Annotated in this window: 42 protein-coding genes and 1 pseudogene (2 of these 43 cut by a window edge); 32 read left to right on the top strand and 11 right to left on the bottom strand. The window is 44.0% G+C overall.

The window, feature by feature from the left end:
* The 3 genes in view from licT to MZO40_RS12005 are tightly spaced (at most 48 nt apart) and all read left to right on the top strand, a layout consistent with a single transcriptional unit that may run on beyond the window.
* Positions 1-792, top strand: partial view of a BglG family transcription antiterminator LicT gene (gene licT / locus MZO40_RS12015; RefSeq protein ID WP_101874328.1) — the 3' portion only. It extends 51 nt beyond the left edge of the window; the window shows 792 of its 843 coding nt (coding positions 52-843); its start codon lies beyond the left edge, outside the window; the stop codon is at positions 790-792.
* Between the two features lie 48 nt (positions 793-840).
* Positions 841-2,700, top strand: a complete 1,860-nt coding sequence (locus tag MZO40_RS12010; RefSeq protein WP_105961071.1) for a PTS beta-glucoside transporter subunit IIBCA — start codon at positions 841-843, stop codon at positions 2,698-2,700.
* A 14-nt stretch (positions 2,701-2,714) separates the two neighbouring features.
* Positions 2,715-4,223 carry a glycoside hydrolase family 1 protein gene (locus MZO40_RS12005; protein ID WP_101873935.1) on the top strand — a complete coding sequence of 503 codons (1,509 nt, stop codon included), beginning with the start codon at positions 2,715-2,717 and terminating at the stop codon, positions 4,221-4,223.
* Positions 4,224-4,269: 46 nt separating this feature from the next.
* Here MZO40_RS12005 and MZO40_RS12000 read toward each other — a convergent pair whose 3' ends face one another.
* The gene (locus MZO40_RS12000) at positions 4,270-4,938 is read right to left on the bottom strand and encodes a DedA family protein (RefSeq protein ID WP_165861054.1); all 669 of its coding nucleotides are present in this window, start codon (positions 4,936-4,938) and stop codon (positions 4,270-4,272) included.
* A 204-nt stretch (positions 4,939-5,142) separates the two neighbouring features.
* On the opposite strand from MZO40_RS12000, the gene helD reads away from it, so the two are divergent.
* Positions 5,143-7,449, top strand: a complete 2,307-nt coding sequence (helD, locus tag MZO40_RS11995; protein ID WP_105920597.1) for an RNA polymerase recycling motor HelD — start codon at positions 5,143-5,145, stop codon at positions 7,447-7,449.
* A 563-nt stretch (positions 7,450-8,012) separates the two neighbouring features.
* Positions 8,013-8,942 carry a nitronate monooxygenase gene (locus tag MZO40_RS11990; protein WP_105961070.1) on the top strand — a complete coding sequence of 310 codons (930 nt, stop codon included), beginning with the start codon at positions 8,013-8,015 and terminating at the stop codon, positions 8,940-8,942.
* 100 nt (positions 8,943-9,042) lie between these two features.
* Here the strand turns inward: MZO40_RS11990 and MZO40_RS11985 are convergent, their stop codons facing one another.
* Positions 9,043-9,795, bottom strand: coding sequence for a MurR/RpiR family transcriptional regulator (locus MZO40_RS11985; RefSeq protein ID WP_105961069.1), 753 nt, complete (start codon positions 9,793-9,795; stop codon positions 9,043-9,045).
* Between the two features lie 159 nt (positions 9,796-9,954).
* Here MZO40_RS11985 and MZO40_RS11980 point away from each other — a divergent pair, with 159 nt between their 5' ends.
* The 7 genes from MZO40_RS11980 (at position 9,955) to MZO40_RS11950 (ending at position 17,901) form a co-directional block, all read left to right on the top strand.
* Complete coding sequence (locus MZO40_RS11980; RefSeq protein WP_252133301.1) at positions 9,955-11,820, top strand: glucose PTS transporter subunit IIA; 1,866 nt, start codon at positions 9,955-9,957, stop codon at positions 11,818-11,820.
* 1 nt (position 11,821) lies between these two features.
* Positions 11,822-13,294, top strand: coding sequence for a glycoside hydrolase family 1 protein (locus MZO40_RS11975; protein WP_105961067.1), 1,473 nt, complete (start codon positions 11,822-11,824; stop codon positions 13,292-13,294).
* 198 nt (positions 13,295-13,492) lie between these two features.
* Complete coding sequence (gene coaA, locus MZO40_RS11970) at positions 13,493-14,422, top strand: type I pantothenate kinase (RefSeq protein ID WP_050339050.1); 930 nt, start codon at positions 13,493-13,495, stop codon at positions 14,420-14,422.
* 93 nt (positions 14,423-14,515) lie between these two features.
* Positions 14,516-16,072 (top strand): glutamine-hydrolyzing GMP synthase, encoded by a 1,557-nt coding sequence (gene guaA / locus MZO40_RS11965; RefSeq protein WP_088769919.1) that lies wholly within the window; start codon positions 14,516-14,518, stop codon positions 16,070-16,072.
* 314 nt (positions 16,073-16,386) lie between these two features.
* Positions 16,387-16,707 carry a helix-turn-helix transcriptional regulator gene (locus tag MZO40_RS11960; protein ID WP_105961066.1) on the top strand — a complete coding sequence of 107 codons (321 nt, stop codon included), beginning with the start codon at positions 16,387-16,389 and terminating at the stop codon, positions 16,705-16,707.
* Positions 16,708-16,937: 230 nt separating this feature from the next.
* Positions 16,938-17,660, top strand: coding sequence for a hypothetical protein (locus MZO40_RS11955; RefSeq protein ID WP_133305834.1), 723 nt, complete (start codon positions 16,938-16,940; stop codon positions 17,658-17,660).
* Between the two features lie 16 nt (positions 17,661-17,676).
* Positions 17,677-17,901 carry a transcriptional regulator gene (locus tag MZO40_RS11950; RefSeq protein ID WP_225367183.1) on the top strand — a complete coding sequence of 75 codons (225 nt, stop codon included), beginning with the start codon at positions 17,677-17,679 and terminating at the stop codon, positions 17,899-17,901.
* Positions 17,902-18,272: 371 nt separating this feature from the next.
* Here the strand turns inward: MZO40_RS11950 and MZO40_RS11945 are convergent, their stop codons facing one another.
* Together MZO40_RS11945 and MZO40_RS11940 are read right to left on the bottom strand one after the other, a co-directional pair.
* Positions 18,273-18,641 carry a hypothetical protein gene (locus tag MZO40_RS11945; protein WP_003637978.1) on the bottom strand — a complete coding sequence of 123 codons (369 nt, stop codon included), beginning with the start codon at positions 18,639-18,641 and terminating at the stop codon, positions 18,273-18,275.
* 384 nt (positions 18,642-19,025) lie between these two features.
* Positions 19,026-19,388: a helix-turn-helix domain-containing protein gene (locus MZO40_RS11940; RefSeq protein ID WP_105961064.1), complete on the bottom strand. Its 363-nt coding sequence runs from the start codon at positions 19,386-19,388 to the stop codon at positions 19,026-19,028.
* A gap of 427 nt (positions 19,389-19,815) precedes the next feature.
* On the opposite strand from MZO40_RS11940, the gene MZO40_RS11935 reads away from it, so the two are divergent.
* The 17 genes and pseudogenes from MZO40_RS11935 to pglX (MZO40_RS11855) all read left to right on the top strand — a co-directional run bounded on the left by MZO40_RS11935 (position 19,816) and on the right by pglX (MZO40_RS11855) (position 42,587).
* Positions 19,816-20,514, top strand: a complete 699-nt coding sequence (locus tag MZO40_RS11935) for a CPBP family intramembrane glutamic endopeptidase (RefSeq protein ID WP_105961063.1) — start codon at positions 19,816-19,818, stop codon at positions 20,512-20,514.
* An 811-nt stretch (positions 20,515-21,325) separates the two neighbouring features.
* A pseudogene (locus tag MZO40_RS11930) lies at positions 21,326-23,833 on the top strand (CAP domain-containing protein).
* A gap of 444 nt (positions 23,834-24,277) precedes the next feature.
* Positions 24,278-24,640 (top strand): hypothetical protein, encoded by a 363-nt coding sequence (locus MZO40_RS11925; RefSeq protein ID WP_225083345.1) that lies wholly within the window; start codon positions 24,278-24,280, stop codon positions 24,638-24,640.
* On the top strand, positions 24,630-26,480 hold the full coding sequence (locus MZO40_RS11920; RefSeq protein WP_105961062.1) for an acyltransferase family protein: 1,851 nt from the start codon (positions 24,630-24,632) through the stop codon (positions 26,478-26,480). The genes MZO40_RS11925 and MZO40_RS11920 overlap by 11 nt, the downstream gene beginning before the upstream one ends.
* Positions 26,481-27,128: 648 nt before the next feature.
* Positions 27,129-27,383, top strand: coding sequence for a GlsB/YeaQ/YmgE family stress response membrane protein (locus MZO40_RS11915; RefSeq protein WP_003637989.1), 255 nt, complete (start codon positions 27,129-27,131; stop codon positions 27,381-27,383).
* Positions 27,384-27,394: 11 nt separating this feature from the next.
* Positions 27,395-27,940 carry an alkaline shock response membrane anchor protein AmaP gene (amaP, locus tag MZO40_RS11910; protein ID WP_088769912.1) on the top strand — a complete coding sequence of 182 codons (546 nt, stop codon included), beginning with the start codon at positions 27,395-27,397 and terminating at the stop codon, positions 27,938-27,940.
* Positions 27,941-27,952: 12 nt separating this feature from the next.
* Positions 27,953-28,135, top strand: coding sequence for a hypothetical protein (locus tag MZO40_RS11905; RefSeq protein ID WP_050339037.1), 183 nt, complete (start codon positions 27,953-27,955; stop codon positions 28,133-28,135).
* Positions 28,136-28,149: 14 nt separating this feature from the next.
* Positions 28,150-28,572 carry an Asp23/Gls24 family envelope stress response protein gene (locus MZO40_RS11900; RefSeq protein WP_050339036.1) on the top strand — a complete coding sequence of 141 codons (423 nt, stop codon included), beginning with the start codon at positions 28,150-28,152 and terminating at the stop codon, positions 28,570-28,572.
* 121 nt (positions 28,573-28,693) lie between these two features.
* Positions 28,694-29,197 carry an Asp23/Gls24 family envelope stress response protein gene (locus tag MZO40_RS11895; protein WP_122217953.1) on the top strand — a complete coding sequence of 168 codons (504 nt, stop codon included), beginning with the start codon at positions 28,694-28,696 and terminating at the stop codon, positions 29,195-29,197.
* A 334-nt stretch (positions 29,198-29,531) separates the two neighbouring features.
* Entirely contained in the window at positions 29,532-30,332 is an 801-nt protein-coding gene (locus MZO40_RS11890; protein ID WP_165861052.1) for a fumarylacetoacetate hydrolase family protein, read from the top strand.
* Positions 30,333-30,513: 181 nt separating this feature from the next.
* On the top strand, positions 30,514-31,524 hold the full coding sequence (locus MZO40_RS11885; RefSeq protein ID WP_105961059.1) for a DUF4767 domain-containing protein: 1,011 nt from the start codon (positions 30,514-30,516) through the stop codon (positions 31,522-31,524).
* Between the two features lie 372 nt (positions 31,525-31,896).
* Positions 31,897-32,229: a PTS lactose/cellobiose transporter subunit IIA gene (locus tag MZO40_RS11880; protein WP_088769908.1), complete on the top strand. Its 333-nt coding sequence runs from the start codon at positions 31,897-31,899 to the stop codon at positions 32,227-32,229.
* Positions 32,230-32,340: 111 nt separating this feature from the next.
* Entirely contained in the window at positions 32,341-33,912 is a 1,572-nt protein-coding gene (locus MZO40_RS11875) for a family 78 glycoside hydrolase catalytic domain (RefSeq protein WP_146128243.1), read from the top strand.
* 183 nt (positions 33,913-34,095) lie between these two features.
* On the top strand, positions 34,096-34,689 hold the full coding sequence (locus tag MZO40_RS11870; protein ID WP_105920581.1) for a DUF1819 family protein: 594 nt from the start codon (positions 34,096-34,098) through the stop codon (positions 34,687-34,689).
* 35 nt (positions 34,690-34,724) lie between these two features.
* The gene (locus tag MZO40_RS11865; protein ID WP_165861051.1) at positions 34,725-35,273 is read left to right on the top strand and encodes a DUF1788 domain-containing protein; all 549 of its coding nucleotides are present in this window, start codon (positions 34,725-34,727) and stop codon (positions 35,271-35,273) included.
* A 34-nt stretch (positions 35,274-35,307) separates the two neighbouring features.
* Positions 35,308-38,979: a BREX system P-loop protein BrxC gene (brxC, locus tag MZO40_RS11860; RefSeq protein WP_105961058.1), complete on the top strand. Its 3,672-nt coding sequence runs from the start codon at positions 35,308-35,310 to the stop codon at positions 38,977-38,979.
* Between the two features lie 23 nt (positions 38,980-39,002).
* Positions 39,003-42,587, top strand: a complete 3,585-nt coding sequence (gene pglX, locus MZO40_RS11855; RefSeq protein WP_252133300.1) for a BREX-1 system adenine-specific DNA-methyltransferase PglX — start codon at positions 39,003-39,005, stop codon at positions 42,585-42,587.
* A 62-nt stretch (positions 42,588-42,649) separates the two neighbouring features.
* Here the strand turns inward: pglX (MZO40_RS11855) and MZO40_RS11850 are convergent, their stop codons facing one another.
* The gene (locus MZO40_RS11850; protein ID WP_105961191.1) at positions 42,650-43,738 is read right to left on the bottom strand and encodes a tyrosine-type recombinase/integrase; all 1,089 of its coding nucleotides are present in this window, start codon (positions 43,736-43,738) and stop codon (positions 42,650-42,652) included.
* On the bottom strand, positions 43,738-45,885 hold the full coding sequence (pglX, locus tag MZO40_RS11845) for a BREX-1 system adenine-specific DNA-methyltransferase PglX (RefSeq protein WP_303635068.1): 2,148 nt from the start codon (positions 45,883-45,885) through the stop codon (positions 43,738-43,740). Before pglX (MZO40_RS11845) ends, MZO40_RS11850 begins: the two co-directional genes overlap by 1 nt.
* 112 nt (positions 45,886-45,997) lie before the next feature.
* Between pglX (MZO40_RS11845) and pglZ the strand changes: the two genes are divergently transcribed.
* Both pglZ and MZO40_RS11835 read left to right on the top strand, forming a co-directional pair.
* Positions 45,998-48,514, top strand: coding sequence for a BREX-1 system phosphatase PglZ type A (gene pglZ, locus MZO40_RS11840; RefSeq protein WP_252133299.1), 2,517 nt, complete (start codon positions 45,998-46,000; stop codon positions 48,512-48,514).
* 125 nt (positions 48,515-48,639) lie between these two features.
* On the top strand, positions 48,640-51,174 hold the full coding sequence (locus MZO40_RS11835; protein ID WP_105961143.1) for a M1 family metallopeptidase: 2,535 nt from the start codon (positions 48,640-48,642) through the stop codon (positions 51,172-51,174).
* A gap of 131 nt (positions 51,175-51,305) precedes the next feature.
* On the opposite strand, the gene MZO40_RS11830 is transcribed toward MZO40_RS11835, so the two are convergent.
* Complete coding sequence (locus MZO40_RS11830) at positions 51,306-51,836, bottom strand: histidine phosphatase family protein (RefSeq protein WP_105961142.1); 531 nt, start codon at positions 51,834-51,836, stop codon at positions 51,306-51,308.
* 354 nt (positions 51,837-52,190) lie between these two features.
* On the opposite strand from MZO40_RS11830, the gene MZO40_RS11825 reads away from it, so the two are divergent.
* Complete coding sequence (locus tag MZO40_RS11825; RefSeq protein ID WP_105961141.1) at positions 52,191-52,700, top strand: kinase; 510 nt, start codon at positions 52,191-52,193, stop codon at positions 52,698-52,700.
* A gap of 625 nt (positions 52,701-53,325) precedes the next feature.
* On the opposite strand, the gene MZO40_RS11820 is transcribed toward MZO40_RS11825, so the two are convergent.
* The 4 genes from MZO40_RS11820 to MZO40_RS11805 all read right to left on the bottom strand — a co-directional run.
* Positions 53,326-53,799, bottom strand: coding sequence for a MarR family winged helix-turn-helix transcriptional regulator (locus MZO40_RS11820; RefSeq protein ID WP_003638005.1), 474 nt, complete (start codon positions 53,797-53,799; stop codon positions 53,326-53,328).
* Between the two features lie 105 nt (positions 53,800-53,904).
* Positions 53,905-54,534 (bottom strand): NAD(P)H-dependent oxidoreductase, encoded by a 630-nt coding sequence (locus MZO40_RS11815; protein WP_252133298.1) that lies wholly within the window; start codon positions 54,532-54,534, stop codon positions 53,905-53,907.
* A gap of 658 nt (positions 54,535-55,192) precedes the next feature.
* Positions 55,193-56,200: an aspartate--ammonia ligase gene (gene asnA / locus MZO40_RS11810; protein ID WP_021337552.1), complete on the bottom strand. Its 1,008-nt coding sequence runs from the start codon at positions 56,198-56,200 to the stop codon at positions 55,193-55,195.
* Positions 56,201-56,651: 451 nt separating this feature from the next.
* Positions 56,652-57,671, bottom strand: the 3' portion of a protein-coding gene (locus tag MZO40_RS11805) for a C69 family dipeptidase (protein ID WP_021337553.1). The gene runs 387 nt beyond the window's last position; the window shows 1,020 of its 1,407 coding nt (coding positions 388-1,407); the start codon falls outside the window, past its right edge; the stop codon is at positions 56,652-56,654.

Genomic DNA, 57,671 nt, shown 5'->3' with positions numbered 1-57,671 from the left:
AAACATCAAGAAATGATTGTGATTGGAAAGGCGATTGCTTATGGGAAGCATCCGAATGAGACCGTTGACGAAACAAAGATTTATAAGGTCTTTATGCCGGCAAGTCGCGGAGATCGTAAATTGATCTTAGACATGATTAATGAAATTCCAGTGCAGTTTTTTCAAATTGCCAAACAGATTGTTGATAAGGCGCAAATGGATAGTGACATTAAATTAACAGACAGTGTGTTTATTGCTTTAACGGATCATATTTCGTCAAGCGTTGATCGAATTAAGTCTGGATTATCGTTAACCAATCAGTTTTTGTGGGAGATTCGTAGTTATTATCCTAAAGAATACCGAATTGGGCAATGGGCGATTCGTTTAGTCAATGAAGATTGTCAGGTTCAATTGACCGATGATGAAGCCGGATTTATTGCACTGCATATCATCAGTGGTGAGCTTGGTGACCGTCTTGACGAATTTCATGAAGTGATTAATTTTGTCAAAAAAGTGACGAGCATCGTGACCTATCAATTATCGGTGGAAATTGATCGTGACTCGCTTGATTATAATCGATTTGTGACACACTTGAAGTTTTTTTGGCAGTACATGATGGATCAAAGCCATAAACGAGTCATTGGTGATTTAAGTGATGATATGTTAGCGGTTATTAAGGGGAAAAAGGTTGCGGCCTATGAGTGTGCGATGAAGGTAAAAGCATTTATTCAGCAAAATTACGACTACACGCTTACTAATGAAGACTTGCTATACATGACGATTCATATCGCCAGAATAACAGATAAAACATGATTGAGCTGGGCCTTGAGAAGATTTCAAGAACATGAGGAGGATAAATAAATGTATGATGAAATGAATGAAAAAATCATTGCAGGTGTGGGTGGCAAATCGAATATCAAGTCAGTCGTTCACTGTGCAACTCGGCTACGATTTGTTTTAAAAGATGAGTCAAAAGCCAATGATACACAAGTTTCTGAAATTGCCGGAATATTGCAAGTGGTCAAAAAGGCTGGTCAATATCAGCTGGTAATTGGAAACAATGTTGAGGACGTGTATAACGAATTAGTAGATAAGCTGCAGCTTGACGGCGAGCCTGATGATAGTGACCAAAAGGATAACAGGAGTTTGTTCGATAAGGTTATCAGTACCATTACAGGTTCAATTGCACCCGCCATTCCTTTGCTGGCTGGTGCCGGGATGGGAAAAGTGCTCCTGCTGATTTTAACGTTATCAGGAATTCTCAGCGAGAAGAGTCAGACGTATCAGATGTTGAACCTTATTTTTGACACTGGTTATTTCTTTATGCCTGCATTCATCGGATTCTCAGCTGCAAAAATTTTTAAAACGAATCAATTCTTAGGTGCTTTTATGGGATTAGTCACCGTTAATCCGAATTGGGTTGCGTTAGTTACAGCTGGCAAGGCAGTTCATTTTATTGGAATCCCTGTTCAGCTGGTCTCATACTCATCAACCTTGATTACAGCCATCTTATCCGTTTGGATGATGTCATATATCGAAAAGTTTGTTAAAAAGATTACGCCAGGAATGATTAAAGTGTTTGCTGAGCCAATGCTGATCATGTTAATCACAGCGCCTTTAACATTTATCGTTCTTGGACCGATTGCCAACTTGATTTCTATGGGAATTGCCGCTGTAAGTATGTTCTTGTATGAACATGCTGGTTTCATTGCCATCCCATTGTTAGCAGCAGCTTATCCGTGGTTGGTCTCGATTGGTATTCACAAGGCATTGAGCCCAATCAGTATTCAACTAGTTGCAACGCAAGGATTCGATCCAATTATCCGAGTGGTCGCACTTTGCTCGAACATGTCCCAAGCTGCGGCTTCATTAGCAGTTGGATTAAAAACTAAAAATAAGCAATTACGCGCTTTAGCACTTTCTTCGACAGTTACGGCTTATTTAGGTGGTATTACTGAGCCTGCAATGTTTGGTGTTAACTTGAAGTTAAAGAAGCCGATGTATGGTGCGATGATTGGTGGTGCCATTGCTGGATTATTTGCTGGATTTATGAAAATGAAGGCTTTTATTTATGTTACCCCCGGATTGTTAAGTCTACCGATGTGGGTCTCGAAGACGGAAAACTTTGTTGTGTTAGCCATTGCAACCATTATTATTGCAAGTATCGCAACCTTTGTTGCCACTTGGCTCATTGGATTTGATGATCCAGTGAGTGATGAGACGACAAAAAAAGAACAAGCTGAGGCTAATAAAATCGTAACGACTAAACACACAATCAACAGTCCAGTTGTCGGTGAAACACGGAAATTAAGTGAAGTGAACGACGAGACATTTGCGAGTGGTGTTATGGGAAACGGTATCGCGGTGATTCCGAGTGAAGGCCTGGTTGTTGCACCGGCCGATGGTATTGCATCCGCAGTATTTGACACTAGCCATGCAATTGGAATTCATTTGGATAATGATGCTGATTTGTTGATTCATGTCGGGATTGATACGGTTGAATTGAACGGCAAGTATTTTGAAACCTTAGTCAAGAAAGGTGAACGCTTTCATGAAGGACAGCCACTGTTGAAGTTTGATTTGGAGAAAATCAAGGCTGCCGGGTATGATCCTACCGTGATGATTATTGTATTAAATACAAAGGATTTCTTAGAAGTTTTGCCTGTACCGGAATCGAATCAATCTGTAAAAGTTGGTAATAACCTGTTAATGCTGGCATAGTTGGAGAAATTACAATGGATTATTTCAAGACGGCACCGAATTTTATGTGGGGAGTTGCCACTGCCGCAAATCAAGTGGAAGGTGGTTGGGATGAAGACGGAAAAGGAATGTCAATTGCTGACTGTATGCGCTATCGACCAAAAATAGATACAAATGATTATCAAGCTGTTAATCAAATGGACAGTCATGAAATTGAACTTGCGTTGGCTGATCATTCGACAAAAGGTTGGGCAAAGCGACATGGTGTTGATTTTTATCATCGTTATCGGGAGGATATTAAATTATTAGCAGCAACGGGTATCAACACGTATCGCTTCTCAATTAGTTGGGCACGTATTTTTCCAAATGGTGATGATACGGAACCTAACCAAGCAGGATTAGACTTTTATTTGGCAATTGTAAAAGAATTAGCCAAGTATCATATCACGCCGGTAGTGACTTTATCACACTATGAAATGCCTTTGAATTTGGTGCTAAAGTATGACTCTTGGTATGATCGCAGAGTAATTGATTACTTTGAGCGGTATGCTAAAACGGTCATTGATTATTTGCATCAGTATGTGCAGTATTGGATACCAATCAATGAAATTGATAGTATTATCAGGCATCCATTTTCGTCAGCGGGATTAGTTGCAGATCGTTTTCCTGAAGATAACTTTAAGACGGTCACTTATCAAGCCATGCATCATCAATTTATTGCGGCAGCAAAAGTGGTTGCGTACTGTCATCAAAACTATCCAAAAATGCAAGTTGGAAGTATGATAACCAGAACCATGGTTTATCCATACAATAGTGATCCTGATAATGTGTTAGCGGCAACTCAAACGATGCGCGATGTCTATGCATTTAGTGATATTCAAGTTCGTGGCAGATATCCAGCGTTTCTATTGGAGAAGTTGACAGCTGACGGAATCAAGATAAAGTTTGGCTCTAATGATAAAAAACTGTTGGCAGAAAATACCGCAGACTTTGTTGCATTTAGTTATTATTCATCCATTTGTACGGCAAGTGATACAACGGGGTTGCCTGTAACAAAGGCTAATCGCACTATTGGCGTTTATAATCAGTATTTGCCTGAGAGTGAGTGGGGATGGCAAATTGATCCTGTTGGACTCCGGCTATCATTAATTGACTTATATGATCGTTATCAAAAGCCGCTGTTTATTGTTGAAAATGGACTGGGCGCCGTAGATGAACTTGGGCCTGATTTACGAGTACACGATACGTATCGAATAAGTTATTTGCGTCAACATATACGCCAGATGTTGATTGCTATTGCGAATGACGGCGTTGAATTGATGGGCTACTGTATATGGGGAACGACTGATATGATATCAGCGTCTTCAAATCAAATGTCAAAAAGGTATGGTTTGATTTTTGTTGATTTAGATGATAATGGTGACGGTACCTATAACCGCTACTTAAAGGATAGTTATTACTGGTATCAACAACTATTGAGCTATGGTACTCAGATTCCGGTTAACTACCTGCAAGAAGCGGATACAAAGTTACAATGCTCATAAACAAGAGGGTTGCCTTCGAAAAGGCAACCCTCTTGTTTTCGCTAACCTATTGAGAAACCGTCCGTTGCCGAATCGTTTTGACCACCGCGGCGAGCATTGCGGGAACCAGTGCGACCACCATGATGCCTAAGAAGCACAGTGAGAGGTGCTCCTGCACAAAGTCGATGGAACCGAAGAAGTAGCCGAGTGAGCAACCGACGCTGACCCAGATGCCGACCCCAATCAGGTTCCAGAAGGCAAAGGATGCTTGTGGCATTTTAGAAGCACCCGCACTCAGTGGTACAAAAGTCCGAACGAGTGGGACGAAGCGGCCAAACATGACAGCTTTGGCCCCGTATTTGGTGAAGAAGTGTTGCGCTTTGATCTGCTTGTCCTGCGGGAGGTGCCGTTGGAGCCATGGTAATCGAATCAAGTGGCGGCCAATTTCGAAGTTGACCGTGTCGCCAATGACGGCGGCAACAAAGAAGACCGGCACTAAGATTTGAATGCTGAGGGCATCGCTGTGCGTCGCGGCCATCGTACTAGCGAGAAAAATCAGCGATTCTCCTGGGAGAAATGGAAATACGACCATCCCAGTTTCAAGGAAAATGACGGCAAATAATAGGATGTAACTCCAACTTCCAAGCGTTGTGAGTAAGGGCCCAATGCTTTGTTCCAAATGGGTTAGACTGGTAAGTAAATTGACCAACGGCAACACCTCCAATTTAAGTTGCATTTAGTATAACTGCTGTGGCCATGAAAAACAGATGTAATCGGTTACATTTACTTTAGTTTAACACATTCATAACTTTGGTAACCAAATGTTCAAACAATTTTACGCGAAAAAGCGAAAAGCGGCTGGTTTCATGGGTTATTAATTGAGTCGCGTCGCGGATAGTGATAAAATTATTGTTCGATATTTAGGAATGGAGGGCGTTCAATGGCTAAGTCAATTAAAGCTGCAGAACAGGAACACTTAGATCACGTCGTCGCAAAAATTAAGGTGGCTGAAGAACAACAAAGCCAGACCATTACGCGCTCGGAACAGGATCAGGCTGATATCAAGCGGGACTTGCTGAATAACATCAACATTAAAACGGATAGTTACGAAGGCATGATGGAGACCGGATTATCCGTGCGTCAGCAACAACAAATGATGGATGAACGGCAAAATAGTTGGAAACACGCGACTAAGCAGTTATCCACGCTTAAAAAGTTAGAGAAGAATGCTTACTTCGCTCGGATTGATTTTCATGAAAAGGGTGAACCAAAGTCTGAAACGATTTATATTGGCTTGAGCTCATTTTCTGACACGCCCGACCATTTTCTGATTTATGACTGGCGGGCACCGATTTCCAGTATTTATTACGATGGCGGTCTGGGTGATGTGACGTATCAGACGCCGGATGGGGAACAGACCGTCAATGTGAAGTTGAAGCGGCAGTTGATGGTCGAAGACGGCCAAATTTTGACGGTCTATGATACGGATGAGGTCGTTGGTGATTCGATGTTGCTGGAAGTTTTGGACGAGAAGTCGGATGTCAAGATGAAGAGCATCGTTACGACGATTCAAAAGGAACAAAACACGATCATCCGTGATACCAGCTCAGATTTACTGTTTGTCCAAGGGGCAGCTGGCTCGGGGAAGACGTCGTCCGTGCTCCAACGGGTGGCGTATTTACTGTATCGCTACCGCGGCAACTTGACGGCCGGCCAAGTGATTCTATTCTCACCGAACCAATTATTTAATGATTATATCAACCAAGTGTTGCCAGAACTTGGCGAACAGAACATGGTGCAAATGACGTACTTCCAATATGCATCATATCGTTTGCCCCATATGCAAGTCGAGACGTTGCAACAGCGATTTGAAACTGAAAATACGCCGCAAATGGCCAAAATTACGAAGTTGGAAGGTAGCTTAGCCTTTTTCAACGCAGTCACAACGTACGGCCGGCATTTGGAACAATCTGACATGCGTTTTCGTAATATTACTTTGAACGATGAGGTGATTATTTCCCGGGAAAAGATTAAGGAAATCTACTACTCGTTCAACGAAAACTACCATCTTGGCAACCGGTTATCCGCGACGAAGGAAGAATTGATCAAAATCTTGAATCGCAAGGTCGAATCTGAGATGCGCTCTAAATGGGTCGAAGAAGCGGTCCAAGACTTGTCGCGTGAAGAAATCAACCAGTTGTACGGTAACCAACCGCGGGAATTCAAGAACGGCGATAAGGAATTCAAGTTCCTGGCACGTAAAATCGTCATGCAGCGCTTAGGCAAGGCGCGGACCCAAATTGTCCGTAACCGTTTCCTGAGCATAAACATGCAATACGCCCACTTCTTACGCGAAGTGCCAAAGATTATCAAACTAGCTGATTACGGTATCTCAGCGGCGGATTGGGATGCAACGGTCGAGAAGAAGCTACAAGAAATCAAGGACCGCCACATCTCATTGACCACCGTTTCAGCGTACATGTACTTGCATGACTTGATGACTGGTAAACGTGGACAGCGCGATATTCGGTTCGTCTTCTTGGATGAAATTCAAGACTACAATGCCTTTCAGCTGGCATTCTTGAAGTTCAGCTTCCCACAAGCGCGCTTCACGATGCTCGGTGACTTGAACCAAGCAATTTTCACTAAGGAAAACAGTCATTCACTGATTAGTGAATTGGCGACGCTCTTTGACCCTGAAAAGACCCGGGTCGTGCAGCTGACTAAGTCGTACCGGTCAACGCAACAGATTACCGACTTTACTAAGGAAATCTTGGTCAATGGTGAAGCGGTAACGGCCTTTGATCGACAAGGCGACCGGCCAAATGTCTGTGTCACACCTGATTTTGAAGCGGGTGTCGACCAGGTCATCGACCAGTTAGCGATGAACGATTCTGAACGGGATACGACGGCCATTATCGGCAAGTCCTTAGCCGAATGCGAAGCGTTAACTAAGGCGCTCAAAGCCCGTGGCGAACAGGTCACGCTGATTCAAACTGAAAATCAGCGGTTGGCGCCTGGCGTCATCGTGGTCCCATCCTTCTTGGCCAAGGGGCTAGAATTCGACGCGGTCATCGTATGGAACGCTAATAAGACCAATTATCAGCGTGAAGATGAGCGTCAATTACTGTACACGATCTGCTCCCGGGCGATGCATGAACTAACCATCGTGGCGGTCGGCGAACTGTCACCATTATTGGCCCGCGTTGACGAGCAGTTGTATACGCTGGATGAGGCTAAGGTTTAGAAATGTTCAGATTATGATGTATTGGAACTAAGATTCAGTAAAGCTAAGATGTATTAAAAATAAGATGCGTCCTGGCTGTTAGGCTGAAGCACTGTTACCCGCGTGGTGATGGTGCTTTTTTTAGTGGCGACCGTTTGTGGGGAGACTTTTAGGCGGTTACCTGTTTTCCTGTGAGAGGGACTTTTGGATTGTGCCCCGGTAGCCTGAGGGGAATTGTTCACTGCTAGTGGATTGCTTGAGAGGGGATTTTTAGCGACGAACGCTCTGTTTGAAATGGCCACTGTAGATGTGAATCGTCGGTCTGGGCGCGTAACCTGGGTGGCGGGGATGTCTGTGAAATGCTCAGTGATTGTGAGAAAAGTAATTAATTGCGAGACCGAAACATTAGGCTGAATTCAGTGAATCTAAAGTGAATAAAGCGCTATCATTATTGGCTTACAAGTTGTAGAATTAACTTATAAATTTGAAATCACTCAGCGACAATTGTTGGTCGAGATGGTCAACGTCGTGAAAAGTCAAACAAGCTTTGTGACAATGGCAAGTGATTTGAGGAGGACTTAACCATGTCAATTACTGAAATGTTAGGCATTCAATATCCCATTTTTTCTGGCGCAATGATGCACATTGCGACCCATGAGCTCGTCGGTGCGGTTTCTGAAGCCGGTGGTCTGGGCGTGCTAGGGTCAGCGGGCTTATCAGCTGAGCAATTGCGGACGGAGATTCGGGCCACGCAAGCAATGACGGATAAACCCTTTGGTGTCAATTTGATGTTACAGATGAAGAATTGCCCCGAATTGGCTCAAGTCATTATCGACGAGGGGGTCAAAGTCGTCACGACTGGCGCCGGCAATCCGACGTCATACATTCCACCATTGCATGCAGCGGGCATCAAGGTGATTCCGGTGATTGCATCGGTACACCATGCCCATAAGATGGTCGCAGCTGGGGCGGATGCGGTCGTTGCGGAAGGTCAAGAGTCTGGCGGTCATATTGGTCAGACATCGACAATGGCGCTATTGCCACAGGTCGTGGACGCCGTGGATATTCCAGTAGTTGGGGCTGGTGGGGTCGGTGATGGCCGTTCAGTCGCAGCGATGTTTGCCCTTGGTGCACAGGGGGTTCAGTGTGGGACGATTTTCCTGACCGCCGAAGAGTGCCCAGTCCCCGCAAGTTACAAACAACGCGTCTTGACGGCCAGTGATACTGATACGATCGTCACTGGTCGCAGTCAGCGCGATCCCGTCCGTGCGCTGCGTAACCCGATGTTGGAAGATTATTTGCAATTAGAACAAAGCAATGCGCCCGCTGAAAAGTTGCACGCCTTAGCGGATGGCTCGTTTGCCAAAGCGGTCAATGAGGGCGACATGACCCATGGGACGCCAATGGCTGGTGAAGTCGCGGGGATGTTGACGACGATTCGGCCGGTCAAGGACATTATCGCTGACCTGTTTAGTGAAGCTAACGAGGTCGCTGCGGGATTAACGATTAATTAGCGTAAATTAAAATCCGGCCGTGAATGAAAATCGCGCATGACTGTTTTTTGACAGTGATGCGCGATTTTGTTGTGCGCTGGATTTGGGTGATTACGCTGAGTTAGGCCTGTTCGTGAATCAGATTAAGCAGATATTCAACAAATATCATCGAAATCGCCTGCATATCAACAACTGAGCGATTAGAGGACTGATATCCGGGGAGGACGATGGTATGTTTAAAATAGTCCGTTAACTCGGCTTTTGAATTCATCGTAATTAAAAAGGAATTCTTAGGCAGGTTAGTGGCTGATGCCGCCAGAAAATGGTTGAAGTTCGCTTTTGTCCCACTGATTGAAAATAGGACGAGGGTTGAATCCTGACGCATCGTATTAGTGATATGTGCCGCGTTAATATAGTCGTAGGCGTATTCAGACAGCAAGCCAAGGTCCGCCAATCCCCAGAAGAGTTGTTTAGCTGGGAGCGAAGAGTAGTGAATGCCCAGCAAATAAGTCATTTGAGGATCAAGCAGTGCGGCAATCAGCTGATGAATAGTCGTTTGATCAAGGTCTTGTAACTGAGTGATGGCCGCTAAGTATTGATTGAGGAATTGACTGTTGCCACTTGTGGGGGCCTGTTTTTGCCGTTGCTGCCGTAGATAGGCAATCATTTCAAATCGAAAGTCTTTAAACCCCTGGAAGCCCAGTGATTGGCAGAATCTCAATACCGCTGAAGTTGATGTGCCAGCCCGGTCGGCCAGTTTTGTGATCGTGAAGGTCTCGGCATGTTCAGGGTATTTCAGCAAATAGGCACTGACTTTTTGTTCAGATTTTGAAAATGTGGATTGGTGTTGTTTGATACTTTCAATGATAGTCATGAGGGTACTCCTGAGTGTAATTTTAATTCAAGTGTACTCAGCACTGACAATTTTGTCAAAAAGTATTATCAAAATTATTATTGACAACAATTTTGTTGTGATGGTATGATAAATTTATCAAAACGGAATGGTAATTTTGTCAAAAAGAGGTGTACGGCAATGGACTATCAAAAGTTAGCTGCGGCCATCATTAAAAATGTCGGTGGTGAAGAAAATATCCAGATGGTGAATCATTGTATGACACGCTTACGTTTTAACTTGAAAGACGTCAGCAAAGCAGACAAGGCAGCACTAGAAGATTTGAATGGTGTGCTCGGTGTGGTATACGCCGGTGAACAATACATGGTCATTCTGGGCCAACATTTAATTCCAACGTATGAGGCAATCGTGAAGAATTACAGTGTCACAGCAGGCGCAACCGTCGATGAGAATTTGGATGATTTGTCGCAAAAGAAGGAACCATTGACTTGGAAGAACTGGGGCAGTAAATTTATCGGGTTTATTTCAGCGTCAGTGACGCCACTCATTCCTGGCTTGATTGCGGGTGGGATGTTAAAAGTGGTGCTATTACTAATTGTGACGTTTATTGATAGCGCTTACTCAAAGACGCCGTCGTATATGTTGCTGTCTGCGATTGCAGACGCGCCATTCTACTTCATGCCAATCATTGTGGCATATGGTGCGGCAAACAAATTGGGTGGCACACCGGTATATGCCATGGTTGCAACAGCTGCACTATTGCACGGCAATTACACCAGTTTGGTCACTGAAGGCGCCAAAAATGTCACGTTATTTGGCGTACATGTCAGCTTACTATCATACGGTTCAACGTTATTGCCCGCGTTGCTGATTGCGGTGGTGGCGTACTATGCAGAACAGTATTTGAATAAAATCGTTCCTGGTATCTTTCGGTCGGTCCTGGTCGGCATGGGAACAATCTTTATCGCTGGTGCACTCGGGTATTTGATTCTTGGGCCACTAGGAAATATGCTTGGACAAGTTATCGCAACTGTTTTCATGTTCTTGAACAGTACGGTTGGCCCGTTGGCGGTTGGACTATTAGCTGCGGCACTACCGTGGATGGTCATGGCGGGGATGCATACGGCCTTAGCTCCATTTATGACACAGTTACTCAGCAATCCAGGTTACGATGCCATCTTAAGACCCGCGTTTATTTTGCATAATATGTCTGAAGGTGGCGCCAACTTGGGAGTGGCAGCGCGGACTAAAAATGCGCAGTTCAGAAGTGAGTGTATCTCGTTAGCGGTGGGTTGTATCGTGGCCGGTGTGACTGAGCCAGCAATTTATGGCGTCAATTTAAAATACCGTAAACCAATGTATGGCGTGATGGCCGGGGGCTTTGTCGGTGGAATGGTCGCCAGCATTCTGGGCGCAAAAGCCTACGTGATGGGATATTCCAATTTACTCGCATTACCAATTTTCCAGCAAACTGTTTTAGCGATGGTCATCGGAATCGTCGTGGCTATCGTCACATCTGCTATCGTGACGTATGTGCTGGGAATCGATGAACAACCGGCAGCAAAAGTCACCGAACCTGTCCAAACGACCTATCCGGATGATGCCATCGTTGCTGTTAGTGATGGGGAATTATGTGATTTGAGTCAAGTCAACGATGAAACCTTTGCCAGTGGCGTGTTGGGTGATGGCGTGGCGCTGCGATTAGACAACGACTTTATCTGCGCACCAGCCAATGGGACTTTAGCAACAATGTTTCCTACCGGGCACGCGTTTGGTATCGTGACCGCAACCGGCGTTGAATTGCTCGTACACATCGGGATTGATACCGTTAATTTGAAAGGCGCTGGTTTTGATGTATTAGTTCAACAGGGTGAAACTGTTCGAGCTGGTCAACCAATTGTCCGGGTTGATCGGAGTGCGATTCAAGAGCAGGGCTATGATTTAACGACGATGTTGATTGTGACGAATGCCAATGGTCAAACGATTCAGCTGCAGCGTCAGGGTCGTGTAAAAGTTGGAACAAGATTAGATGAGGAGACGAATTGATATGACAACCAAACAATTACCAGCAGATTTTTTGTGGGGCGGGGCGACCGCTGATTTTCAATATGAAGGTGGCTTTAACGAAGGCGGCCGCGGCGTGCTATCGCATGATTATGAAACCGATGGCTCTAAAAATGCGCCCCGGCATCATACACTTCGCATGCCAGATGGTCAGTTAATTACGCCGAAGAGTTCGTTTATTCTGGCAGAAGATGTTCCAGAAGAAGCCCAACCCGTATTTTTAGATAATCAGTATTATCCAAGTCATCAGGCGGTGGATTTTTATCATCATTACAAAGAAGATATCAAGCTGATGGCTGGCATGGGCTTCAACGTCTTCCGGTTTTCCGTATGTTGGAGTCGAATTTTTCCAACCGGTGAGGAGAATGAACCGAATGCGGCCGGAATTCAGTTCTATAATGATGTAATCAATGAGATGGCGAAGTATGATATGGAACCCCTGATTACCATTTGTCACGATGAGCTACCGATGCATTTAGCGCTGAAGTATAACGGTTGGACGTCACGGCACGTGATTGATGCGTATGTCAAATATGCGAAAGCGTTGTTTGAAAATTTTGGTGACCGCTGTCGTTATTGGTTAACGTTTAATGAAATCAACGCCGTCCGTGGGTTTGGCCCAACTGGGGTTCGAAAGGCGAGCGGTCAGGATCGCTACCAAGCCGCACATAATATGTTCGTTGCTTCAGCCAAAGCGATTACGTTGGGCCACCAATTAATGCCTAAGAGTCAATTTGGTGCGATGTATGCCATGAGTGAACTTTACCCGGCCACTTGCAAGCCAGAAGATATGTTTCATCATTTGCAAGCGCGGCGAGAAAATTGGTATTTTGTTGATACGATGGGACGTGGCTACTATCCTAACTACGCTGAAGAATTGTGGCAGCGGCATGGCGTTGAGAAGCTGGAGATGGCACCGGAAGATGTGGACACGTTAAAACGTGGGCAACTTGACTATATTGCCTTTAGTTATTACCGTTCCAATACGACCAAGTCCGGCGATGACTGGTTCAACGTTGGTGGCAGCGCGAATCCTTATTTGGAAAATACACCTTGGGGCTGGCCGGTCGATCCACTGGGGCTACGCTACTGCATGAATGAAATCTATGACCGCATTCAGAAACCAATTTTTATTGTTGAAAATGGGATGGGTGCTGTTGACGAGGCGGATGCCAACGACTATGTCGAAGACGATTATCGAATCAACTATTTACGCGACCATCTATCGGCGATGGCGGATGCAATCAATATCGACCATGTACCATGTCTCGGTTACACCATGTGGGCGCCAATTGATTTGGTTTCCCTATCAACCGGTGAGATGAAGAAACGCTATGGCTTTGTGTACGTTGATATGGATGATAAGGGCCATGGAACGCTGAAACGAACACCTAAGAAGTCTTACCAGTGGATGAAAAATGTGATTGCGACTAATGGTGCGGCGCTAAGTGAATAGATAAATGGATGAATAATTTGAAGCATCTCCGTGATTGGAGGTGCTTTTTTGTTGGGGTGTGTTCACTACGCTAAAATCGGATGAGGATTCGATAGTTTCCCACAAAATTCGCCCCACAATTAAAATTTCACCCAGCGATTGATAAGGTTTTCATGTTATAATCTATCCATTAATTGAGTAATGGTGGCAGACAAAATCATGGAAGATCAGATGAACTATTATCGCTTCTCACGTGAACAGTGGAAGCAATTTTACCGTAACAATCAGCACCAAGTTCCTTTAACTGCAGCTAATTTGCATGAAATCAAGGCGTTTAATGACCGGATCAGCTTGGATGATGTCCGTGATATTTACATGCCATTCGCGCATTTATTGCAAGCTAAATATGAGCACTACTTATCATGGCGCGAGACTGAGTCGGTGTTCTTGCACCGGCAGAACCGCCAGTCCCCGTTTATTATTGGCGTCTCGGGTAGTGTGGCGGTGGGGAAAACGACGACCGCGCGACTATTAGAAATTTTATTTAAATATTTGTATCCGGACCGGCGTACCCAGTTGATTACGACGGATGGTTTTCTATATCCGAATGCCGAGTTGAAGAAAATGCAATTGATGGAACGCAAGGGCTTTCCGGAAAGCTATGACATGCCGCGGTTGATTCAATTCTTGAACGATGTGAAAAGTGGCAAACCGCTGGCCAAGGCACCCGTTTATTCGCATCAGACGTATGACATCGTCCCGAATCGCTTTGATGTGATCACGCACCCAGACATTTTGATTATCGAAGGCATCAACGTGTTGCAGCTGCCGACGAATCAGGCGATTTACATTAGTGATTTTACTGATTTTTCAGTGTATGTCGATGCGGATGCGGATTTGATTGAAGATTGGTATTTGGAACGGTTCAAAGCGCTGATGAAGACGGCGTTTCAAGATCCGTCCAACTACTTCTATCCATGGGCGATTGGCGATCCCAAGGACGCGATGGCGATGGCTGAGCGCGTCTGGGAAGAGGTTGACTTGAAAAACTTGAATGATTATATCTTACCAACGCGCAATCGTGCGGATTTAATTTTACACAAAGTCGCGCACCACGTGATTGATGCCGTGTATTTCCGCAAATATTAGCGCCTAAGAAATTTCTCATACTTGTTGACCGAACGTTTAGAAATCAGTATGATAGACCTATTGAGCATTAATTAATCCAAAGGAGTGAACAACTTGGCAAAAACGGATACCGCGTCTTTCGATTCCATTTTGGTATTGGATTTCGGTAGTCAGTACAATCAATTGATTACCCGGCGCATTCGTGATTTCGGCGTTTATTCGGAACTACTTCCGAACACGATTACCGCTGAAGAAATCAAGGCCCGTCACCCGAAAGGTATTATCTTTTCAGGTGGCCCCAACAGTGTTTACGATGATGGCGCCTTTCGGGTTGACCCGGAGATTTTCAACTTGGGCTTACCAATCTTGGGAATCTGTTACGGGATGCAACTGATGACCTACACGCTTCCGGGCGGGAAGGTTGAATCAGCTGATAACCGTGAATACGGCAAGGCAAACATCAACGTGACGAGTGACTCGGCAACCTTGTTCAAGGATACGCCAGCTGAACAGTCAGTGTGGATGAGTCATGGTGACTTGGTCACTCAAGCACCAGATGGCTTTGACGTGGTGGCAACTTCTAAGAACTGTCCAATTGCGGCAATTCAAGATGTTGACCGGAAGTTGTATGGGATTCAATTCCATGCAGAAGTTCGGAACACCGATTACGGTAATGATATTCTACGGCACTTTGCGTTTGACGTTTGCCAAGCTGAAGCCAACTGGTCAATGGATGATTTCATTGACATGCAGATTGAAAAGATCCGCGCAGAAGTTGGTGACAAGAAGGTCTTACTAGGCCTTTCTGGCGGGGTAGACTCGAGCGTGGTCGGTGTGCTCTTGCACAAGGCAATCGGCACCCAATTAACGAGTATCTTCGTGGACCACGGTTTGTTACGGAAGGGCGAAGCTGACCAAGTGATGGCGAGCCTGGAAGGTAAATTCGGCCTGAACATCATCAAAGTTGATGCCAAGGACCGTTTCCTAAGCAAACTCGCTGGTGTCAGTGATCCTGAACGGAAACGTAAGATTATTGGTAACGAATTTATCCAAGTGTTCGACGAAGAAGCCACTAAGTTACACGGGATGGAATTCCTTGCTCAAGGAACGCTCTATACCGATGTTATCGAAAGTGGGACTTCCACAGCACAAACGATCAAATCACACCATAACGTTGGTGGGTTGCCAGAAGACATGCAGTTCAAGTTGATTGAACCGCTCCGGACGCTCTTCAAGGATGAAGCACGGGAACTCGGTGAAAAGCTGGGTATGCCGTCTGACCTCGTTTGGCGTCAACCATTCCCAGGTCCCGGCCTCGGAATTCGAGTCATTGGCGAAATCACGGAAGATAAGCTAGAAATCGTTCGCGATAGCGACTTCATCTTACGCGATGAAATCAAAAAAGCCGGCTTAGACCGCGATATCTGGCAATACTTCACCGTTTTACCAGGCATCAAGTCAGTCGGTGTCATGGGCGACGGTCGGACTTACGACTACACAGTCGGTATCCGCGCCGTAACCTCAATCGACGGCATGACTGCCGACTTCGCACGGATCCCATGGGACGTCTTGCAAAAGATCTCCGTCCGGATCGTCAATGAAGTCGACCACGTCAACCGCATCGTGTATGATATAACGAGCAAACCGCCTTCGACGATCGAGTGGGAGTAGCCCCCACAGTTGTTTTTAACAAGCTAGATATTGGATTGTTTTCAATGATGCAATCCACTTTGATGGACGATAAGTTTCTTTTTCGGTAAAGAGGCTTGTCGTCCTTTTTAGTCACAATCTTGCATCTGGTTATGTGGCTTGAGCAATTTCTTAGCACGGATGAGGCTTGATTGGTCAATGATAGCGATGAATAAAGCTTTAGCTCGCAGTGGAAGTGTCCTGCATTAAAGAATGTAAATCAGTTTTTACAAAATGTCGCAGTAGTGTTTGCCGGTTTCCAGAATAATCGTTGAGTAAGAAAGGCGGTAGTATCGGTGTTTAAAGTTGAGTTTAATCATGCGGTCGAAATGAATGTTGTTCCGACGACTTCAGCAGCGGATGCGTTAAAAGAACTAATGGACTATCATCACGTGACGCAATCAGACCTTGCCATGCACATTGCCATCTCGCAAAAGCAGCTTTCGTTTATCTTGAATCGGCGTGCTTACATGAGCATTGATGTGGCACGTAAAATTGAACGTGCGACGGGTTTGAGTGCCAAGTGGCTGCTCCAACTGGATTTGAATTATCGGTTTGCTCATTATGATGCTGAAGATGATGATGGCGTGAAACGGTTTAGTTGGGCGACGTCTTAGGGTAACTGATCGTAGCGGAAGGCTGATTGTCGTTGTCCTGATAGATTGGATATGAAAAGCACATCTAGTATTTGAAGTTATTAATATTTCGATTTGGGGGATCACTTATGTGTTTAACGTTGCCATCACTAGAATTGTTGCTGAATAGAATACGAAAAGCTGAGTTACAAAATTTGGCTGAATTACTTTTGACTCAAAGGATGTTTGAAACGTTCAGCAGTAAGTCAAAAATGGTGGATTATCGGGCTGCAATTATGAAACGGGCTGGAAATAATAAGCTTGTCCGTGCAAAATTAAAACGGTATTTGTATTCACATGTGACGACGACGGCTACTGATACACGGAATTTGTTAGGGGTCAATGTCCGCTTTTTTAATAAAATTCAGAACTTAGGCTTAATATGCGCTGCCTACGCTGAGAAAAATCCTTTTGGCAGTGGTGAAGTCAAGTATTTCACGTATGCAGATATCGTGAAGTGTTATGAGAATGCAGTGTTCAAAGCGGAAAAGGCCCACTATGATGCAACGCATGCAAAAAATCAGCAACGTGCCAAGAAGGCGGCTGAAACCAAGTTCGCACAAACGAAGGCCATTATTGATAACCTGGATATTCGGGTTCAAAAGGTCAAATCAGCCAAGCTATTCAAGAATGCATTGGACAGCAAACTAAAATTTGAGACCGAAAAGTATTATGAAAGAATGCCTGAGCGCATGGATTGGGAACTCCCAACTTTGCAAGATTTGCAGAACGCTCCAGTTGCTGATCAAAATCGGTGGGTTGATAATTATATCCGGCATCAACTCACCAACTATGATGACATTGATATTGAAGGCCTGGTGGGTGTCCATCAGATGTATGCAGCGGATTTGCGTGCAAAGATGACGGCCAAAATACGACAAGTTTATCCGTTTTATCGAATGGATACGTATGTTCAGAACTACTTGGAAAGATAATTAAGGTGTTAATTTCATGGCGACAAATATTCCTTTTGACGATTATCTCGATGAACCACTCAAGGACACCGAATTTAAAGCTGATGTCGCTGCCGAATCTACTAAACTGGAAACTACTGTTGCACTGACGAATGCGCGTGAACGTGCTAGGTTGGCACAATCTGAATGGGCAGAACACGCGGATGTGCTACCGTCAACGATTGCGCGGGTTGAAATGGGCGGAATACCAGCTTTGATATGATCAGTTGGATTGCGTTTGTGCTGGGTAAGAAGCTCGAAGTTGAATTTGTTTAGTTGAATTGCTGGTCGTGTCAGTTTTCAGCGCTTTCAAGACTAGTGTAGGGACCTGGGAAGTGAGACGTTTGAAGTAAATTTGCACTTGCAAACAAAGAAGTAGAAGAAGCATTTATCCGTTTTTTACTCACTACATGCTATGAAGTGAGTAAAAAACGGATTTTTGTATTGAGACCGATTGTAATGGAATCCCAACGGAAGTAGCTGTTTTGATGAATTTAAAAAGCCTTACCCAGTAGTAAAACTACTCAGTAAGGCTTAAAAGTAACCAGTTTATGTAACCGTAACTCAATGAGTGCGGCCTGGTTTAAGTTCTAGTTATGCTTGTGGTTGGCTGAAGTGCTTTAACGTTGCTAAATATAAAGAGCCACCAATAATTGTGATAATGCCGCCGACCCAACCTAAAAATGGGATAAGTGCGATTGCACCACCGACAATGAGTAAAACGCCTGGTGCAGTATTAACGCGGTCGTCACCTTTATAATAAATTAATGCAATGATTCCGAGTGCTAAAATAGCAATTTTCAAAATAGTTAGGAAACCTGCCGCGCCAGATGTGCCTGATACTGATCCATTGGCTGCATCACTTAGGATACCACCAGCAATAAACCAGCCCCCGAATAATAAGATAATGCCGCCAACTAACCCAACAATTCCGTTAGTGAGCGCTAAATTCTTTGACTTCATGTTGAAGTTCCTCCCTTTTTTACAGCTTTTCATGTCGATCAGTTTATTGGACATAAGTTGTTAAAGTCTAACCAAAATCTGGATATTCCAGGAAAAACAGGTTTACTTTTATATGAATGAACAAGGCTCATATCGAAATTGACAATCACAATTTTCCCCATGGTCGGGTTAGACAGTCCACGGATTGCCCAGCCCAATTCTTATGTATCAGTACATGGTCTTGTTCGTGATTGATGATCGTTTAGCGAGCGCTGATCAAATCGGTTAGTGTTGAGTCGAAATTAACAGTTGAGTCATTAGTTCGGATACAATGACTGCCGAACCCGGATGGCTCTGATGGCTGAATAAAGTGCCACCACACAATCCTTGATAGCTGGTAGAGTCTTAGCGGCGCTCCCAGAAGATGATTGCCATCGCTACTCGGACCTGTTTTTGTTCTTCGGACGTCAGCGCTTTACCTTCGTACGTCATCGAATCTGCATTCGCGTCGAGAAATTCTCGTAAGTCATTCGTGACCCATTTAGGACTATCATCCTTACCAAGTAGGTAGTCGGTAGTCACATCATATAAATCCGCGATTTGCTTCAGCATGTTCGAATCAGGTTCATTGGTGCCATATTCATAATTAGCGTAGCGCTGCATGCTACTCAACCCTAATTTCCTGGCGACCTCAGTTTTCGACCAGTTGCGATTGTCGCGAAGATTGATTAGTCTTTGAATAAAGCTGTTCTGTGTGTTGTCTGACATGTCATAGTCTCCAATGAGTGTATTGTATAATATTTAAACGTAAAATTTAGTTTTTTAAATGAAAAATTTAATAGAATAATTTATTTAAATAAATTATTTAAAATATAATTTTATTCATTAAGTATAATGCATTCGGACGGTTGGAACAAAAAAATATTGGAATAAGTGCGTCAATCAAAACAGTATGGCGTATTTGAATTAGCACAGCGGCTTGATTACATTAACAACCGTTAATTTATTCCGACTTCATCTAAAGCATGTCATAACGGCCCAGTCTCTCAATCCTCCTATCTTATCAGCGACAATCCATGTGAAAATCCCAAATTCGTGGTACCCTTATAACAATCAATGGGGAGTAACAACTAGCGCTGACGCGTGCACTGACTGCGCTAGACCAACAATCGAGTGAATGAAAAGGGGACGCCATATGCAAAATTCAAAACAGAATCAAACTAATCGCGTAGTCAGTTGGTTGCTTAATGCCGCCAAATTAATTGGATTATTCGTGCTATACCAATTGGCGATGATTCCGACGATGCTACCGAGCATTATGCACAAGACGTCTGGAATTGGTGTTGTTTTATCGGCACTGGCGAGTCTCGTTTTACTGGGACTATTAATTTGGTGGCTAATTTGGTTGTATCGACGTCAAACGCCGATGGTCAGCCGATTGCCACGACCAACTCGACCAATCTGGGGTCTGGTTGGGATGTTTGCCTTATTAGAGTTCGGCAATGTGCTCTCAGGACTGGTCGTGCAACAAACGCCGGAGAACCAGGTGATCCTAGACAAGGTTTTCGCCACTAATCCGGTCCTTAATGTGATTTTGATGGCGCTGCTGGCACCAATTATTGAAGAACTGATTTTTCGCGGGTTGATGTATCGGTGGCTGTTCCCGCGTTTGACAAGCTGGGGAAGACTGGTGATTGCCGTTGCCTTTTCAAGCATCCTGTTTGCATTGGCGCACACGACGACGTTCAGTCCCGCAATTATCGCTTACTTGCCGATTGCCATCGTACTCAATCTGACGTATGTCTGGTTTAATGATATTCGTTATAGTCTGGCACTTCATATTATTAATAATTCAGTCGCCGTGATTGGGATGTTTGCGCTACTGTCTCACTAGCCTGTATTGTAAGATAATCATCGTGATGAATGAGTATTAAAAGATCGTTATTGCTTTTGGAGCAGTAGCGTTTTTTTTGACGAGTTCTTGTCGAATCATAGCTTGTCTGGCCAGACGTAAACGGCAAACAATTGGTTGTCAAAGCATGTAACAGAACTGTACAATGAACGTAAATCAATTTGGAAGTGGAGGAGCCATAGATGAAGTTATTGCAGACTAAGCATGTCACGATTAGCGTTGACAGAACCAGTTTGAGGGAGAAAATTGAGGGCTTGATTTTTTGGGGATTATTGGTCGCTTTAGTGATGTGGTGGAAAAAAGGTTCAAAATCGCAATCCTGATAAAGGCGGTCGTGTTGCGTTAATAGCGCTTGGTCATTTCAAAAACTGAAATACGCTACCAAGCCCATTCTTATCCAAGGCTTTTCGTAGTCAATTGTCACAGAAGTTGCCAAAAAATTATTGACCAGAAGCAGGTTGACCTGTCTAGCAATTTGAAATAAGCACGATTTGGAAGTTGTAACTGAACTTTTGCCGTTATTGTCAGACGAAAAATCATAAGTCGATTGCCATTCTTAAATCAAGTATCGTTCTAGTTCACAATTGTTAATTAGAACGATACTTTTATATTGTAAACTAATACCACTATTCACAACAATGTAGCTTGAAAGATATACCAGCAACTCGAATCCACAGCCATCATCTAGCCTTGATACTTAACCAAATTGTTCAAATTTAGTCATAAACGTAACCTACCAAAATAGACGCAATGGTTTATAATAATATTTATACCAACTTATTGGAGTGAGTTTATGAAAAAGAAATTGTTATATACCGGTATTACCACGGCTGCACTGTTTGTGGGGACCCAATTAGGGGTAAACAATGCACAGGCGGATACCGCAACGACGGATGATACCACGGCCAACCAAGCAACTAATACTGCTGCGACGCAGGCCAGCACGAAGACTGCCACCAATGAAAAATTAGCGACGGTCAAGCCAACTAGTCAGCAACAATATGATGCCAATGTTCAAACGGCTAAGGGGAATGTTGCGACTTCTAAACAACAGGTCGCCGATGCCCAAGCTAAGGTCACGGCAGCTCAGACACCAGTCACGGCGCAAAGCGAAACAGTTGCGGCTAGTCAGGAACGGTACGATGCTGGTAAGGCTCTGATTGATAACGCACAACAAACACTGGATGCTGACAATCAAGTTCTCGCCTAAGCTGAAGCTAAAGTTGCGACTAACCAGGCCAAGGTAACCGCCGCTGAAGCTAAAATTCCAGCCGACCAACAACAGATTGAAGCTAACAAGACTGCAATTGCGAACCAGCCGGCAACCGAACAACGCGCTCAGACAGCAAAAGCGAGTGCTGATACAGCGTTGACCCAAGCAAAAGCTGATCAAGCCACGGCACAAACGACCGTTGATAAAGCCAAGCAAGCAACCGCTGATAAACAGGCGGTCGTCGACCAAGCAACCAAGGACCAGCAAGCTGCAACGAGCAAGGTCAACCAGGCAAAAGCAGCGGTTACGACGGCGCAAACGGCAGTGACTAAGAATGCCCAAGCAATCAGTTCAACGAAGTCCGCAATTCAGAATACGACCAATGAAATTGACACTAATAATAGCGCCATCAGCGCGGCCCAGGCCAAAGTTGATGCTGCAACGGCAGCGTTAGCCGCAGCCAAGAAGCCATCGACAACGACCGAAAGTCAAAGTCAGTACAGTGCAGCGATGTTTCCACAATCGGATATTATCAGCAGCCAAACGGTGACGCTGGCTTATCCTCAAAATGGCAAGTATGTGCCGAATGTGGATAACATCAACAAGTACATGTTTGAATATATCAACGAATTGCGTGCAATCAACGGTCAACCGGCACTAAAGCAGACGACGACCTTGCAAAATAACGCAATTTCCCGTGCAGCTGCGCAAGTCGATGGCGGCTTGGATCATACGGGCTCGATTTATTCAGAAAACTTGACGCAGATGTATCCGGAATGGTATCTAAGTGACCAAGAAGTTGCTTATGCCGCTGTTATGGGCTGGTACGATGAATCTAACAATGTTGAACAGGGGTCATTTGGACACCGCATTAACCTGATCTATTCGACGGGGAATGCCGGCGTGGCAGCTAACGTAGCTAAACACGTCGCTGCCTTTGAAGTCGACAACGCTGGGATGACCAGTGAAGCCTGGGACAAGTACATTGATTTGTTCGACAACGCTCATACTTCGGCTGCGACGGGCACGAAATCTTTGCCTGCTGTCACGTTTGACTATGTTCAGACGACGCCGGCTGATCCTAAGAAGATTGCCGCTGTCAATGCCGCATTGAATGCTGCCACGACCAGTTTGACTGGTTTACAAACGACGGGTCGCTCCTTAGCTACCACGCTCGCTAAACAAAACGCCAGCTTACAAACGTTGCAAAATCAAACGAGTAGTTTGAAGGCCACGGTTGCCACTAACCAAGCAGCAGTTGCCGCCGCAATCGCACGCTTAAGTACGGCAAATACGAATCTAGCCCAGGCCCGTGCAGCTTTAGCGCCAGTTCAACAGCAACAAGCCACTGCGCAACAAAACTTAACGGCCGCAATCGCTAAAACGGTCGCAGCCCAAGCAGCTGACGACACTGCCGCTAAGAACTTAGCAAGTGCCAAGACGCTGGTTGCGGACTTGACTGCTGAAAATACCCGGTTAGCTGCCGAAATTGCAGCCTTACCAGCCGAAATTGCAGTAATGAAAGCTCAAAATGAAGTCGACGAACTACGAATTTCCATAGCTAAGGATATGTTGGCACAGGGACAAGCCCAAGTGGATGCTGCAAAAGCGCAATTAGCAGCTGGCAAGGCATTGTTGGATAGTCAAAAGGCCGATTTAGCACAACTCAATCAAGTATTGGGTGCTGCAAAGGTCGACTTGGCCGTTGCCAAGGGTGATTTGACTGCCACACAAGCTTTCTTGGCCCGGGTCGAAGCAAATAAATATATCGTTACGACGGCTGTTGCCGATGGTGTGACGGAAACTGCTGATCAAGCAACGGCAACAAGCCAGTCATCACAAACACTTGCCGTCACTGCGAACACGAGTGCTACCGCTACGGCTGACGCAAAGTCTAACGTTACGACGACTGCTTCCGTGAACAGCGCGGCGAAGACGGTTACGAAACCCGCTACCAAACCAGTAGCTGCTCAAGCGGCGGCTTTGCCACAGACGGATGAACAATCCGATGCTGGTTTAACGGTATTGGGATTATTAGCAGCCAGTGTTTCATTCTTTGGTTTCTCAAAACGGCGCAAACACGCCTAGGTATCTGCCATCAATAAGTGACAGTTGTCTCAGAATCAACAACTCTTTAAGCAGTCAAACTCGGATCTGTTCTCAGTTTGACTGTTTTTATGTTAGCTAGATTTTAAGGTTAGTGAATTAAAGGATAATCGCGATCAAACAGATAAAATATCTATTTTTCAATATTGGGTATCCGTCTAGCGCAATATTTAGTAATATATTAGTTAATACTGACGTTATTATCGATTTAATTATTTAAATAAACGAATTAAATTGGCTGATAATTGATGGAGACAAGTGCTAGCGACTGCAGATAGAGAATTGCATTTAGTAACAAATTGCGGTCGCGAGCGTTATCATATAAGCCCGCGGATGATTGGGAAATCCGTGAGACGCGATTGTACTTATACGAGGGGTAACCGGGGTTGTGAAAGGAAAGGAAACATGGGAAAAATCAGGAGCAGAATGATCTTTGAAATAATAACGATTGTCGGCATTATCGCCTTCGCGGTAATCAGTCTCATGCCAGCGACGACTGAGAAGCAAAGTGTTCGGCTGGACCATGGTCGAATGAGTTATAACGGCGCCGTATTCAAACACAAATTTGATGGGCGGGGAACGCTTCAAGTTCAAAAGCAGGGGCGCTACGTGGGTCACTTTGACAATGGCCGGTTTGAAGGCCCGGGCGAGTTTATTGCGCCTAGTGGTTGGCGATTACAAGGAAACTTCGACAAGGGCGAACTCAGCGGTGTCGTCAAGTTACATATTGGTAATAAGACGTACGCGCAAAAAATTACGGCGGATGGGAAGTTAGAAAATGCGGATTAAATGGTTTAGTTTAGTACGAATCACCGGGCTCGTACTGGTATTAACGTACCACTTTTTTCAGACCCAGTTCACCGGTGGCTTTATTGGCGTGGATGTATTCTTCACCTTTTCCGGCTTTCTGATTACGTCACTGATGGTGGACGAATTTGCCCGTTCAGATAATTTTAAACTAATGGCCTTCTATGGCCGCCGGTTTTATCGAATCGTGCCACCACTGTTCATCGCCGTGTTGGTCGTGTTACCGCTGACTTATTTTATCGATCACGATTTTGTGACAGATATTGGCAAACAAGTCGCAGCGGCCTTAGGGTTCACGACTAATTATTTTGAAATTGCGACGGGTGGAAGTTATGAAAATAAGTTTATTCCGCACCTGTTCGTGCATACGTGGTCACTGGCAGTCGAAATGCACTTTTACATCGTCTGGGGCTTCGTCGCTTGGGTCGTTGCCAAAATCAGTCGCCGCTTAGCTAGTGGTCGGCAAGCGTTGACGCGCTTCCGTTGGGGCTTAGGCATTTTAACGACGATCTTTGCGATTGAAAGCCTGGTCATGATGACTTTTGGCGCGGTCGGACTGAAGGATTTTTCACCGGTCTATTTCTCAAGCCTCACGCACTGTTTTCCATTCTTTGTCGGCGGGCTGATTGGAATTTTGAGTGGCATTAAGGCTCAGGGGCCGGTGTATCGTTGGACGACGGCGCACAGCAACCCCATTTTAGCTTCAGCAATTATGTTGATCAGCTTCATTTTATTAGTGACATTGGGTTACGAAATGAAATTTGAAGCCCTGCAGACCTATCAGGGTGGTTTGTTGCTAGCGACGGTACTGGCGGGCGTCATGATTTACGGGGCGCGCTTGCTTCATGACCAGACGCCTAATCTCAACGAACCCCGCTGGATGGGCTTTCTAGCCGACGTCAGTTATAGCGTCTATCTCTATCATTGGCCGTTGTACGTGATTTTTTCACACCTGATGGTCAACTGGTTGGCGGCCTTGCTCACGACGGTACTGTCCATCGTACTTTCAGCCTTGTCGTATTACGTCCTAGAACCAGTGATCGCGGGGAAACGGGGCCATCTCTTTGGTCATCGGGTCACCTGGCGCCAGCTACAATTGCCTGTCATCACGGCGGGCGTTCTGTTGGCGGTCAACGCGGGTGTGGTCATCAGAAATGCGCCTCAATTGTCGACTCTGGAACAAAACCTATGGATCAGTGGCATTTATCAGGACGTCGATAAAGTGGCAACGACCCATGATGCCGTCTTAGCGGCGGTCGCACCGAAGAAAAAGCAAGCGCCAAGCCATAAAAACGCACCAGCCAAGGCACCGGGCGTGTCAATCATTGGCGATAGTGTCACGCTCGGAACGCGCTCTTATCTAGGGGACCACGTTGCCAACAGTAACATTGATGCGGAGGGTGACCGGACGATGAATCTGGCATATAAAGTCATGATGAACCAGCAACGGAGCCACACGCTACGCGAATACGTGGTCATCTGTATCGGGACCAATGCCTTGGATGATTATGAAGAACAAACCATGAAAATCATCCATGACCTGGAGCCGGGGCATAAATTAATCTTGATGACGCCGTATAACGCGCGCGCTGATGCAAACTGGAATTCATCAAAGTTAGCAGTGTTGGAACGCAAATTGCCTGAAAAGTACCATTTCATTACGATTGCGGACTGGGGCAAAATCGCTGCGCAACATCCCGAAGTCTTTAAGGGAACGGATGGGGTGCACTTTGGCGGTATTCGCGCGGGAGATATTCTGTACGCCAAAGTTATCAATGATGCCTTGCATGCGGCCAAGCAGACGCCGGCTAAAGCGAGTTAAGCATTTTGGTAGAAAATGACACTAGCGATGAACCTGCTTGTTGATGAATGAGTGTATGGGTGCGTTAGTGGTGAACTTTTCCGGTAATGAATAAGTATCGAGGCGGCGCTGACGTTGGGTACCGCGATTACCAGGAAAGCCGTCATTTGACAGTGCGATTGCTAGTCAAATAGTCATCCGGCATTTCGATGGCCGGTAAAATTGCAATCCGGAACCAGGATTCTTGATCAAACTAAAGTCTGGTATTTCGATTGCCAGTAAAACTGCGATCCAGCACTCGGACGCCAAGTTAACCTGAGGTCGGACATCATCCTGACCAGTCAAAACTAAATTCGGTCGTGTTTCTGTTATGGAAATGCGGCCGATTTTTTAGTTGCGATTATTAAAATCGTTAGTAGCTTTCACGGTGCCGGTCGAGAAGTCCTAATCTGTGATATCGATGAGGGTGCTACAAGGGGACGGTGACTTGCAATGCCTTTTTTAATAGGTTCCAGCGCAATTGAATCATTATAAACACTGTCATGACAGGATTATCACTGATTTTTTGGTTCAATAACAAATTCAACTATGCATATTAATTGTCTGTTAATAATATTATGGTTATCATAAGCATGTAATAAAAATTCTAAATGTTAAGGAGTGATCACTATGTTAGGATGGCTTTGGTCATTAATCGTTGGTGGTGTTATTGGGGCGTTGGCCGGCGCGATTACTAGTCGGGACGTGCCAATGGGAATTATCGGTAACATCATTGCTGGTTTAGTTGGTGCCTGGATCGGGCAATCACTGTTGGGGACGTGGGGACCATCATTAGCAGGGATGGCGTTAGTCCCATCGATTCTCGGCGCAATTATCTTAGTGCTAATTGTTTCAGCAATTTTCGGCATGACGAAGAAGCGATAGGCGGTGATTAAATGAGCCGCTTTGCGAAGTTCATGGTAACACTTGTCGGAATTATCTTAGTGTTGTTAGCGGTCTTTGAATTAGGTCAATTGTATCCGATTCCGTGGCTCACGGAATGGCTGGCAGAAATGACGGTCAGCTATCCGATGGTCTGGAGTAGCTTGTTGATTGTCTTTGCTGCCGTAGCCGGTATCGTCGGTATTTTGATGATTATTGTCGGTTTGTTCAGACCCGTTAAGGTCAATACGCTGACTTATGAAGGCGATCACGGTCAATTGACGATTCCACAACGGGCTTTGGAACGTGACTTACAGTATCGGTTGGTCAGTCAATTGAATTTGATTGATCCCGATGTCCAAATTAAGTTACGCAATCGTCACCGTGTTCGCGTCAAGATTGACTCGATGGTGAGCGATAAGGCCAAACTAGAGTCAGTGGCACAACAAGCGGCCGTCATTGCGCAGGATTACTTGAGCCAACAACTCGGATTGAAGGTTGAGCAACCGGTCGTCCAAGTTCGGCCAGCTGACCATGAGCGCAAGTTGACCGTGGTGTAAAGGAGGCGCCTAATGAGTAACGCACAGTATGGGTTTCTGATTGGACTGCTTTTGGGAATCGTCTGGGTACTAACCAGTTTTTCAGCAGTCTTATTAGTCGCAGTGTTGGGGCTGATTGGCTGGGCAATTGGGCGATTCGTCCACATTGACTTGGCCGTTGTTAGCCAGAAGTTGAGTGAGTATTTATCTAAATAATGGGAGGAATTACAATGGCACAACCAGAACAACAATTACAGACGCAGTTGACGTTTGACGATGGTGTGATTGAAAAAATCGCCGGTTTAGCTTCACGCAATGTCGACGGTGTATTATCCCTAGAAGGCGGCATGTTAAGCAATTTAACGAATCGTTTTCGTGATGAAGCTGACCCAACGCAGGGGGTCGACGCACAAGTCGGCAAAAAGCAAGTTGCCTTGGATATGACGATGATTGTCGAATACGGCAAGGACATGCGCCAAATCTTCAACCAAATCTGTCAGCGCGTTAAACAGGATGTTGAACGGTATACCGGATTGCAAGTGATTGAAATCAAGGTCCACGTCAGCGATGTGATGAGCAAGCGCGATTGGCAAGACCAGGCGACCGGCAAGCCGAACACCAATCAGTCCACGGACAATCGGCAGGTTGAATAACCTGATTGTGCACTGACGACAATCACGTCGCAGTGCAAGCCAGCCATCGTTGAAATTGCAATAATTGAGTCGTTAGTGCCCACCGTGGCTGAGACGACAGGCTTTAGAGGAGGAATTCTAAATGGCAGACACAACCACGTTACAACCTGAAGTTGTTTTTGATGATAATGTATTAGCAAAGATTGCGAGCAATACGGCCCAAGAAGTTGACGGTGTCTTGAGTTTACAAGGTAACTTGATCGACGACATCTCCAACCGGTTTACCGATAAGGACCGACCACAAACGGGGGTCTCCATCGATACCGATGATGATGATCAGACTGTGGGCATTGAGTTAACGGCCGTGCTCGCATACGGCAAGAACGGGCGAGAAATCTTGAACCGGGTCGCTGAAAAAATCGCCAAAGCGGTCAAATCAATGACTGGCTATCAAGTGACTAAGTTAAAAATGGTCGTTAAAGATATGTTAACGATGGAAGAATGGCGGCAACAGAATGATAAGCAACAGAATGACAAGCAGCAAGACGACAAGCAACCAAGCGAGAAACATCCAGATGAACCGTCGCACCATGAGCAGCATCCAAGCGACAAACAACCAAAACCAGCACCTGACATGCAACATTAAAGTTGACGTCAATCGGTATGGTTAGCGGTGTCCGGCAATTAGGCGGGCACCTTTTTTTGATGGAATGAGCGATTCATGCTTGTAAAAGGGCAGGCTGTTTGTGGCTATCAGTTCGGGAACAGGCAATGGTTAAACTAAATCGAGCACATGGAACGGCGATGGGTGCGTGCTGATGATTTCGACAATTTCGAACAGTCACTTTCTGAAGTTTCATTGAGCTTACCTTACCCAGCGTCGAGATGCAAGCATTGTTTCGCAGCTGATTTGGCGCTATTATTATGGTTATGTGAGTGTATAAATGAAACGGATAAAATTAATCAATGAGGTGATTGAGATGAAAATTGGGATGCGTGCGAACCGACCATTTATTATTACGGCTGAAAATCAGGGACAACCAATCTTGAATGCACAAACGGTTTTGGAAGCGCTATACATGGCGCCAGGTAAGCGGCAGTTAGGTCCAGTCGAAACCTTTGAACCGGAAGACTTAGCCGCGCCGGTCACGCAACCGCGGCAGATTTTTGCCGTTGGAATGAATTACCGTGATCACTCCGAAGAGATTCACATCACGTTACCCAAGGTGCCAAGTATCTTCACGAAGTTCAGCAGTTCACTGGCCCCGGCTAACGTGGTTGTGACTGCCCATGGCCCTAAGACCGATTGGGAAACGGAGCTGGTCGTCATGATTGGTCGTGGTGGGCGTGAGATTCCGGTCGCTGACGCTATGAATCACGTGGCAGGTGTGATGGTCGGCGAGGATTTGTCAGATCGTGACGTCCAGTTTGAAAACGATAATCCCCAGTTTTCAATGGGTAAGTCGTTTGAAAATTACGCGCCGGTCGGACCTTGGCTGACGACGGTTGATGAATTGGCCAGTCTGGATGATGAAGTGATCACGACGACCGTCAATGGTCAGACGATGCAGCAAGCCCCATTGCGGCAGCTGATTTTCAAAGTGCCCGACCTCGTGCACTACTTATCAACGGTTTGTGACTTGCAGCCAGGAGATTTGATCTTCACTGGGACACCGAGTGGCACTGGCGTTGGCCGGGACCCACAAGTCTTTTTGAAGTCTGGCGACCAGCTGACGGGCCACATCACGCACTTGGGAACCTTGAATATCACAATTAAATAAGCGATTTGAAAGTCGGTACGTGTGGCTGGTGATGATTTAGTTTATGAACCAGTTCTACGGCACCAACTTTTTTAGTACAATAAAGGTAATCGTTTGTGCCTGCATGTTTGGTTTCAGCATTGTCACCAACCAGCAGTGCCAGCGCAACTCAGAATAGGGGGATACCGGTACGGGACCGGTTATGAATCAGATGAAAAGAATGTGGGTCGGATTAATTTTAGGCAGTCTATTATTAGCAGGGTGTTCGTCGCAATCGCAGTCGGCAACGAAGCAGTCCAGCGCGAAGACGACAACGACTAAAGTCAAGCACAGCCAGTCGAAGCAAGCAAACGCGGCCAGTGCCAGCGATGATTCAGCGTCCAGCACGCAGGCTACCTTGTGGAATACGGGGAAGAAGGCCGCCTTATCGACGTTTATGGCGTCCTGGCAGAGTGAGATGGGACAGACCTATGTCGGCACGTATGATGACAAGGCACCTGACCATTTGGGCTATCATTTTCCAGAAGTGTTCAAAAATGGACAATTGGATGGCCACGTCAAATGGGGGAGCCAGGCGGTTAGTTTGAAATGGTCGACGGATGGTGAAGACAGCAGTCCGCTGCAAGTTGTCGCGGTCGCAACGGGTGGTAAGGCGAAGGCAATCTATCCAATCACCTACTTCTTCTGCCTGCACAACCAACGGCCAGTGGTATTGGTCACTGAAACGACTAACGGCGACCAGTTGATTCTTCACGATACGCAAAATAGCGCGCTTCAAGCTGGGTTTGCCAAAATTATCACCGGGACGAAACCGGCAATCCTGTCCGATACGAGCCTCACCGCGGGAACGGCCAGTGCTGTCGACGCCAACCAGTGGCCGCAGACCTACCAGGGCACTTGGTATTACTATGATGAGTATAGCCATAAGGTGCAGTCGTTTACGCAAAACAGTACGGATGATTTGAAGCTGGATTATGAACCGTTTGATGGTCGCAAGTGGATCAATATCAAAGGCGCACATCAAGGTGCTGGGGCCGGCAATTATGTCTATTTGCGCTATCACTACTTTGATGGGCGCCAGATTCCAGTCATGATGATGGGGAGTGGCGCTGAAGCCTGGTTTGACGGGAACGCATATCAGAGTGCGGCGACCGCGCAACAAATGCAGCGCTGGCAATATGGTGATGAAACTAAGGACCATCATGATTTTTAACCACCATTTTTGTGGCGAATTTAGGGTGTCCAGATAGCTTGAAAAACAAATAAAAAAATATTAACTGATTTTAGAACCGGACCGCGTATATACGTAAAAAGGCCCGGTTTTCGTTTTGTAAAGTTTATGTATATGTTGAAAAAAGGACGATTCTTTTCTGCAAACGAATGCTATACTGTGAGATAAGTTAATGGTGTCAAGACACATGTGCGGTAATAGTGAGCCCTGGCAATCGTTAATTTGATCATCGAACATCGTGCCGACAGCATGGGGACCGGCGCAAATTCAGGACGTGTGCGATGATACAGGTCAAGGAGTTGGATCGAAAACTGGTGGGGGACGTTACTCCGCTTCACATTGAAGGGGGATCATATGCAACAGATAAATACTGAACATACGCTCAATGTCACAATGGCCATGATTTTAAACATCGGGAATGCCCGCTCACTAATTGCTGCGGCATTAGCTGATGTCGCTGGGTATCGCTACCAAGCGGCTCGTGAAAAAATGCAACGTGCGGAGGCCGAGCTATTGACGGCGCAACAGTTACAGGCTCGGCGGTTGGTCGAGAATGCCGAGGCGCACTGTTTTGTCCATTCCACGTTATTCATGAACGCGCAAGCCACCTTAGTCAAAGTCATGAGCGAATTCCATATGACGCAGAACTTAGTCAGTGCATTTGAACACTGGGAACCGGAGCAGTGAGCGATAGTCGCATTAAGTCCAAGCCTAGTGGCACATTGGGATGGACTAACCGCAATGCGCATGGAATGTTGACCATGGAAACATGCAGACAAGATAAAGCGAGGGACACAGATGACAGTGACTTTTAACGATAACCAGTTCTATCAGATTACGGACCAATCTTTTACTGCCAATCCAAAACTACTAACGAAAGCGAACTTTTCAATCCCATTAACAACGCGAACGATTGCACCACGGCACTACCTGGTCACGTCTCAGCTGACTTATGCCGCCTTAGTAGCAGCGCGTTGGCAACCGGTGACCGGGCCAATCAAGCTAAATAAAAATGAACGGTTGATTTTAGATTTAGGCGCTGTATATGTCGGTCATTTTCAGATTGCGCTCGATGTGGCGGGCTCGCCGATGGATGCACCACTGTTAATGCGAACACGCTTTGCTGAACGCCTACAGGAACTTGGGGTGGACGCCGGTCAGGTTGAAAGTTGGCTACCGTTATCCTGGATTCAAGACGACACCCGGCACGTGGAAGTTTTGCCAGCAACCGTCGAATTTGAACGCCGCTATAGCTGCCGGTATATCATGCTGGAGCCGGTGGGCCAGTCGCTTAAGTGGCAACCCGTGTTGGCGGATGCGGAATTTCGGGCGGCTAGTGCGGTGTTGAAGGAGGCGGTGCGGCCAATTACTTCTGATCCGCCGATGCTGGCGGAAATTGATCAAATTTGTTTGGCAACGTTACGAAACACGATGCAGTCGGTTTTTGAAGATGGCACCAAACGTGATCAGCGTTTGTGGTTGTTAGACTTTCGAATGCAAGCTAAAGTCAATTACGTTACCTTTAAACACAATGCGTTAGCACGCCGATGCTTGTACTTGTTTGGTGCATTCTCAGATTCAGAAGGACGCTTACCGGCTGATATTTTGACGCGGATGAAAGCACCTGTCGCCGATGATTTATTCTGGTTTGATTACCAATTGCAATTTGTCATGGCGCTTGCAGAATACGTAGCGGCGACTAATGACCAGATAGCATTGACGGATCTTTATCCAGTTGCAAAGCGCGCAATGGCCTTCGTCAGAAGCCAGATGACTGCTTCACAGATTATCGGTTCGCGGTCAGACATTTTTGTGGACTGGTCAACTGACTGTGATAAACAGGCAGCAGTACAAGGAATCTTGATTCAAGCAGTGACCAGTCTAATTCAGCTGGCGACCTGGGTTGCGGATATCGAAGTGACAGCGTTCGAATCGTGGTTGGTACAGTTGAAGCAAGCAACCGTGTCAGCTTTATATGATCAGCACCGAGCACTATTTGTCAGTGGACCTAAGAAAGAAGTGAATTTGTTAGGACAAATTCATCTGTTATTAGCGCGAGTGTTGTCCGATAGTGAACAGAAGAGAGCTGTAAATACGCTAATGACCAAGTTTACAACTCAGGCAACCGTCGTTACACCCAGTACTCAGGCCTTACTAGCTGAAGTGTATTTTCAAAATGACTGCACGGATGCAGGCATCGCAGTCATTAATAATTATTGGGGTGCGATGGTCGAGCAAGGTGCGGAGACGTTCTGGGAAGTCTTTGATGTCAACGATGCAGACTATTCACCGTATGGGTCAACACTATTAAATAGTTATTGTTTTGGATGGAGTAGTTATCCGTCGTATTTGTTGCGAACGTATTTGTAAAAGGTATTGATGCAGTCAGTTCGAAGTCAAGCCAACAAGTGAAATTAATGAACATTAGGAGTTTGATGAATCCTTTAGGAAACATCGAACTCCTAACTTTATGTACTGGCGCGTATGATATAATTCTAGTAGTCTCAAGTATTGTGGATAAATCAATTATTGATTGATGAGGAGTGAAATTGGATGCCAAGATACAGTGCAGCAATGGTTTCACATTCTTTCTGGTTTACTGAGTTCCAGGCCTATGTTGAATTACTAAATACAGGTCTCAGTGAAGCTGATATTAGAGTTAAAGCAGAGGAAGAGAATTATTTTAAGCAGAAAACGGCCGCGCGAACGCATGATTTGTTATTGATATTAAAGAAACGGTTAGATACGTTAGATCAAGATTATTTTAGCTTGTTTGCGAGTTTAGATATCAACAATCAAAAGTTAGTTAATCTTGTTTCAATAATGAATATGAATCGTTTATTCAGCGAATTTATGTATGAAGTTTATCGTGGCGAACTGATACTAGGTGATGCACGGTTACATGAATATGAAATTCAAGAATTCTTTAACCAAAAACGAATCGAAAATGCGCAGATTGCTAGCTGGACTGATCAAACTGCGAAACGATTAGCAGGTGTTTTTAAAACATTTTGTCGTGAATCGGGGTTACTCAAAGACCGTGGTGATTATGATGAAGTTCGTCGGCCAATGCTTGATTTGCGCTTAGAGGACTTATTGCAGGAAAAGCACGCTGATCGCAACCTGGCAGTGCTTTTGGGGAGATGATCAAAATCGAAAGTACAACAACGAAGCTAGAACATTTGCAAAAGAAGATTATGAATCAGGATTTTCAAGAAAGTCGTGGTTTGTCTAACGAGGTTTCATATTATATTTTAGGTTATGCGCCCGAAGATCAACCGCTTGTTCGTGAGGCGATTGATAAGATGGAAATGCGCTTCAACCAAGCATCTGTAGGTGTTGATATTATTGAGTTCAACGTCTATCAAATTATGTGGAAACTTTTGGATGAGATTGGTATTAGGCAGAATGTTTTTGATATGGAGAAAGACGAAGGTATTGAATATTTAACAGAGCAGCTAAACAATGTGCTAAAAATGACAGATTCAGAAAACTTATTTGTAGCGTATATGGAGAAACATTTGCATACTGAAAATTCAGTCATTTTTTTAACTGGCATTGGTGAGATTTTTCCATTAATACGTGCTCATAAAATATTGAATACGATGCATCAGATTATTTCAGCTGTACCAGTTATTTTGTTTTATCCTGGTGAGTATAATAGCTTAAGCCTTAGTATGTTCGGGGAAACTAAGGAAGATAACTATTATCGTGCGTTTCAGATAAATTAGAAGTTTTTTACAAGTTAAGAGGGGACAACATTAAATGAAAATCAAAGATATATTTGCGAAACCGATTGATCGTAATATTAAGGGTGTTATTACAATCGGTGATGAACAAGATGCGAATGTTAAGCAAGAGCTGGAAGAATACGTTGTAACTCACGAGTTACAGAAGCATTTTCATGATTTTTTTAAAGCCTATACTGCAAGTATTAATCATAATACTTCAGAGATGGGCGTTTGGATTTCAGGGTTCTTTGGATCAGGGAAATCTCATTTCTTGAAAATTTTGTCCTATTTATTAGAGAACCGGAACGTCGCTGGCAAGCCTGCAATTGATTATTTTTTAAATGAAAACAAAATTGGCAATCAGGAAACTGTTGATGCAATTCAATTAGCAACTTCAGTACATAATGAAACAATATTGTTTAACATTGACTCAAAAGCGAAGAATGGCAGCAAGTCACAAAAAGATGCGATCCTAAACGTTTTTTGGCAGGTTTTTAATGAAAAAATTGGCTTGATTGGTGTTGATTTTTGGATTGCCGATATGGAACGCAACTTGATTCGTGATGGTAAATATGAAGCTTTCCAAGCAAAATTTCAAGAATTAGACGACAAAGGCAGAACATGGTTAGAAGCGAGAAATGGCTTTGCCTTCTTTAAAAACACCATCAAGGAAGCCCTTGTGGCCGTTGATGAAATGTCCGAGGAAAACGCTGAAGGGTTCATTGAACAGCTTAAGACAGAATACCCACTTAGCGTTGAGGATTTTGCACAAAGGGTTAATGAATATATTGAGCAACAAACTGATCCAGATTATCACTTAGTATTTTTGGTGGATGAAATTGGCCAATATATTGGTGATAGCCAACAGCGGATGTTGAATTTACAGAGTGTGGTAGAAGACCTTGGAACCTATACCCACGGCAAAGCATGGGTCATCGTAACCAGTCAGCAGGCCATTGACCAAGTTACTGATCACATTAATGGACAAGACTTTTCAAAAATTCAAGGACGCTTTAATACGCGAATTGCAATGTCATCAGCGAACGTGGATGAGGTTATTAACAAGCGGCTGTTGGTGAAGACAATTGACAGTGAGCAAGCTTTGAAAGAAATTTACGCAAGTGATCAGCATGCGATTAATAATTTGATGACGTTTGAATCAGATATTACTCGTGATCATTACCAGAGTGCGGAGAATTTTGCGGATGTTTATCCATTTGTTCCTTATCAATATAATTTATTGCAGGATACATTGACCGCAATCCGTGAAAACGGCTCAGATGGCAAGCATTTGGCAAATGGTGAACGTTCAATGTTGGCGGTCTTCCAAGAATCAGCACAACGGATTGAAAATGAAGATGTGCACGCTTTAGTGCCATTCAGTATTTTCTTCCAAGGGTTGGATCAATTCTTAGATCATACCCATATGATTGTTATTCAGCGTGCCATCAAAAATGAACGTGTAAATCCAGACGGTGTTGAGCATCCATTTGCCGTGCAGGTATTAGAGACTTTGTTCATGGTCAAGTATGTGGATAATTTTAATGCGACCTTAAATAACGTCGTAACGCTGATGATTGATTCAATTGATACAGACCGGGTCGAGTTAGAGAAGCGTGTCAAAGAAGCACTGGCTGATTTGATTAGTCAAAACTTTATTGAAGAGACTACTAAGGGCTTTGAATTCTTAACGAATGCTGAACAAGAGATTAGTCGGTCAATCTCGAAACAAGATGTTGAGACTAGCGAGATTTCTCGCGAAATTGGTAGTTACTTGTTTGGCACTGATAAAATCGAACGTAAATTCACATATCCTAAGCTAAATAAGCAGTACACGTTTAGCTTCAATGAGTTTGTTGACGACCAGCCGATGGGGTTGACCAATAACATGTTAAGTCTCAAATTAAATACGCCAGAGAGTGGCAATAACCGCGATGAAAACGAATTGAGACGGATTGCATTATCACCTGATGAGCCACAAATCATTATTGATATGCCTCGAAATAATGATTATAGTCGTAATATTTCCCAAGCGTTAAAAATCCAAAAGTTTGTTATGGGGGCTAATGGCGCTGCTACTGATGCTCGTTCTAAAACTATTATTGACGTCAAACGAGCAGAGCGTCAAAGCTTAATTGAAAAGGCGCATACTGATTTAGAGGAAGCACTAGAGAGTGCTGACATTTATGTTGGTGGCGATCTACTGGAAGCTGGAAGCAAGAGTTTTGAACGACGTTTGAATTCAGCACAGGAATATTTGGTTGATGAAATTTATCGGTACCTGAGTTATATTACGGCAATTAAGTCCGAGAAGGATGTCATCAGTTTATTTAACCAAGAACTAATTGCACCGGATGAGAACAAACAGGCGGTAGAGGCAATCATGAGTCGTATTGTGCAGGATGCCAATAACGGTTCGAACAGTAAGGTCACCTACAAATCTATTTTTGATCGTTTTGGAGTTGCACCGTATGGTTACCGTGACATTGATATCAAATGGTTGGTCGCAAAGCTATTTGCTGATAATCGCATTAAGGTATACGTGAATGGTGCTCAGATTAATATGGATAGTACCACCAAACCAGCTGAAACGGCAAATTACTTCTTGAAGAAGCAGTATATTGACAAAATGCAGATTGTCCCGCGGGTAGCGGTATCTGAAGATAAGCGACGGGCGCTCAAGAGTGTGGCTAAAGAAGTCTTTAAACGTCAGATCTTTGACGATGATGAAGATGATACTTTGGTCAGCAACTTACGTACAAGCATGTTGAAAGAACGTGCTGCATTAGAGGGGTTCTTACGTCATTCTACGCGTTATCCAGGACGAAATGTGCTTGAAAATGGGACGGAACTCATTGATAGCTTAAATAGTCGGACGGATACTGATCAGTTCTATGATAAGTTATTTGAGTTGCAAGATGATTTCTTGGACTGGTCAGATGATATGTACGAGTACGGATTGGTTGATTTTTACAATAATCCTGCGCAAGAAAAAATCTGGGATGATGCACTTTCAAAGATTGATATTTTTGAAAAATCGAGTTCATTCATCAGTAGTGCTGAAGTTGGTAAGATTTACGACGAGATTAAGAAACGCGTGGACGCGAACAAGGCCAATCGATTGCATGAGTTGAATGAACTCAATGAGGAATTCAATAATGCGTACAGTGTTGAATTTGATAAGAATGAAAAGGATATTGAAGCTAATGTGAATATTGAATGGCAGGCGACTTTGGATTATGCGAGTGAGAATAATCTAACAAGTCAGTTTGAAGATTTAATTAACCAGTCATTCGAACAATTCATTCAAGAAGCTAAATCAGCGCGTAATTTGGATGAATTAGTCGTTATTAAGTCCAAGGCAGCCGTGAAGAAAGATAATCTCAAAACTTGTATCGATCGAGAAATCGCTGAAACTGAGAAAAAACAAGCTGCATTAGAACGTGAAAACCAACGAGCTAAAACGAATCCAACCACTAATACAAGTGATGGTAGCAGTACAAGTAGTGTTGTGAAGCCTGACATTGAGCCATCAGAGCCTGAAGCTCCTCAGTATAGGACAAAGCACGTTAGTCTTAAGAATTTGCCAGTGAACCGCTCATGGCAAGTTTCTAGTGCCGAAGATGTTGATCAACAATTGGCACAATTACGTAAAGTCTTGGTTGCTCAGTTGGATGATGTGGATGAGCTAAAAGTTGATCTTTAGAATCAAGTTGAAAGGAATAATAAATGGATAAAACAGCCATTAAAAAGTTTGCGATTGAGTCACGACAGAAATTGATTGCGGCTATCAAATTGCAAATGAATGTGTTAGGAATTGATGAGGAGGGGATTTCTGAGAAGCTGGAAACTTCCACCTCTGAAATTGAATATTACGTTGATGACCGTAATCCAATTACGGGGTCAAACATTGTTAAGCGTCAAAGGCTAGTTGCTGAGCTGAAGGAACGTGAGAAATCGACCGATTTTGAAACAGCTTTCGAGGATTTAGTTGAAGAAGTTGCGTACACTTGGTTTAACCGACTAATTGCAATTCGCTTTATGGAAGTTAATGGATACTTACCGAGTCATATTCGTGTGTTATCGAGTTCAGCTAATCGGAACGAGCCGGATATCATGATGCAAAGCGTAGCTGATTTGGTACCATATCTGGGTGCATTTAACAATGAAGAAGAACAAATCATGGATCGCGCTTCAGAAAGTGAAGCTACGGGCGATATGGATAACAAGTATCGGATGCTTTTTATCAAGCAGGTGAACGCATTAAACGAAAACCTGCCATATTTATTCGAAAAAACTAACGATTATGCCGAATTATTGTTCACTCCAAACTATCATGATGGCGTAATTCAGCACTTAATTCATGATATTAGTGAAGCTGATTTTGACGTTAATCAGGGTGGCCAGGTCGAGATTATTGGGTGGTTGTATCAGTATTACAATACGGAACCGAAAGATGTGGCAATCAGTCAGCCAAAGTCCCATAAATTTCGTAATATTGAAATTGCATCGGCCACACAAATTTTTACGCCTGACTGGATTGTTAAATATATGGTCCAAAATTCCCTCGGTAAATTATGGATTCAACATTTGCTGCTACGCAATGATAGTTTGACAGAGAAGCAACTAGCTGAACAATTTCAATGGCAATATTATATGGAGGACGGACCACAGTCTGAAGAAGGTCATAATCAAGTACTAGAATCAGAGAAGTCACTTAAGAATTTGCGTGTGCAAGATATTAAGTTTATCGATCCGGCTATGGGGTCAGGCCATATTCTGGTCTATGCATTTGAAGTGCTGATGGATATTTATCTTTCAGAAGGATTTTCTAAACGCGAAGCTGCAGAACAGATTATGAATAACAATGTGCATGGACTCGATATTGATACGCGGGCTTTCCAGTTGTCTTATTTTGCAGTTATGATGAAGGCAAGACAATATAACCGAAGAATTTTGAGTACTGAGCATTCTCTAAATGTACTCTGCATTCCAGACACACAAGATTTGAACTTAGAGAACTTTGATCCTCTGTTTGAAAGGCTGACTGAAGGATCATCGGCTATGCTAAAGAAATTGATTGTGGATTTTCAACATGGAGATGAGTTTGGTTCATTGATAACCGAAGAACGCATTGATTTCTCTGCCCTTACCTCCGAGCTGGATCAATTGAATCAGAATCAACTATCTTTCGTATTGATTCCATTAATCGAGAAGGCTAATGCAATTATTGAAGTTGCAAAGGTATTGTCACAGTCCTATCACGTAGTTATCGCTAATCCACCATATATGGGGTCCTCTCGTATGTCGTCAGTATTAGCCAAGTTCGCTAAAAAGGAATATCCGAACTCAAAGTCCGATTTGTTTTCGATGTTCATTGAGCGCTGGAATAATGCAATTTTGCCTGGTGGTTATAATTGCATGGTCACCATGCAATCATGGATGTTCCTATCTAGCTTTGAAAAGATGCGCAAAAACATTTTAGCTAAATATACAATTTCAAATTTGATGCATATGGAAAATAACGTGATGGGAATTGCATTTGGAACAGCAGTAACAATTTTTCGAAATGCAGCAATGCCTGACTTTAAAGGAACTTACCATCAAATTAAAACTGCTGATGTTGCGAAGCAAGCACCCGTCTCGCTACCAATTCCGGGTAATCGATTTAATCGAACTAATCAAGCGAACTTTGGGAAGATTCCGGGGAGTCCGATTGCTTATTGGGTCAAAAAATCAACTTATCAGTCCTATGAGCAAAATCCTACTTTGATGGATGTATACCATCCGGAAGTTGGAATGACTACAAGTAATAACAAGTTATTCGTGCGAAAATGGTTTGAAGTTAGCATGACAGAATGTAATATGTTTGATGGAAAAGAGAACAAATGGTTTCCGTATGCAAAAGGCGGCGGCTACAGAAAATGGTTTGGTTTAGAAAACGAAATTGTAAATTGGGCTCATAATGGACAGTCTATAAAAAACTATCGTAAGTATGGTGCCCAAAAAACAGCTGCTGTCAGAAACGAGAATGACTACTTCAAAATAGGTATAACTTGGTCTGCAGTAACTTCTGGGCGTTTTTCTGCACGATTACTACCAGCAAATCATATTTTTGACTCAGGAGGAAGCTCAATTTTTCCGAGTTCAGAAGATCGCATCATGATTTTAGGAATAATGAATTCAATAATTATGGATGAGAATTTGTTGATTAAAAATCCAACGTTAAATTTTCAACCTTCAGATATAGGTTCACTGCCAGTAATTTCACAAAAAGACGGGAGGGCAGAAAACGTAGTCAAGCAAAATATTAACATAGCAAGAATTGATTGGGATACGTTTGAAAATTCATGGAACTTCGAATTGCACCCACTCTTATTGCACATCGCTGACGATAAACAAAAAAAGATTGATGGGCGATTAGAAAATGCTTTTGCTGTATGGAAAGATGAAGCGCAGGAACGCTTTGAGAAGTTAAAGGCAAACGAAGAGGAACTCAACCGCATCTTCATTGACTTGTACGGCCTTAATGACGAGTTGACGCCGGAAGTTGCGGATAAGGATGTTTCTGTACGTCGAGCAGATGAAGAGCGTGACATTAAATCATTGTTGTCGTACTTTGTTGGATTAGTGTTTGGTAGATATTCGTTAGATGTTCCCGGACTAGCATACGCTGGAGGAGATTGGTCTAACGACAAGTATCAGAGCTTTGTGCCAAACAAGGATAATTTGTTGCTACTGAATGATGATCGATATTTTGATGATGAACGTGATATCATGAATCGATTTAAGTCGTTCTTAGCAATTACCTTTGGAGATAAGCATATTCAGGAAAACATGGACTATATTGCTCGTATTATTGGGAAAAAAGTGGATAATTCTGAGCAAGCTATTCGTAAGCATTTTGTGGATGACTTTTTCAAGGATCATAAGAAGGGGTATCAAAATCGTCCAATCTATTGGGAATTTAGTAGTGGCGAACAAGCTGGCTTTAAGGCATTGATGTATCTGCACCGTTACGATGAGGGCGAGCTGGCCATGATACGTACCGACTACTTGTATCCGTTACAAAGTAGATACGAAGAATATATCGAGCGTCTGGAACAGTGGGTGCAAGATGAGAGTGTTGCGAAGACAAAGAAACAGCTAGAAAAGAATTTAAAGCACGTGACGCAGCAATTGAAGGAGCTAAAGCAGTATGATTCAATTCTCCGACACGTCGCTGATGAACGTATTAAACTTGATTTAGATGATGGTGTGTTAGTCAACTACGATAAGTTACAGGACGAAAGCAGAATTTTAACTAAATTATAGGTACAGTAAAAGGAGTCCTCCTTCTTCTTGGGGGACTCCTTTTTGTGCCAAAAAAGTGCCAATTAATTTAGTGTGTCATTCAGGATGGAAATAATCTTATTCTTATCTTGTGACTCTAATTCTTTAATGATGTGTAAGTAAGTTGACTGCGTTGTCGTAATATTACTGTGACCTAAACGTCGTGAAACGGAAAGTACACTGACACCACGGTATAAAAGAATCGAGGCGTGAGTATGACGTAATCCATGAAAAGTAATTCGTGGGATAGAAAGAGCCTGTAATTTGGCAGTTAGGGCATTATTGATTTCAGCACTGACTAAAACGTGATTGTTGGTATCCATCAAAATAGGTCGGTCATTTTCAGCATTATGATGTGAAAGATAATGGCTTAGGCGATGGATTGTTGTTTGATCGATGGCTACTTTGCGATTGGATGTTGCAGTTTTAGTCTTCATGAACCCAGTCTTGTATTTGTAATCCCAGGTTTTATTAACGTTAATAATCCCTCTATTTAAGTCCAAATCATGGATTGTCAGTCCAACTATTTCTCCATAGCGCATACCCGTTACCGCTGCTAGATAGATAGTCATCTCATCAATGCGATCGGTGTCTAGATGAGTAATCAACTTTGCCCAATCTTGATAGTTTAATGTTTTCACAACTTTTGGCAGTGCACGGCCCGTGATAACTGCTTTACGAGTTGGATCAGAGGCAATAATATGCTCGTCCATTGCCTCTAGGATACATGCGCGTAATTGTTTATGCAAACAGGATACAGTTCGACGAGCATGTGTCTTGGCGAATTCATTGAGCTTTTCTTGGTAAGTTAATTTAGTTAACTCTTTAAGCTTGAGACTTCCAAATAACTTACGAGCATGTTTGGCAGTGTTTTGATATTTATTGTAAGTGATAGGTGACACGGCATTTTTCTTATACGTTTTAATCCAACGTTCGTAATAACTAACAAAGGTTTCGCTGCCGGCCTTTGCAGTTTTTAGATTAGGATGATCAGATTGAATCTTACTAGCAGCGAGAATTGCATCCGATTTCCTTGTGAAACCGGACTTCCGCAGCTTTTTGTATTTTCCATCTGCATCTTTGTATGAAATTTCGTATTGCCAAACGTTGCCTCGTTTTTGATAACTAACCATTATTTTACCCCCCAAAGTTGAAATATTGGCACATTTTTGGCACATTGATTGGTCAATACCATTGCATAATACCATATTGATAGGTTATCGTCAGCGATGTGCAATAAGAGTGGGTGCATATCAAAGCTTCGAGCTACTTCAAAACATTTTTCATCAATCTTTGATAATTTAACGTTGTCTTCTACAAATGGTTCAACCACAGTCTTCTTTACATCAATCACTGGGACATCCTTCATATCTGCCACTTGAAAGTTTAATGTTGGATTTAATATTTTCACAACAGCTGGCATTACTTTCGAATTAACTAGCCCAAGCATAAAATATAACTTTTTGCTCATGAACATCATGGGACCAGCGTCTCCAAACAAACTCCCTTGTCTTGATAAACGAAAAGAAATATCAGATGACGTAATACGCCCCCAAGTAATTCCGGACTGAAAATAGTATTTGGAGTCTCGGAGTCGATAATTGGATCCAGAGTTTTTTATGTCTTCGGCATTGTTTCCAAGATCAATAACAGTTGTATTATTTCCAAACCATTTGTTAAATCCTCCACCGCTATTAAGGGGAAACCATTTGAACCCTGACATCTGCGAGACACTGGTTGCATCGAATAATATGTCTGTATTGTTAACTTCGTACCATTCTTTAGTAAAATTCGATTTTACCATTATTCCAGATTTGACGGCCCCATATTCACGTATGAGTGGATATTTGAATGCTGTTAACATTTTTGAAGACGCCCAATAAGAGATTTTACATCCTGGAATGTATTCAAATTTCGCTTGATTAGTTCGATAAAGATAATCCGAGTATTGATCACGAACTGCAGCCAGATACGCCTTTTCTTTTTTGCTTTGCGAATTAAAATTAATTAGCCGTTCATACGTCCCTACGTAATCATTAAGCCTTTGCTTTTTCAACACAAAGGTCGTTGACTGAACAACTTCACCGCCAATTTCTTCAAAGGCTCGGGTACCTAGATGCGCCATGTTCACTAATGTATCTTGCGTTAACGTCTGACGAAGCTTTTCAAAACGTGATAGAAACATCCAAGCATGTTGCGTAATCATGGCATAGTAACCATTTTCACTTACAAACATCCGCAAACGTTGCATAAAAGCACCAAATAAATCGGCTTTTCCAGCTGGGAAGTGCTTCTTTACATATTTTCCAAGAACATCATTCATTTTTCCTGATCCCATATACGGCGGATTCATGACACCAATGGTATATTTGCGACATAAGAGTTTGGAAATCTCAATAATTTCCTTCAACTTAGTCTTTTTATTCTCCATCTCAATGGTATCAAAGGATAGTTGCTGTTCTTTGAAATCAATCTCAGTAATTGACTCTAGAGCTTGCCAATCTATCGAATCAGAAAAGTGAATGAGTGAGCCGTAACTGTTACCATCATGAAAAGCATCTAGCAGACATGCGATATTGCTACGCTGTGTATCTGAAGTAACGAGTTCTTCAAAGTCACTTGCCGATAAATCACTGTATTCAGGAATATCGAAAACATTCGGACGCGTATTCAAAGTCAAAAATCGTCGGTTATACTCACGGGCTTTCATACATAAAGCAAAGTATGCCAGTTGAAATGCGCGAGTATCAATATCAAAACCATAGAGATTGTACTGAATAATATCCTTAGCAGCGTCTCTTCTTGAGTATCCTTCTGATTCATACAATTGCACGAAGACATCAAACGCATAAACTAACACATGTCCAGATCCCATCGCTGGATCAATCAAGCTGATGTCTTTCAGCTTAACCTTTGTAAGGTCAGGTTGAGCGGCTGCTATTTCTACCAATACTTTTTCGCTTTGCTGTGCTTCCGGCATATAATAATGCCACTGGTAATTTCCAGCAATCTCTGATTCTGAGCGCTGATCACCTTTAGCGTGAAGAACATCAATCCAATAGCGTCCCAAAGAATTTTCAACCATGTATTTAACAATCCAGTCAGGTGTAAACAATTGGGTCACTGCTGGAATGTCACTTTCAGAATACTTTCTTTTTTTGAATGCTAAGTCTTTCGGTTCCGTATTGTAATACTGATACAACCACCCAATAATCTCGACCTGGCCACCCTGATTAACGTCAAAATCAGCTTCACTAATATCATGAATTAAGTGCTGAATTACGCCATCATGATAGTTTGGAGTGAACGATTATTAGATTTATTATAATGTGAGTTTTGGTAGTGAATACGGTATGATAAGAGTGGTGAATTTTTTGAAATGAGGAGTAATTATGGCTGACGTAAATATTGATCAAGTTGTGATGACGTTAAAAAACAAGTTTAAGACGGGCCATCAATTTATTTTTTGGTATGACGATCAGGGTGAATTCGCGGATAGTGTCGATGACTTAATCGGTGCGCTAGTCGGTGTTGCCACTGTTATTGAATTGAAAATGGGGTATCAACTGAAGACGAAATTGCGACTACTGGAGGCGGGGAAGAGTGAGAAGTTCTTAATTTATTCACCGCAACCTCAGCCACCATTGGAAGAGAATCATTTACGTGATATGGTCTTGTATTCTGAGCTGTTCAGAGCGGATGCGCCAGAAATTCTTCGTAAAGAATTACAGCTGCCAGAAAATATGTATTCCTTTGTAAAGGCACATGCGGCATTCTTTGGGAGTAAGGAACGGCGAGCACGATTCATGAAGTATGATGTCCATAGCTATCAAGCGGAACCGACGATGGCTATTATGGCGGCAATTGTTCGACTCGACCAACCACTGGTAGATTTTTTTGCTGTTTTAAGATTAATTCTTAAGGGCGGCATTGTAGATAACAAATATTTAAATGACTTTGAAAAATATCACGTGTTAGAAGATTTTTGGCGAATTGTTAATGACCGCTTTGGTTTTCAGGCAGCAGAGCCGGGTTTATTGACACTGGCATCTGGACTCTATGTCACCATGGCATTTGAGCAAATGGGACTGATAACTCCAGCGGATAATCGATATAATTTAAGCGCCAGAGCGGCAAATGTACAAACTTTTATGCAACAATTTAGCGCTGAAGCTTATGGTGAACGTCGTGATGATTATAATCAGATCGCCGAACTGGTGTGGGACAACATTCGTGCTAATAAATTCTTTGACCAACTTGATATCGATGATCTTGCAAATAGTGATGTCTTTCCTGAATTTGACAAGAAGATTTTAAGTTGGATTCAGGACCAGTTATTACTCAGGAACGATGGGGTCATGGTTAATGGGCTGAATATTGGTAAATTAACCAAAAAACGTCGTGAAATGCATTATGGCCGTTCACGTAACATTAACCATCTTTATCTGATGATCAGAAGTGCTTGGCAGGTGATTCGGGCTCGTGATAATCGACCGGCAAATGGGTTCAATGCCATGGTTGACGAGTACACGAATGGTGGCTTTTACGTGGATATGGACTATCGCTACTTCATTTATGAATACCACATGGCGGGCTATCCAGATTACTATATGCGCTTAAAACGATTAGTCGAACAAACTTATGTGGATTTGTTATCCAAATTCAACACGAGCTGGAATCAGACTTTCGACTATCACCAAGTTGCGCCACAACTGTTGCAACGAAATTTCTATAATCAGTACGTGCGTAACCAACAAAACCGAATTGTCGTGATTATTTCCGACTCATTTCGGTATGAAATTGGCAAGGAACTGCAGAGTCGACTGCAACGAGAAGATCAAGTCACTAATATGCAGATGCATTTCTTAATTAGTGGCTTGCCTTCTGTCACCTACATGGGCATGCCCGCCTTATTGCCGCACAAGCAACTAGACTTACAGTATGATAGTCGCTCAGTGATGGTAGATGGGCAACCGGCTAAAAATATGACCCAACGACAGGAAATTCTGCAACATGCTAACCCAAAGAGTATCGCGTATCGATATAAAGAACTTCAAGGAAAGACGCGAGACGAGATTCGGGCTATGTTTGCCAATCAAGAAGTTGTGTACATTTATCATAATCAGATTGATACGACGGCGGAAAACAAGGGGACTGAAGATGAGACGACTAAGGCCGCTGAAACGGCAATTACGGAATTGCAAGAATTAATCTGGCGCTTACGGACAAACAATATTACCCACGTTTATGTTACGGCTGATCATGGGTTCCAGTATCGTGATGAAAAGATTGATGATATTGATAAAATTGAAGTTGAAACGGTCGCTGAGGATTGGAAGTCGCCACGATATTTAGTATCTGAACGTGATATCAAAGATCCTGGTATTGCTCGGCAGTCAATAGCGAATGCTTTGGACAATCAGGATTCACGTTATGTTTATTATCCAACAACGGCCAATGTTTTTAAGGCTAATGGTAGTGATAAATATGCACATGGTGGATCATCACTGGCCGAAATGCTGGTGCCACTACTGGATGTTCATACGACGAGTAAGAAGTCTACTGCCCATGAGGCCACGCTTCAAATTAATAATTCCAATCTCCAAATTAATTCGTTAGATGTTCCACTGAGTGTCATGCAGACTGAACCAATCAGTTCGAAGGTAACACCGGCTGCATTCAAACTGTACTTCGTTGATGAAAATAATCATCAAATTTCTGGTCAAATTGTGATTAATGCCAATAGTAAGGACTCCCGGGTAGAGAATCGAATCCAACGAGTCAATATTACCTTGGTAGATCAACAGTATGATCGTAATCAGGTTTATGATTTAGTGATTGAAAATATTGATAGCGGTGCTCAAAGTCGTGTCCATTATCGAATTGATATTGTTGATAATCGCAGATAGCGCGTTAATGAAAAGTGTTGGTCAGTAGATCAGCACTTTTTATTTGCATCTTAGCAACGTGAATCCGGCATTATAAGGCCAATTGTCGTATAATGAATATATTCTTAAAAAACGAGGAGAATAATATGGCAGCCACAACGCATTTTTACGAAACATTTCAACCAGAACATTATGATCTTTATATCAACATCAATCGGGCGAATAAGCTGATTTCGGGGAAATCAACCATTACCGGGGACGCACAGGCACAAGAAGTGCTTGTTCACCAAAATGGACTGACGATTGCCAGTGTCCAAGCGGATGGTGCGGATGTCCCATTTACTGTCGATAATGACATTCAAGGAATTCGCATCGAACTTGCGAAGACTGGTCAGATAACCCTCGCAATTACTTATAGCGCTAAGTTGACCGATACGATGATGGGAATTTATCCATCATATTACGAAGTTGACGGCGTGAAGAAGGAATTGATTGGGACTCAGTTTGAAACCACTGCAGCTCGGCAAGCCTTCCCATGTGTTGATGAACCAGAAGCCAAAGCCACTTTTGATTTGGCCATCAAGTACGATGAACACGATGGTGAAACGATTTTGAGTAACATGCCAGAAGACCATGAAGCCGATGGTGTGCACTACTTTGAAACTACCGTGCGGATGTCGACTTACTTGATTGCGTTTGCCTTTGGCGAATTACAAGGCAAGCAGACCAAGACTAAGAGCGGTGTCACGATTGGTGTGTTTGGTACGAAAGCTCACAAAGCCAATGAATTGGATTTTGCCTTAGATATTGCCAAACGGTCGATCGAATTCTATGAAGACTTCTATCAAACACCATATCCACTACCACATTCATGGCAGTTGGCCTTACCTGACTTTTCAGCCGGCGCGATGGAAAACTGGGGCTTAGTAACTTATCGGGAAGCTTACTTATTGCTTGACCCTGATAACACTGCCTTAGCAACCAAGCAACTCGTCGCTACGGTGATTGCGCACGAACTTGCGCACCAATGGTTCGGTGATTTAGTCACAATGAAGTGGTGGGATGACCTCTGGTTAAATGAAAGTTTCGCCAACATGATGGAATACGTGGCTACGGATGCCTTAGAACCAGACTGGCATATTTGGGAAACTTTCCAAACTTCCGAAGCTTCAATGGCACTCCAACGAGACGCAACAGACGGGGTTCAATCCGTTCACGTTCAAGTGGAAGACCCCGCTGAAATCGATTCGATTTTTGATGGTGCAATCGTCTATGCGAAGGGTGCTCGGATGTTAGTCATGGCCCGGGCGTTAGTCGGCGATGACGCTTTACGCGCTGGCTTAAAGCAATACTTTATTGATCATAAATATCGTAATGCTAAGGGTGATGACTTATGGGGCGCATTAGCTGATGCTTCCGGTATGCAAGTGGGTGACATCATGCATTCATGGCTGGAACAACCCGGTTACCCCGTTGTCACAGCCGCTGTGGTTGATGGTCAATTGACCTTGTCACAACAACAATTCTTCATCGGTGAAGGTAAAGAAGTTGGCCGTCAATGGCAGATTCCGCTGAACGCGAACTACGATGCCGCACCTGCTATCATGAAGGATAAGACGGTCACGATTGGCGATTATGCTAAGTTGCGTGATGCCAGTGGCAAACCATTCCGTTTGAATGTCGGCAATAACTCACACTTTATCGTTAAGTATGACCAGACGTTGATGGATGACATTTTGGCCAATGTTGATGACTTGACTGCCATTGATCAATTACAGTTATTACAGGATCTACGCTTATTAGCTGAGGGTCGTCAGATTTCATACGCCGCAGTTGTGCCGTTATTAAGTCGGTTTGCGGGCAGTCATTCAACTGTCGTTAACGCTGCTTTGTACCAAGTTGCTGGTAACTTACGGAAGTTCGTAACACCAGATTCTGACGAAGAAAAGCATTTACAAGCCTTATTCGACCAGTTGAGTGCCGACCAAGTTAAACGGTTAGGCTGGTTGCCACAAGCTGGCGAATCTAACGATGACCAACTGACACGGCCATTCGTACTGAATGCGGCATTGTACGCGAAGAACAGTGCAGCCGTTTTAGCAGCGCACGAATTATTCGAAGGTAATCGCGATAAGCTCGCAACGTTGCCTGCCGATGTCCGGGTCTTCATTTTGCGCAACGAAGTCAAGAACTTCGGTAGCGCTGAATTATTCGACAGTTTGTTGGCGGCATCACGGCAGACCGCGGATGCCAGCTACAAGGCAGATATTTGTGAAGCATTGACAGCAACGCCAGATGCAGACTTAATCAAGCAATTAGTTGGTAAGTTTGAAGATGCCGACACCATCAAACCACAAGACTTGCGCGCTTGGTTCCGTGGCGTCTTAGCTAACCCAGCTGGTGAACAAGCCGCATGGGATTGGATTCGCGATGAATGGTCATGGTTGGAAGCCACGGTCGGTGGTGACATGGAATTCACGACCTACATTACTGTCATTTCACGAATCTTCCATACAGCAGAACGGTTAGCCGAATTCAAGGCGTTCTTTGAACCAAAAATCAATACGCCTGGTTTGACCCGTGAAATCAAGATGGATACTAAGGTCATCGCTAGTCGCGTTGCCTTGGTTGAAGATGAACGTGACGCGGTTAATGCGGCGGTTGCGGAAGTTGTAAAATAAGGATTCAAAATTAAGAGCTAAACTCAGTTGAGTTTAGCTCTTTTAACTGGTGGTCGTTATTTATTGCTGGTGATTAAAATTATTTTGATGATTTCACTATATTAAACCTGCGAGGCGTTCACCACCATCCACTAATCCACAATAATCTCCCGCACCCCACAAAACGCAACATCCTGCTGATCACCAAACTGCCGCATGACCTCACCGTGTGTCACGCAAGCAATACAATCATATGTTTGAGCGTACTTACTCAGAGTTGCGAGCACTCGCGACTTAACTTCAGCGGCTGTCTCATAGTGCAGAGGACTGTCTGCAACTCGTTGGCCAGCATGTTGGCGATAGAGCTGATAGGCCACGCTGGCTTGTTTTTCTGTGTCAGTGCGTGAACCAGTGTTATCAGGTTGCCACTCGCGCAATCCGAGCTCAACTTTTAACGGAATATCGTTAAACCGCACGATTTCTAGTGCCGTCTGCAAGGCTCGAGTGTAGGGTGAGGCAAGTATTAATTGGACATGCTCGAATAGCGGCTGCTGAGCCAGTTTCTGAGCGATTGCGATACCATTATTGGTCAAACCACCAAGTTCGCGGCCGAATCCTTGCAGACCCGCGTCAATAGCTTGTTGATAGGTGGGTTCTGAGTGACGGATAAGATAGACTTTCATGAAGAATACCTCGATTACGTTAGATTTGACTCTATTATACTTGCTAGCTATTGAGGTCGTCTGAGAAGTTTCGGCTAAATTCAACATTTGGATTGATTGCCTGGAACTATATCTTAAATATGAATATAATGTCACCTAACTGCGCCTCAGAATTCTCGGAAGCTATCTCATGCAATGCGTGTATAAGCGTGGCGCCATGTACAGCAGTCTTGCCTGGACGGGGTATAGGGGAGTGGCTAGACAACAATGTCATTGCTTGCCCGGTGAGACGCCGTAAGTTTTTCATTTTCGGCTGGTAATTCTAATCACCCACGCGGTATGATAAAACCGAAAGACGACGGGGGAGATGGGCGGATGCAGACGACTTTAATCATTATTCGGGGTAATTCAGGCAGCGGTAAAACGACACTCGCACGAGCATTGCAGGCGCAGCTAGGACACCATACGTTACTGGTGTCTCAAGATGTTGTCCGCCGTGACATGTTAATGAGTCGGGACAATCCTGGAAATTTATCAATAGATTTGATTCAGAAAATCGCACGGTATGGCCTTGGGAAAGTTCCAGTCGTGATTGTAGAAGGTATTTTAGCCCGTGAACGATATGGCGCAATGTTAGCGCAGCTCAGCCAAGCGTTTCCCCGAGTGCTGACGTACTACTTCGATGTCAGATTTGAAACTACACTGATACGTCATCAAAGTCATCAGTGTGATTTTGGCCCCGCTGAAATGCGGCAGTGGTGGTTGCCAGATGATCAGCTCGGCGTACCAAACGAACGAATATTTACCGCGGAGCAGGACTTGGCGGCTGAAGTACAACAAGTTTTATCGGAGCTACATCATGTTGGTGGAATGATATCGGATTGAGCGATAAAACGACAAGTGCGTTGAATTAAATGCTAAACCAGCGATTGTGTTTCGATAACTGTTATACCAAGGCCAAATATTTCATCAAAAAGCGGTCCCAGCAATTTTCCAAAACGGAAAGTGCCGGGGCCGCATTTTATTTAAATCACATCTCACATCCATGGCCGTTATCGAACATTGACGCCTCGCAAAATCGTGATATAATGTCGAAAATTAGGCCAAAATATATGTTTATTTGGTACATAATCGCACATTACAAGTGATTTTCCTTATAATTATATGTTTTAAGATCACATAGAGCGATATATTTTTCACTTTCCAATTTAATCATCTGCCAACGACGAATTCAGGACGTAATTTCGCCCGCCAAACGAATAAGCGCTTTTAGTTTCCTTAATGGTGTAACCTCGGTAAACTAGGCTTAATCAATCTAGCTTAACAGGGAGGCCATCATGAGTATTAAAAAAATTAGTTTGATGCTGAGCGCGGTGGGACTGATTATCAATACATTTTCGCTGATTATTGCCATTCGCAGGTATCGTTCGCAACAACACGAAGCTTAGTCCCAAAACGAAACCCACGTTGTCCCAACCTAATTTGGTCGGACAACGTGGGTTTCGTCACCTTAATCTTCATAGCCTGTCAAGTCTAGCAAGAACCGTTGAATCACAGCCAGCTCTTCCGCAGAGTAATGCTCGCGTAACATCGAGACTGCCTCATGATTACGAGCCGCGTGCATCTGGTCGTGATAGTGCGCTAGCTTGCGACCACTGGGGGTGAGCCGATAAAAGATCTTCTTGTGGTCGTCAGGTTGCTGGAACGACCCAATCAGGCCTTGACTCGTCAGACGCTTGGCTGCGCGGGTGATGCCACCACGAGTGACACCCAGCGTGGTGGCTAAATCAATCCCGGTTTGCGGCCCAGCCTCTAACGCTGATAATAAGTGGAGACCAACGATTGAAATATCCGGCAACAAGCGACGCAAATTGGCTTCATTGATGTGTTGTTTGAGCCATTTTTGCTCACCAGTCGTTGAAGCACGCTTGGTTCGAATGATTTTGAGTTGTGCTAAAATCGCTTGTTCTGCGGATGTTGCCATCGTTGTTTCCCCCTTATGTGGTCAGCGTCAGGTTGACGATATCAATGGCTGACGGATTGTCATCGTGTTAACACGAGAATTAATATTACTATTATTATACTGGTTTTAGAAGTCAGCGGCGAGTTTTTCCGCGGTCGCTTTGGCATTCGCAATCGTTTGGTCGCGTTGTTCTGGAAATTGGTCTAAGCCTTCAATAAAAATCGTGTGGTAATCCTGAATGCCATATAAAGCCAGCATGTCGCGCAGGTACGGGTCGCCAGCTTCGGCTTGATTGTGGCCATCCGCTTGGTGGTAATAGCCACCGGCAGCTTGAATGTGGAGCGCACGCTTGTCAGTGAGCAGACCAACTGGGCCGGTTGCGGTGTATTTAAAGGTTTTGCGGGCAACTGCCGTCAAATCAAGGTATTGTTTGAGTTCGGCCGGCAGAAAGTGGTTATACATTGGGTTAACGAAGACCAATTTGTCTGCGGCTAAGAACTCATCTAGCCATGCGGCGTGGCGGCTCAGTAAGTCTGCTTCAGCGGCAGTTAAGTCTTCGCCATATTTTTGTTTCCGCCAAGCCTCGAAGGTCGTATCATTCAAGGCCGGAACACCGTCTTGGTAAAGGTCACGTGTGATGATTTCATCGGTAGGATGGGCCTGTTGGTAGGCGGTTTTGAAACTAGCCGCGACGGTAAGCGAGGCACTCGGTACCGTGGTATGAGGATGAGCATTGATCATTAATAATTTTGTCATTTTTAAACAGCTCCTTGATTTTGTTGACAAGCAACATTATATTCTGACAATTGTTGCTTGTCAACAAAAATAGATAAAAAAGTTCCCCACCCGCATAACGTCGGATAGGGAACTTTAAATTTTGAAAATGAAAACACCGTTGGTTAGCTGTTTGACTGTAGGAAGCGAACGAATTGCGGTATCTGTTAGTGCCGGATTAAGTCGGTGTGTTCTGTTGCGTTATGGCGAATCTACGCAACAATCCAAGCAACCATCTTGAAGCGGCAATCGAAAGCGACGTTCTACGGCATCGTGAATTTCTACTGTCAACGCAAGACTACTCAGTAAGGCACTTGAGTTGAAATGTGGACTGGTAAGTGTGGCAGCTGCTAGGTCTAAAACCGTTCGAGTCACAACTTCGGTAAACAAAGCAATCGATTTATCTAAAGCCGTTCGAGTCACAACTTCGGTAAGCGAAGCAATCGATTTATCTAAAGCCGTTCGAGTCACACCTTCAGTAAACGAAGCAATCCACTTATCTAAAACAGTCCGAATCACAAGTTCAGTCAGCAAAGCACGTGATACATCTAGCGCACTTCGAGTCCAAGGTCAGTAACGTCTAAGCAATCGTCACGCCTAAAGCACTTCAACTGCCAAGTTAGGTGTCATCAAGCCAATCTTAGAGCAAGTGAATGTTGTGTGCAGCACATTGGTCGATCATTTCTTGTGGCCAAAGAGCAGCTTGAACTTCACCGACATGGGCTTTGCCGAGTAATAACATGCAGAGCCGGGATTGACCAATCCCGCCACCAATCGTGTAAGGGACTTCTTCGTTCAAGATCATTTGGTGATAAGGTAAGCTCAAACGGTCTTCGGCGTCAGCGTCTTTCAATTGTTTCTTCATGGATTCGGCGTCGACCCGAATACCCATGCTTGAGATTTCGATGGCTTGGTCTAATGGTTCGTACCAGAAGAGGATATCGCCGTTTAATTTCCAGTCATCGTAGTCAGGGGCGCGGCCGTCATGACGTTCGCCAGAGTCAAGCTTCCAACCGATTTGCATCAAGAAGACGCAACCGAGCTTCTTGCAGATGGCGTTTTCGCGTTCGCGTGGCGTCATGTCTGGGTACATATCTTCGAGTTCTTGGGTCGTCATGAAGTGGATTTCATCTGGTAAGTGGTGCACTGCTTGTGGGAACTTGTACCAAACTTCATGTTCCATATGCTTGATGACTTTGAAGATTTGGCGAACAGTGGCCTTAAGGGTTTCAACGGTTCGTTCCTCTTTGCCAATGACCTTTTCCCAGTCCCATTGGTCAACGTAAGCTGAATGGTAGTTGTCTAAATCTTCGTCTTTACGAATAGCGTTCATGTTCGTGTATAAGCCTTCATGCATGTCAAAGCCGTACCGCTTGAGGGCGACCCGCTTCCATTTGGCAAGGGAGTGCACGATTTCGATTTGTTCGTCGCCCATGTCCTGCATGGTGAAGGAGACCGGTTTTTCGACCCCGTTCAAGTTATCGTTCAGACCAGTTTTCTTTTCAACGAACATTGGCGCTGAAAGCCGGGATAAGTTGAGTTGCTTCCCAAATTCATCTTGGAAAGTTTCACGGATGTAACGAATGGCCTGTTGCGTTTCTTTAACGGATAATTTAGGATCGTAATCCTTTGGAATAATTAAATGCATGTGCGTGGTCTCCTTTAAAATAAGTTCTAATTTTGGTTACAGGATAAAAGAAAAAAGCCTTCCATCCCTTGAATTATCAAGGGACGAAAGACTTTTTCGCGGTACCACCCAAGTTGTTTACCTAATTGTAAACCAGCTCTAAAATAGTGTACAAACATACACCACCGATGGTAACGTACCGGTTAACGGCTAATCCTACTTTAACGAGGTTATTTCAGTTAGCAACTAAGAAAGTGTTTTTCAGACTAGTCAAGTTCTGGTCGGGTTTCCACTCACTCCCGATTCACTGGCAGGTTGACTAATCGTACTCCTCTTTCCTCCGTTTTTATCTTGTGACATTTATATTAGCACGATTTTTTCATTTGTAAACCACTAAATTAAAAATAAATTAGTCAGGTCTCATAAAAACACCATGCGAATCTCAGTTAAAACGGGATAATACCGGGCTTAATTAATCGTTCAAATTATACCGTAATTTCATTTTTTCAGAACCGGCGATGACCATGTCACCCAATAATTTGGTTTGCAGCTTCATGGCCGTGTCAGCAAGCTGTTGGTTGGCAGCTTCCAAGTAGGCCGTGACGTCTTGATGATTCGTCAAGTCGGCGTCGGTGTCATTTTCAATCTTACGGTAGGCACTCATGGCTTCCAATTCATAACTGTTACGCATATCTACGTAGAAATCGTAATCAGTATCGCCGAGGAGGGCAGTCGTACAACTTAACCAGTACATGTGGTTAAGGTTGAAAGTGCCATCCGCGTCTTTATAACTGGCTGGGGTGTCATTGACGTTGGCGTAGAATGGGACCACCGTATTGAAAGTGTTGGCACCGAATGCGAGCCAGTGAATTCCGGCAACCGCTGCTGGGACGTTGTTACGAATTTGCAAAATGTGAACATCGTGGTTCCGGTTGATCCCGATTGGCCGGAAGAGGGTCTTGTCGGCTTCAGAGCCACTGCCATAAACATCGTATTTCGTGTTTTCAAAGTGAGAGCTGAGCACGAATTTGACGTCTTCGATAGAGATCTTCCGGTTCGCATGGCAGATGAATGGTAAGTCTTGTTCCATTGGATCTTGTTCAACATCTGGCGTGAAGTATTTTTGACCAAACCAAGCCCGTGGGTTGTTGTAAACCGTGTCTTTGATTGAGGCGCTACCGAAGATGTGCCGTAAGTTGACGCGGTCAAAGTCGGGGTTCAAGTGATAGTCAGCAATCAGTTGTTCAAGGTCAGCTGAAGCCATCGTATCATCCGCATTGAAGTCAAAGTCATCAATGTTCATGCGGTTAGGCGCAACCACATAGGCGTCATCAGGAATCCGCTTAGCAGCCCAGTGATGACCACCAATGGTTTCAAGCCACCAGATTTCGTCCTTGTCAGAAAAGGCGATACCGTTTGGTTCGTATGTCCCGTATTGTTCAAGCAGGCTGCCGAGGCGGGTAACCCCTTCCTTAGCGCTGTGAATGTAAGG

The sequence above is a fragment of the Lactiplantibacillus sp. B652 genome (genome assembly GCF_023806745.1).
Classification (GTDB): Bacteria; Bacillota; Bacilli; order Lactobacillales; family Lactobacillaceae; genus Lactiplantibacillus; species Lactiplantibacillus pentosus.
Note: the sequence above shows the minus strand (reverse complement) of the source record. Positions and strands in the feature narration are given on the sequence as shown.

What these genes read in the sequence shown, in the direction of transcription:
- MZO40_RS12010 (WP_105961071.1), top strand. Translation starts at nt 841, where the DNA reads ATGTATGATGAAATGAATGAAAAAATCATTGCAGGTGTGGGTGGCAAA.
- MZO40_RS12005 (WP_101873935.1), top strand. Translation starts at nt 2,715, where the DNA reads ATGGATTATTTCAAGACGGCACCGAATTTTATGTGGGGAGTTGCCACT.
- MZO40_RS12000 (WP_165861054.1), bottom strand. Translation starts at nt 4,938, where the DNA reads ATGCAACTTAAATTGGAGGTGTTGCCGTTGGTCAATTTACTTACCAGT.
- helD (WP_105920597.1), top strand. Translation starts at nt 5,143, where the DNA reads ATGGCTAAGTCAATTAAAGCTGCAGAACAGGAACACTTAGATCACGTC.
- MZO40_RS11990 (WP_105961070.1), top strand. Translation starts at nt 8,013, where the DNA reads ATGTCAATTACTGAAATGTTAGGCATTCAATATCCCATTTTTTCTGGC.
- MZO40_RS11985 (WP_105961069.1), bottom strand. Translation starts at nt 9,795, where the DNA reads ATGACTATCATTGAAAGTATCAAACAACACCAATCCACATTTTCAAAA.
- MZO40_RS11980 (WP_252133301.1), top strand. Translation starts at nt 9,955, where the DNA reads ATGGACTATCAAAAGTTAGCTGCGGCCATCATTAAAAATGTCGGTGGT.
- MZO40_RS11975 (WP_105961067.1), top strand. Translation starts at nt 11,822, where the DNA reads ATGACAACCAAACAATTACCAGCAGATTTTTTGTGGGGCGGGGCGACC.
- coaA (WP_050339050.1), top strand. Translation starts at nt 13,493, where the DNA reads ATGGAAGATCAGATGAACTATTATCGCTTCTCACGTGAACAGTGGAAG.
- MZO40_RS11955 (WP_133305834.1), top strand. Translation starts at nt 16,938, where the DNA reads ATGGTGGATTATCGGGCTGCAATTATGAAACGGGCTGGAAATAATAAG.
- MZO40_RS11950 (WP_225367183.1), top strand. Translation starts at nt 17,677, where the DNA reads ATGGCGACAAATATTCCTTTTGACGATTATCTCGATGAACCACTCAAG.
- MZO40_RS11945 (WP_003637978.1), bottom strand. Translation starts at nt 18,641, where the DNA reads ATGAAGTCAAAGAATTTAGCGCTCACTAACGGAATTGTTGGGTTAGTT.
- MZO40_RS11940 (WP_105961064.1), bottom strand. Translation starts at nt 19,388, where the DNA reads ATGTCAGACAACACACAGAACAGCTTTATTCAAAGACTAATCAATCTT.
- MZO40_RS11935 (WP_105961063.1), top strand. Translation starts at nt 19,816, where the DNA reads ATGCAAAATTCAAAACAGAATCAAACTAATCGCGTAGTCAGTTGGTTG.
- MZO40_RS11925 (WP_225083345.1), top strand. Translation starts at nt 24,278, where the DNA reads ATGATCTTTGAAATAATAACGATTGTCGGCATTATCGCCTTCGCGGTA.
- MZO40_RS11920 (WP_105961062.1), top strand. Translation starts at nt 24,630, where the DNA reads ATGCGGATTAAATGGTTTAGTTTAGTACGAATCACCGGGCTCGTACTG.
- MZO40_RS11915 (WP_003637989.1), top strand. Translation starts at nt 27,129, where the DNA reads ATGTTAGGATGGCTTTGGTCATTAATCGTTGGTGGTGTTATTGGGGCG.
- amaP (WP_088769912.1), top strand. Translation starts at nt 27,395, where the DNA reads ATGAGCCGCTTTGCGAAGTTCATGGTAACACTTGTCGGAATTATCTTA.
- MZO40_RS11905 (WP_050339037.1), top strand. Translation starts at nt 27,953, where the DNA reads ATGAGTAACGCACAGTATGGGTTTCTGATTGGACTGCTTTTGGGAATC.
- MZO40_RS11900 (WP_050339036.1), top strand. Translation starts at nt 28,150, where the DNA reads ATGGCACAACCAGAACAACAATTACAGACGCAGTTGACGTTTGACGAT.
- MZO40_RS11895 (WP_122217953.1), top strand. Translation starts at nt 28,694, where the DNA reads ATGGCAGACACAACCACGTTACAACCTGAAGTTGTTTTTGATGATAAT.
- MZO40_RS11890 (WP_165861052.1), top strand. Translation starts at nt 29,532, where the DNA reads ATGAAAATTGGGATGCGTGCGAACCGACCATTTATTATTACGGCTGAA.
- MZO40_RS11885 (WP_105961059.1), top strand. Translation starts at nt 30,514, where the DNA reads ATGAATCAGATGAAAAGAATGTGGGTCGGATTAATTTTAGGCAGTCTA.
- MZO40_RS11880 (WP_088769908.1), top strand. Translation starts at nt 31,897, where the DNA reads ATGCAACAGATAAATACTGAACATACGCTCAATGTCACAATGGCCATG.
- MZO40_RS11875 (WP_146128243.1), top strand. Translation starts at nt 32,341, where the DNA reads ATGACAGTGACTTTTAACGATAACCAGTTCTATCAGATTACGGACCAA.
- MZO40_RS11870 (WP_105920581.1), top strand. Translation starts at nt 34,096, where the DNA reads ATGCCAAGATACAGTGCAGCAATGGTTTCACATTCTTTCTGGTTTACT.
- brxC (WP_105961058.1), top strand. Translation starts at nt 35,308, where the DNA reads ATGAAAATCAAAGATATATTTGCGAAACCGATTGATCGTAATATTAAG.
- pglX (WP_252133300.1), top strand. Translation starts at nt 39,003, where the DNA reads ATGGATAAAACAGCCATTAAAAAGTTTGCGATTGAGTCACGACAGAAA.
- MZO40_RS11850 (WP_105961191.1), bottom strand. Translation starts at nt 43,738, where the DNA reads ATGGTTAGTTATCAAAAACGAGGCAACGTTTGGCAATACGAAATTTCA.
- pglZ (WP_252133299.1), top strand. Translation starts at nt 45,998, where the DNA reads ATGGCTGACGTAAATATTGATCAAGTTGTGATGACGTTAAAAAACAAG.
- MZO40_RS11835 (WP_105961143.1), top strand. Translation starts at nt 48,640, where the DNA reads ATGGCAGCCACAACGCATTTTTACGAAACATTTCAACCAGAACATTAT.
- MZO40_RS11830 (WP_105961142.1), bottom strand. Translation starts at nt 51,836, where the DNA reads ATGAAAGTCTATCTTATCCGTCACTCAGAACCCACCTATCAACAAGCT.
- MZO40_RS11825 (WP_105961141.1), top strand. Translation starts at nt 52,191, where the DNA reads ATGCAGACGACTTTAATCATTATTCGGGGTAATTCAGGCAGCGGTAAA.
- MZO40_RS11820 (WP_003638005.1), bottom strand. Translation starts at nt 53,799, where the DNA reads ATGGCAACATCCGCAGAACAAGCGATTTTAGCACAACTCAAAATCATT.
- MZO40_RS11815 (WP_252133298.1), bottom strand. Translation starts at nt 54,534, where the DNA reads ATGACAAAATTATTAATGATCAATGCTCATCCTCATACCACGGTACCG.
- asnA (WP_021337552.1), bottom strand. Translation starts at nt 56,200, where the DNA reads ATGCATTTAATTATTCCAAAGGATTACGATCCTAAATTATCCGTTAAA.